Source organism: Cryobacterium sp. TMT2-15-1, from assembly GCF_004402345.1.
In the GTDB taxonomy this organism is placed as follows: domain Bacteria; phylum Actinomycetota; class Actinomycetes; order Actinomycetales; family Microbacteriaceae; genus Cryobacterium; species Cryobacterium sandaracinum.
This window is the reverse complement of sequence record NZ_SOGD01000007.1, coordinates 57,672-114,211: the sequence shown is the minus strand read 5'-3', so window position 1 is coordinate 114,211 and position 56,540 is coordinate 57,672. Positions and strand designations below refer to the sequence as shown.

General features: G+C 67.6%; 56 protein-coding genes and 7 tRNA genes (2 of these 63 cut by a window edge). 55 read left to right on the top strand and 8 right to left on the bottom strand.

Going from position 1 to position 56,540, the window contains the following annotated elements:
• A protein-coding gene (locus E3O62_RS01550; protein WP_134397315.1) for a recombinase family protein crosses the window boundary here: on the bottom strand, nt 1-406 show its 5' portion. 185 nt of this gene lie to the left of the window's left edge; only the first 406 of its 591 coding nucleotides appear in the window; it begins with the start codon at nt 404-406; its stop codon lies off the left edge, out of view.
• 100 nt (nt 407-506) lie between these two features.
• Between E3O62_RS01550 and E3O62_RS01545 the strand changes: the two genes are divergently transcribed.
• The gene (locus E3O62_RS01545) at nt 507-1,226 is read left to right on the top strand and encodes a hypothetical protein (RefSeq protein ID WP_134397307.1); all 720 of its coding nucleotides are present in this window, start codon (nt 507-509) and stop codon (nt 1,224-1,226) included.
• 324 nt (nt 1,227-1,550) lie between these two features.
• Here the strand turns inward: E3O62_RS01545 and E3O62_RS01540 are convergent.
• A tRNA-Val gene (locus E3O62_RS01540) sits at nt 1,551-1,623 on the bottom strand.
• A 155-nt stretch (nt 1,624-1,778) separates the two neighbouring features.
• Between E3O62_RS01540 and E3O62_RS01535 the strand changes: the two genes are divergently transcribed.
• The 19 genes from E3O62_RS01535 (at nt 1,779) to E3O62_RS01445 (ending at nt 16,214) form a co-directional block, all read left to right on the top strand.
• Nucleotides 1,779-1,850 (top strand) — tRNA-Gly (locus E3O62_RS01535).
• Between the two features lie 49 nt (nt 1,851-1,899).
• Nucleotides 1,900-1,973 (top strand) — tRNA-Cys (locus tag E3O62_RS01530).
• A 39-nt stretch (nt 1,974-2,012) separates the two neighbouring features.
• Nucleotides 2,013-2,084, top strand: a tRNA-Val gene (locus E3O62_RS01525).
• Nucleotides 2,085-2,265: 181 nt separating this feature from the next.
• Nucleotides 2,266-2,337: transfer RNA gene (locus E3O62_RS01520), tRNA-Gly, on the top strand.
• A 49-nt stretch (nt 2,338-2,386) separates the two neighbouring features.
• Nucleotides 2,387-2,460 (top strand) — tRNA-Cys (locus tag E3O62_RS01515).
• A 25-nt stretch (nt 2,461-2,485) separates the two neighbouring features.
• Nucleotides 2,486-2,557, top strand: a tRNA-Val gene (locus E3O62_RS01510).
• A 161-nt stretch (nt 2,558-2,718) separates the two neighbouring features.
• The gene (thrS, locus tag E3O62_RS01505) at nt 2,719-4,641 is read left to right on the top strand and encodes a threonine--tRNA ligase (RefSeq protein WP_241973251.1); all 1,923 of its coding nucleotides are present in this window, start codon (nt 2,719-2,721) and stop codon (nt 4,639-4,641) included.
• Nucleotide 4,642: 1 nt separating this feature from the next.
• Complete coding sequence (locus E3O62_RS01500) at nt 4,643-5,206, top strand: HIT domain-containing protein (protein ID WP_104100482.1); 564 nt, start codon at nt 4,643-4,645, stop codon at nt 5,204-5,206.
• Nucleotides 5,207-5,273: 67 nt separating this feature from the next.
• The gene (gene pdxS, locus E3O62_RS01495; RefSeq protein WP_134396152.1) at nt 5,274-6,170 is read left to right on the top strand and encodes a pyridoxal 5'-phosphate synthase lyase subunit PdxS; all 897 of its coding nucleotides are present in this window, start codon (nt 5,274-5,276) and stop codon (nt 6,168-6,170) included.
• A 10-nt stretch (nt 6,171-6,180) separates the two neighbouring features.
• Nucleotides 6,181-6,774: a pyridoxal 5'-phosphate synthase glutaminase subunit PdxT gene (gene pdxT, locus E3O62_RS01490; RefSeq protein ID WP_134396151.1), complete on the top strand. Its 594-nt coding sequence runs from the start codon at nt 6,181-6,183 to the stop codon at nt 6,772-6,774.
• A 9-nt stretch (nt 6,775-6,783) separates the two neighbouring features.
• Nucleotides 6,784-7,326 carry a DUF1697 domain-containing protein gene (locus E3O62_RS01485; protein WP_134396150.1) on the top strand — a complete coding sequence of 181 codons (543 nt, stop codon included), beginning with the start codon at nt 6,784-6,786 and terminating at the stop codon, nt 7,324-7,326.
• 150 nt (nt 7,327-7,476) lie between these two features.
• Complete coding sequence (locus E3O62_RS01480; RefSeq protein ID WP_104100486.1) at nt 7,477-8,241, top strand: YebC/PmpR family DNA-binding transcriptional regulator; 765 nt, start codon at nt 7,477-7,479, stop codon at nt 8,239-8,241.
• Between the two features lie 6 nt (nt 8,242-8,247).
• Nucleotides 8,248-8,850 carry a crossover junction endodeoxyribonuclease RuvC gene (ruvC, locus tag E3O62_RS01475; RefSeq protein ID WP_134396149.1) on the top strand — a complete coding sequence of 201 codons (603 nt, stop codon included), beginning with the start codon at nt 8,248-8,250 and terminating at the stop codon, nt 8,848-8,850.
• Nucleotides 8,847-9,470, top strand: coding sequence for a Holliday junction branch migration protein RuvA (gene ruvA, locus E3O62_RS01470; protein ID WP_134397306.1), 624 nt, complete (start codon nt 8,847-8,849; stop codon nt 9,468-9,470). The genes ruvC and ruvA overlap by 4 nt, the downstream gene beginning before the upstream one ends.
• 14 nt (nt 9,471-9,484) lie before the next feature.
• Nucleotides 9,485-10,534 carry a Holliday junction branch migration DNA helicase RuvB gene (gene ruvB / locus E3O62_RS01465; protein WP_370448874.1) on the top strand — a complete coding sequence of 350 codons (1,050 nt, stop codon included), beginning with the start codon at nt 9,485-9,487 and terminating at the stop codon, nt 10,532-10,534.
• 117 nt (nt 10,535-10,651) lie between these two features.
• Nucleotides 10,652-11,017, top strand: coding sequence for a preprotein translocase subunit YajC (yajC, locus tag E3O62_RS01460; protein ID WP_241973247.1), 366 nt, complete (start codon nt 10,652-10,654; stop codon nt 11,015-11,017).
• Between the two features lie 67 nt (nt 11,018-11,084).
• A complete protein-coding gene (gene secD / locus E3O62_RS01455) occupies nt 11,085-12,821 on the top strand; it encodes a protein translocase subunit SecD (RefSeq protein ID WP_134396147.1) in 1,737 nt (578 codons plus the stop codon).
• Nucleotides 12,821-13,834, top strand: coding sequence for a protein translocase subunit SecF (gene secF / locus E3O62_RS01450; RefSeq protein WP_134397304.1), 1,014 nt, complete (start codon nt 12,821-12,823; stop codon nt 13,832-13,834). The genes secD and secF overlap by 1 nt, the downstream gene beginning before the upstream one ends.
• A 106-nt stretch (nt 13,835-13,940) precedes the next feature.
• Entirely contained in the window at nt 13,941-16,214 is a 2,274-nt protein-coding gene (locus E3O62_RS01445; RefSeq protein WP_134396145.1) for a bifunctional (p)ppGpp synthetase/guanosine-3',5'-bis(diphosphate) 3'-pyrophosphohydrolase, read from the top strand.
• A 38-nt stretch (nt 16,215-16,252) separates the two neighbouring features.
• Here E3O62_RS01445 and E3O62_RS01440 read toward each other — a convergent pair whose 3' ends face one another.
• From E3O62_RS01440 to E3O62_RS01430, 3 genes are all read right to left on the bottom strand, one after another.
• Nucleotides 16,253-16,831, bottom strand: a complete 579-nt coding sequence (locus tag E3O62_RS01440; RefSeq protein WP_134396144.1) for a hypothetical protein — start codon at nt 16,829-16,831, stop codon at nt 16,253-16,255.
• A gap of 106 nt (nt 16,832-16,937) precedes the next feature.
• Complete coding sequence (locus E3O62_RS01435) at nt 16,938-18,170, bottom strand: DUF349 domain-containing protein (RefSeq protein WP_134397303.1); 1,233 nt, start codon at nt 18,168-18,170, stop codon at nt 16,938-16,940.
• An 89-nt stretch (nt 18,171-18,259) separates the two neighbouring features.
• Nucleotides 18,260-19,060, bottom strand: a complete 801-nt coding sequence (locus tag E3O62_RS01430) for a peptidylprolyl isomerase (RefSeq protein WP_134397302.1) — start codon at nt 19,058-19,060, stop codon at nt 18,260-18,262.
• Nucleotides 19,061-19,235: 175 nt separating this feature from the next.
• On the opposite strand from E3O62_RS01430, the gene E3O62_RS01425 reads away from it, so the two are divergent.
• From E3O62_RS01425 to aroB, 11 genes are all read left to right on the top strand, one after another.
• Nucleotides 19,236-20,576, top strand: coding sequence for a replication-associated recombination protein A (locus E3O62_RS01425; protein WP_134396141.1), 1,341 nt, complete (start codon nt 19,236-19,238; stop codon nt 20,574-20,576).
• A 218-nt stretch (nt 20,577-20,794) separates the two neighbouring features.
• The gene (gene rpsD / locus E3O62_RS01420) at nt 20,795-21,424 is read left to right on the top strand and encodes a 30S ribosomal protein S4 (RefSeq protein WP_104100497.1); all 630 of its coding nucleotides are present in this window, start codon (nt 20,795-20,797) and stop codon (nt 21,422-21,424) included.
• Nucleotides 21,425-21,558: 134 nt separating this feature from the next.
• Nucleotides 21,559-21,936 (top strand): DUF948 domain-containing protein, encoded by a 378-nt coding sequence (locus E3O62_RS01415; protein ID WP_134396140.1) that lies wholly within the window; start codon nt 21,559-21,561, stop codon nt 21,934-21,936.
• Between the two features lie 131 nt (nt 21,937-22,067).
• Nucleotides 22,068-22,298 carry a hypothetical protein gene (locus E3O62_RS01410; RefSeq protein WP_134396139.1) on the top strand — a complete coding sequence of 77 codons (231 nt, stop codon included), beginning with the start codon at nt 22,068-22,070 and terminating at the stop codon, nt 22,296-22,298.
• Nucleotides 22,299-22,370: 72 nt separating this feature from the next.
• On the top strand, nt 22,371-25,025 hold the full coding sequence (gene alaS, locus E3O62_RS01405; protein ID WP_134396138.1) for an alanine--tRNA ligase: 2,655 nt from the start codon (nt 22,371-22,373) through the stop codon (nt 25,023-25,025).
• A gap of 3 nt (nt 25,026-25,028) precedes the next feature.
• A complete protein-coding gene (gene ruvX, locus E3O62_RS01400) occupies nt 25,029-25,553 on the top strand; it encodes a Holliday junction resolvase RuvX (RefSeq protein ID WP_174720094.1) in 525 nt (174 codons plus the stop codon).
• Nucleotides 25,550-26,791: an endolytic transglycosylase MltG gene (mltG, locus tag E3O62_RS01395; protein WP_134396137.1), complete on the top strand. Its 1,242-nt coding sequence runs from the start codon at nt 25,550-25,552 to the stop codon at nt 26,789-26,791. The genes ruvX and mltG overlap by 4 nt, the downstream gene beginning before the upstream one ends.
• Nucleotides 26,784-27,689, top strand: coding sequence for a shikimate dehydrogenase (locus E3O62_RS01390; RefSeq protein ID WP_134397301.1), 906 nt, complete (start codon nt 26,784-26,786; stop codon nt 27,687-27,689). Before mltG ends, E3O62_RS01390 begins: the two co-directional genes overlap by 8 nt.
• Nucleotides 27,690-27,694: 5 nt before the next feature.
• The gene (gene aroC / locus E3O62_RS01385; protein ID WP_134397300.1) at nt 27,695-28,900 is read left to right on the top strand and encodes a chorismate synthase; all 1,206 of its coding nucleotides are present in this window, start codon (nt 27,695-27,697) and stop codon (nt 28,898-28,900) included.
• An 18-nt stretch (nt 28,901-28,918) separates the two neighbouring features.
• On the top strand, nt 28,919-29,434 hold the full coding sequence (locus E3O62_RS01380; protein ID WP_174720093.1) for a shikimate kinase: 516 nt from the start codon (nt 28,919-28,921) through the stop codon (nt 29,432-29,434).
• Complete coding sequence (aroB, locus tag E3O62_RS01375) at nt 29,431-30,585, top strand: 3-dehydroquinate synthase (RefSeq protein ID WP_134396134.1); 1,155 nt, start codon at nt 29,431-29,433, stop codon at nt 30,583-30,585. The genes E3O62_RS01380 and aroB overlap by 4 nt, the downstream gene beginning before the upstream one ends.
• A gap of 290 nt (nt 30,586-30,875) precedes the next feature.
• On the opposite strand, the gene E3O62_RS01370 is transcribed toward aroB, so the two are convergent.
• The gene (locus E3O62_RS01370) at nt 30,876-31,169 is read right to left on the bottom strand and encodes a hypothetical protein (protein WP_134397299.1); all 294 of its coding nucleotides are present in this window, start codon (nt 31,167-31,169) and stop codon (nt 30,876-30,878) included.
• Nucleotides 31,170-31,171: 2 nt separating this feature from the next.
• Here E3O62_RS01370 and E3O62_RS01365 point away from each other — a divergent pair, with 2 nt between their 5' ends.
• The 5 genes from E3O62_RS01365 to E3O62_RS01345 all read left to right on the top strand — a co-directional run bounded on the left by E3O62_RS01365 (nt 31,172) and on the right by E3O62_RS01345 (nt 35,056).
• On the top strand, nt 31,172-31,795 hold the full coding sequence (locus E3O62_RS01365; RefSeq protein WP_134397298.1) for a hypothetical protein: 624 nt from the start codon (nt 31,172-31,174) through the stop codon (nt 31,793-31,795).
• Between the two features lie 83 nt (nt 31,796-31,878).
• Nucleotides 31,879-33,402 carry an aldehyde dehydrogenase family protein gene (locus tag E3O62_RS01360; protein ID WP_134397297.1) on the top strand — a complete coding sequence of 508 codons (1,524 nt, stop codon included), beginning with the start codon at nt 31,879-31,881 and terminating at the stop codon, nt 33,400-33,402.
• 139 nt (nt 33,403-33,541) lie between these two features.
• Complete coding sequence (locus tag E3O62_RS01355; protein ID WP_134397296.1) at nt 33,542-33,952, top strand: DUF779 domain-containing protein; 411 nt, start codon at nt 33,542-33,544, stop codon at nt 33,950-33,952.
• Between the two features lie 97 nt (nt 33,953-34,049).
• Nucleotides 34,050-34,478, top strand: coding sequence for a hypothetical protein (locus tag E3O62_RS01350; RefSeq protein ID WP_134397295.1), 429 nt, complete (start codon nt 34,050-34,052; stop codon nt 34,476-34,478).
• A gap of 77 nt (nt 34,479-34,555) precedes the next feature.
• The gene (locus E3O62_RS01345) at nt 34,556-35,056 is read left to right on the top strand and encodes a histidine phosphatase family protein (protein WP_134397294.1); all 501 of its coding nucleotides are present in this window, start codon (nt 34,556-34,558) and stop codon (nt 35,054-35,056) included.
• A gap of 90 nt (nt 35,057-35,146) precedes the next feature.
• Here the strand turns inward: E3O62_RS01345 and lepB are convergent, their stop codons facing one another.
• Nucleotides 35,147-35,881 carry a signal peptidase I gene (gene lepB, locus E3O62_RS01340; RefSeq protein WP_166786388.1) on the bottom strand — a complete coding sequence of 245 codons (735 nt, stop codon included), beginning with the start codon at nt 35,879-35,881 and terminating at the stop codon, nt 35,147-35,149.
• Between the two features lie 128 nt (nt 35,882-36,009).
• Nucleotides 36,010-36,186, bottom strand: coding sequence for a DUF1508 domain-containing protein (locus tag E3O62_RS17465; RefSeq protein ID WP_166786387.1), 177 nt, complete (start codon nt 36,184-36,186; stop codon nt 36,010-36,012).
• Between the two features lie 184 nt (nt 36,187-36,370).
• Here E3O62_RS17465 and cyoE point away from each other — a divergent pair, with 184 nt between their 5' ends.
• The 19 genes from cyoE to E3O62_RS01240 all read left to right on the top strand — a co-directional run.
• Nucleotides 36,371-37,321, top strand: coding sequence for a heme o synthase (cyoE, locus tag E3O62_RS01330; RefSeq protein ID WP_166786386.1), 951 nt, complete (start codon nt 36,371-36,373; stop codon nt 37,319-37,321).
• Between the two features lie 46 nt (nt 37,322-37,367).
• Nucleotides 37,368-37,817, top strand: coding sequence for a type II 3-dehydroquinate dehydratase (locus E3O62_RS01325; protein WP_134396126.1), 450 nt, complete (start codon nt 37,368-37,370; stop codon nt 37,815-37,817).
• 110 nt (nt 37,818-37,927) lie between these two features.
• Nucleotides 37,928-38,488 carry an elongation factor P gene (efp, locus tag E3O62_RS01320; protein ID WP_104100509.1) on the top strand — a complete coding sequence of 187 codons (561 nt, stop codon included), beginning with the start codon at nt 37,928-37,930 and terminating at the stop codon, nt 38,486-38,488.
• Entirely contained in the window at nt 38,488-38,907 is a 420-nt protein-coding gene (nusB, locus tag E3O62_RS01315) for a transcription antitermination factor NusB (protein ID WP_104100510.1), read from the top strand. The genes efp and nusB overlap by 1 nt, the downstream gene beginning before the upstream one ends.
• Before the next feature lie 22 nt (nt 38,908-38,929).
• The gene (locus E3O62_RS01310) at nt 38,930-39,919 is read left to right on the top strand and encodes a DUF4190 domain-containing protein (RefSeq protein ID WP_134397291.1); all 990 of its coding nucleotides are present in this window, start codon (nt 38,930-38,932) and stop codon (nt 39,917-39,919) included.
• 394 nt (nt 39,920-40,313) lie between these two features.
• The gene (gene pyrR, locus E3O62_RS01305; protein ID WP_134396123.1) at nt 40,314-40,880 is read left to right on the top strand and encodes a bifunctional pyr operon transcriptional regulator/uracil phosphoribosyltransferase PyrR; all 567 of its coding nucleotides are present in this window, start codon (nt 40,314-40,316) and stop codon (nt 40,878-40,880) included.
• Entirely contained in the window at nt 40,877-41,827 is a 951-nt protein-coding gene (locus E3O62_RS01300) for an aspartate carbamoyltransferase catalytic subunit (RefSeq protein WP_134396122.1), read from the top strand. The genes pyrR and E3O62_RS01300 overlap by 4 nt, the downstream gene beginning before the upstream one ends.
• A complete protein-coding gene (locus E3O62_RS01295) occupies nt 41,828-43,177 on the top strand; it encodes a dihydroorotase (RefSeq protein ID WP_134396121.1) in 1,350 nt (449 codons plus the stop codon). It begins immediately after the preceding gene.
• The gene (locus E3O62_RS01290; RefSeq protein ID WP_134397290.1) at nt 43,170-43,703 is read left to right on the top strand and encodes a hypothetical protein; all 534 of its coding nucleotides are present in this window, start codon (nt 43,170-43,172) and stop codon (nt 43,701-43,703) included. Before E3O62_RS01295 ends, E3O62_RS01290 begins: the two co-directional genes overlap by 8 nt.
• On the top strand, nt 43,687-44,880 hold the full coding sequence (gene carA, locus E3O62_RS01285) for a glutamine-hydrolyzing carbamoyl-phosphate synthase small subunit (RefSeq protein ID WP_174720092.1): 1,194 nt from the start codon (nt 43,687-43,689) through the stop codon (nt 44,878-44,880). Before E3O62_RS01290 ends, carA begins: the two co-directional genes overlap by 17 nt.
• A complete protein-coding gene (gene carB / locus E3O62_RS01280; protein ID WP_134397289.1) occupies nt 44,880-48,167 on the top strand; it encodes a carbamoyl-phosphate synthase large subunit in 3,288 nt (1,095 codons plus the stop codon). Before carA ends, carB begins: the two co-directional genes overlap by 1 nt.
• Nucleotides 48,164-49,078 carry an orotidine-5'-phosphate decarboxylase gene (pyrF, locus tag E3O62_RS01275; protein ID WP_174720091.1) on the top strand — a complete coding sequence of 305 codons (915 nt, stop codon included), beginning with the start codon at nt 48,164-48,166 and terminating at the stop codon, nt 49,076-49,078. The genes carB and pyrF overlap by 4 nt, the downstream gene beginning before the upstream one ends.
• Nucleotides 49,071-49,991: a guanylate kinase gene (gmk, locus tag E3O62_RS01270; RefSeq protein WP_134397288.1), complete on the top strand. Its 921-nt coding sequence runs from the start codon at nt 49,071-49,073 to the stop codon at nt 49,989-49,991. Before pyrF ends, gmk begins: the two co-directional genes overlap by 8 nt.
• A 61-nt stretch (nt 49,992-50,052) precedes the next feature.
• Nucleotides 50,053-50,310, top strand: a complete 258-nt coding sequence (gene rpoZ, locus E3O62_RS01265; RefSeq protein WP_134396117.1) for a DNA-directed RNA polymerase subunit omega — start codon at nt 50,053-50,055, stop codon at nt 50,308-50,310.
• 20 nt (nt 50,311-50,330) lie between these two features.
• The gene (gene coaBC, locus E3O62_RS01260; RefSeq protein ID WP_134397287.1) at nt 50,331-51,545 is read left to right on the top strand and encodes a bifunctional phosphopantothenoylcysteine decarboxylase/phosphopantothenate--cysteine ligase CoaBC; all 1,215 of its coding nucleotides are present in this window, start codon (nt 50,331-50,333) and stop codon (nt 51,543-51,545) included.
• Nucleotides 51,546-51,656: 111 nt separating this feature from the next.
• A complete protein-coding gene (gene metK, locus E3O62_RS01255; protein WP_134397286.1) occupies nt 51,657-52,850 on the top strand; it encodes a methionine adenosyltransferase in 1,194 nt (397 codons plus the stop codon).
• A 19-nt stretch (nt 52,851-52,869) separates the two neighbouring features.
• On the top strand, nt 52,870-54,960 hold the full coding sequence (locus E3O62_RS01250; protein ID WP_134397285.1) for a primosomal protein N': 2,091 nt from the start codon (nt 52,870-52,872) through the stop codon (nt 54,958-54,960).
• On the top strand, nt 54,961-55,878 hold the full coding sequence (gene fmt, locus E3O62_RS01245) for a methionyl-tRNA formyltransferase (RefSeq protein ID WP_134397284.1): 918 nt from the start codon (nt 54,961-54,963) through the stop codon (nt 55,876-55,878).
• Nucleotides 55,875-56,540: the 5' end (the start) of an RsmB/NOP family class I SAM-dependent RNA methyltransferase gene (locus tag E3O62_RS01240; RefSeq protein ID WP_134396112.1), read on the top strand. Its footprint extends 783 nt past the window's final position; only the first 666 of its 1,449 coding nucleotides appear in the window; the start codon lies at nt 55,875-55,877; its stop codon lies beyond the right edge, outside the window. The genes fmt and E3O62_RS01240 overlap by 4 nt, the downstream gene beginning before the upstream one ends.

Genomic DNA, 56,540 nt, shown 5'->3' with positions numbered 1-56,540 from the left:
CGATGGCGATGCCCTCTGCCTGCCGTTCACGGATGGATTTGCGCTCCAGCTGTGCGATAGCGGCGAGAACCGTGAGCATGAACTCACCTTGGGGGGTATCCGTGTTCAGGGCCGGGTTGTCGACGAATTCCAGCGCGACGCCCTTCGCCTTGAGCTGTTCGACAAGCGCCAGAAGGTCAGTCGTCGAACGTGCAAGCCGATCTGATGACTTCACCCGAACCTTGTCCCCCTCGTGCACGTAGGTGAGCATCTCCTGGAGCTGTGCTCGGTCTTCGGTATTCTTGCCCGACACCTTCTCGAAGAACATCTTGTCCACCGTGCCGAGCGCTTCAAACTGCCGAGCTTCGTTTTGGTCGGTGGCGCTAACGCGCACATAGCCAACCACCTGCCCTCTGTGTCCAATCATCTTTACGATCCCCCGTCGCTTCTGTCCAATAATATCGGACACCCACTCTGATTGACGCGACTTTCGAGCGATCTAGACCTGCTCACTGGGGTGCACTCTGATGGACGCCTCGGCCGCTGACGTGTACAGCCTCGGGGCAATCGCATCCTGGCTGCTGACCGGGCAGCAGCCATCGTACGGACATGTGGTGATGCCTCCTGATGCTCGTCTTGGCGCTATTATCCGCAGGGCGACGAGGCCACTCGGACAGGATCGGTTTGCGTACCTTGACGATTTTGTGAAGGCCTTCATCGCGGCGACCCGACCGTACGTGGGGGCGTTTCTGACGTTGACGCAGCAAGGAGATTGGGCCGAGGCGAGCGCTTATATTCTCGGGCAGCCGGAGGAAAACGTGCACGTGATCCGTGCTCTCCCGAAGGTTTCGCAGTCCGACGTGAATGCATGGGCCGCAGCCGATAGCGGTGGCATGAGCGATGCGGTATCGGATCTCCTGGAGGAAGTGCCCAGAATGAGCTACAACGAGATGGATTCGTTTCTCTCCTGGTGTGTGCGGGTACTCCGTGCCCTGGTCAACGCGAACCAGTTCGAGTCGGCCGAGCGTGTCGCAACAGACCTCTTCGGCACCACCGCAGGAGTCGATCAATTCGCCCCGGCGCGCACGATCCTTGAATGGCTCGCTGGGCTGTCTGGCCGTGCGAGCGAGGCGATGGAGCGTGCCCTGCACTCGTCGGAGTCGTGGGACTTCTTCCAGCAGAATGCGCGCAGAAACTTTAGGAGCTCCACCGACACCGAGCTGATTGCGAGACTGCGTCAAAGCTGAAGCAATCCAGACTGTGTGGCCGCCGATTAGTGGTGATAGCCGATCGAGGTGGTGCTCGACCACGCCGACCGTGGTGCTCAGCCACAACAATCGCGCCACCGCGCATTGGCGCTCAAGCGCACCACACGTGGTGCGCGCGGAAGCGACTATTCAATGGAGTACCTATTCGTGCGCTTTCTCGTGCTTTTCGGGCGCTCTATTTGGCCGAAAAATCAGCCTGCTTATCGCTCCGTGAGAATAAGTTGCGCATTTTCTCGCGCTTTGTTCGGCGGTCGAATCGCATTTGGGCAAAGAAAAACCCCGTTTGACCGGGGTTTTCTGGTGTGGGCGATACCGGACTCGAACCGATGACCTCTTCCGTGTGAAGGAAGCGCGCTACCAACTGCGCCAATCGCCCCTGTGGCCTCGTACTGTAACCACGAGTCTCGATACTAACCCAGACCGGGTGGAAGGCGCACATCGTGGGGGCCTCAACACGCCGGAACGACTCGGTTTGAATATGAACGGGACTATCGGCTAGAGTCTTCCAAGCGCGCAGAAATGCGGGCAGTTGCGGATGTGGCGCAGTGGTAGCGCATCACCTTGCCAAGGTGAGGGTCGCGAGTTCGAATCTCGTCATCCGCTCGAATGGAATCGGCCGCGAGGTCGGTTTTTTTCGGTAGGAATCCCAAGTGGTGGGTTGGCCGAGAGGCGAGGCAACGGCCTGCAAAGCCGTGTACACGGGTTCGAATCCCGTATCCACCTCCAATCCCGGAAGTCGCAATGCAGGAATGATTTTCAGGAAATGGGCGATTGGCGCAGCGGTAGCGCGCTTCCCTGACACGGAAGAGGTCACTGGTTCGATCCCAGTATCGCCCACAGAGTTGGGAAACAGATAAACCCCCCGGTAAAGCGGGGGTTTTTTTTGCCCGCACGGCGCCGGAAATCCAGGTGGAATCGGGCCTTCCTCGGGCTCGCCGCGATGAATCGCCGGGGAGGGTGCGGCAGGTTCGGCCGGAATCGGCTAGAGTCTTTCAAGTCAGCGGAAACGTTGACTAGTGCGGATGTGGCGCAGTGGTAGCGCATCACCTTGCCAAGGTGAGGGTCGCGAGTTCGAATCTCGTCATCCGCTCGAATGGAATCGGCCGCAAGGTCGGTTCTTTTTGGTACGAATCCCATGTGGTGGGTTGGCCGAGAGGCGAGGCAGCGGCCTGCAAAGCCGTCTACACGGGTTCGAATCCCGTATCCACCTCCACTCCTGGAAAGTCTTTTCAGAGAATGGGCGATTGGCGCAGCGGTAGCGCGCTTCCCTGACACGGAAGAGGTCACTGGTTCGATCCCAGTATCGCCCACAGGCAAACCCCCGGTAGTTCGGGGGTTTTTCTTTGCCCAAAATGGCCGTGCCCGTTGTGGTCGAGGCGCGCCGCTAAAGTTATTGGGGTTCGAACAATACTGAGGAGTAATACACGTGGCTGACGGCTTTGAGCTATTCACCGACCGGTCCGTTGTCGCAATGCGCGTCAACGGCGAGCTCAAGGATCTCGCCACGACGGTGATTCCAACGGATGTCGTCGAACCGGTGACCATCGGCTCGCCGGACGGCCTCAGCATCCTGCGCCACTCGGCCGCTCACGTGCTCGCACAGGCCGTGCAGACCGTGAACCCGGCGGCGCGCCTGGGCATCGGCCCGCCCGTCACCGACGGTTTCTACTACGACTTCGACGTTGAAGAGGCATTCACCCCCGAGGACATCAAGTCGCTCGAGAAGGCCATGGACCGCATCATCCGCCAGGGCCAGCGGTTCGTGCGCCGCGTGGTCACCGACGACCAGGCCAGAGATGAACTCGCCGCCGAGCCGTACAAGCTCGAACTAATCGGGCTCAAGGGCGGGGCCGCCGAGACTGTCGACAACGAGTCCGTCGAGGTCGGCGGCGCCGAACTCACCATTTACGACAACGTGGACCCGAAGACGGGGGAGACGCTCTGGAAAGACCTCTGCCGCGGTCCCCACCTGCCGAACACGCGCATGATCGGCAACGGCTATTCCCTGACCCGTCTGGCCGCCGCCTACTGGCGCGGGTCCGAGAAGAACCCGCAGCTGCAGCGCATCTACGGCACCGCCTGGCCCACCAAGGACGAACTGCGCGCCTACCAAGCCCGCCAGGAGGAGGCCGCCAAACGCGACCATCGCAAGCTCGGCGCCGAACTCGACCTCTTCAGCTTCCCCGAGGAGATCGGCTCCGGCCTGCCCGTCTTCCACCCGAGGGGCGGCATCATCCGCCAGGAGATGGAGAACTACTCCCGCAAGCGCCACACCGAGGCCGGCTACGATTTCGTCTACACACCGCACATCACCAAGTCGAACCTCTTCGAGACGTCCGGTCACCTCGACTGGTACGCCGATGGCATGTTCCCGCCGATGAAACTCGACGCGGAGTACGACGCCGACGGCCACATGACCCGTCAGGGCGTCGACTACTACCTCAAGCCGATGAACTGCCCGTTCCACAACCTGATCTTCCGCTCCAGCGGCCGCAGTTACCGCGACCTGCCCATGCGCCTGTTCGAATTCGGATCGGTCTACCGCTACGAGAAGTCCGGCGTCGTGCACGGCCTCACCCGCGTGCGCGGCATGACCCAGGACGACGCGCACATCTACACGACCCGCGAAGGAATGAAGGAGGAGCTCACCAGCACCCTCAACTTCGTGCTCAAGCTGCTCGCCGACTACGGCCTCGAGGACTACTACCTCGAACTCTCCACGAAGGACCCGAAGAAATTCGTCGGCAGCGACGAGGCCTGGGCGGAAGCGACCGACACCCTGCGTGAAGTCGCCGAAGCATCCGGCCTCGAACTCGTGGCCGACCCGGGCGGCGCCGCCTTCTACGGCCCGAAGATCTCCGTGCAGGCCCGCGACGCGATCGGCCGCACCTGGCAGATGTCCACCATCCAGCTGGACTTCAACCTGCCGGAACGGTTCGACCTCGAGTACACCGCCCCCGACGGCTCCCGCCAGCGCCCGGTGATGATCCACCGGGCCCTGTTCGGTTCGATCGAGCGCTTCTTCGCCGTGCTCACCGAGCACTACGCCGGGGCGTTCCCGGTGTGGCTGTCCCCGGTGCAGGTCGTCGGCATCCCCGTGTCCGAACAGTACGGTCCCTACCTCGACGAAATCATCGGCCGGCTCGAGACGGCAGGCGTGCGCGCCCAGGTCGACCACTCCGACGACCGCATGCAGAAGAAGATCCGCAACCACACCAAGGCGAAGGTGCCCTTCCAGCTGATCGTCGGCGAGGATGACCGCTCCAATCGCTCGGTGAGCTTCCGGTTCCGCGACGGCACCCAGGAGAACGGCGTACCGGCCGACGAGGCCATCCGTCGCATCATCGCCGCGATCCATACGCGCGCGCAGGTCACGACCCAGGGCCAGGTCTGAGATGGACACGCACAGCGACGAGTTCGAGGGGCTCGAGCAGTCGTCGGAGTTCGCCGCGGTTCCGGATGCCTTCCAACGGCTATGGACCCCGCACCGCCTGGTCTACATCCAGGACGGCCAGCAACCGCACCCGGATGACTGCCCCTTCTGCCTGGCCCCGAGCATGACCGACGAGAAGGCTCTGATTGTGGCCCGCGGCACGCACGCCTACGTGTTACTGAACCTGTTCCCGTATAACAGCGGACATCTGCTGGTCTGTCCCTACCGGCACGTCGCGACTTACGACGAGGCCAGTCCGGAGGAGGTCGCCGAGATCGGCAGTCTCACCCAGGTGGCCATGCGTGTGCTCAAAGCGGTGTCGCACTGCGACGGCTTCAACATCGGCATGAACCAAGGCCGTATTGCCGGCGCGGGCATTGCCGAGCACCTACACCAGCACATCGTTCCCCGCTGGGCGCTCGACTCGAACTTCTTCCCGATCATCGCCGGAACGAAGGCGATTCCCCGCCTCCTGGGCGATGTGCGGCGCGAAGTCGCCGAGGGCTGGCCCCAGGATGGCAACTAGCCGCATATACCCTCCACCGGCACCCGCCGGGCGGAATCAACACCACCCAAGGAATAGAATCAAAGCTATGACTGAAACCACTTCCGCCTTTGGTTCGAGCCGCGTCAAGCGTGGTCTCGCCGACATGATGAAGGGCGGCGTCATCATGGACGTCGTCAACGCCGAGCAGGCTCGCATCGCCGAGGACGCCGGTGCTGTCGCCGTCATGGCCCTGGAGCGGGTTCCCGCCGACATCCGTTCCCAGGGTGGCGTCGCCCGCATGAGTGACCCCGACCTGATCGACAGCATCATCGCCGAGGTATCCATCCCGGTGATGGCCAAGGCGCGCATCGGCCACTTCGTCGAGGCTCAAATCCTTCAGGCCCTGAACGTCGATTACATCGACGAGTCCGAGGTGCTGAGCCCGGCCGACTACGTCAACCACATCGACAAGTGGAACTTCACGGTCCCGTTCGTCTGTGGCGCGACCAACCTGGGTGAGGCGCTCCGCCGCATCAACGAGGGCGCGGCCATGATCAGGTCCAAGGGCGAAGCCGGCACCGGCGACGTCTCGGAGGCCATGAAGCACATCCGCACCATCAAGGGTGAGGTCGCCCGCCTGTCGGCTCTGAGCAAGGACGAACTGTACGTCGCCGCGAAGGAACTTCAGGCGCCGTACGAACTCGTCGCCGAGATCGCCGCCACCGGCAAGCTCCCCGTGGTGCTCTTCGTCGCGGGTGGCGTGGCCACCCCCGCCGACGCGGCCCTGATGATGCAGATGGGTGCGGACGGTGTATTCGTCGGCTCCGGCATCTTCAAGTCGGGCAACCCGCAGGCCCGCGCCAACGCCATCGTCAAGGCCGTCACCTTCTACGACGACCCCAGCGTCATCGCATCCGTCTCGCGCGGACTCGGCGAGGCCATGGTCGGCATCAACGTGTCCGATCTGGCTGCGCCGCACCGCCTCTCCGAGCGCGGCTGGTAACCACCCCTTCGTGAGCGTTGGAGTTCTCGCCCTGCAGGGTGACTTTCGTGAGCATGCCGAGGTACTGCGGTCCCTCGGCGCCGACGTCGAACTCATCCGCCGTCCGGAGGAACTGGCCCGCATCAGCGGGCTCGTGATCCCCGGCGGCGAATCCAGCGTCATGGACAAACTGGCCCGCGCGTTCGGCGTGGCGGAACCTCTGGCCGAGGCCGTGCGGGCCGGCCTGCCCGTCTACGGCACCTGCGCGGGCCTGATCATGCTCGCCGACACCGTCATCGACGGGATCGAAGGGCAGCAGAGCATCGGCGGCTTCGACATCGCCGTGCGTCGCAACGCCTTCGGTTCGCAGACGCTCTCCTTCGAGACCGACCTCGACGTGCCGGTGCTCGGTGAGCCGCCGGTGCACGCCATTTTCATCCGTGCCCCCGTGGTGGAGTCCGTCGGGACCCGGGCCCGCGCGATAGCCACGCTCTCGGACGGGCGCTGCGTCGCGGTCGAGCAGGACAACCTGCTCGGAACGTCATTCCACCCCGAGATCACCGGGGAGCACCGGTTCCACGACTATTTCCTGCAGAAGGTGGCCGCCGCCGACTTCCGCTACTAGGCTCCGGTCATGGCCGGCTGGGTGGCGCTCCTGCGCGGAATCAACGTCAATGGGATCACGATCACGATGACGGACCTGCGGTCCGTGTTCCGCGGGCTCGGTTACACGGATGTCCGCACGGTCCTGGCCAGCGGCAACGTGCTCTTCACGGCGAGCGAGCCGGATGCCGCGGCCCTCAAGGCCACAATCGAACGCGCTCTCTCCGACAACTTCGGTTATCAGGCGTGGATCGTCCTGCTTGGCGTTGACACCCTCGACAGGGTGGCGCGGGCGTTCCCATACGATGCGGAGCGGGACGGTTGGCATCCGTATGTCGTGTTCGGATCGGCGCAGACCGCGCTCGACGAACTACTCGAGGCGGCCGCGGAACCGGACCCGGAAACGGAGCAGGTTCGGACCGGAACCGGCGTGCTCTACTGGCAGGTGCGCCGAAGCATCGGCATCAACAGCCCGTTCAGCAAGCTGAGCGGCAAGGCCCGGTACCGGTCGACCACGACCACCCGCAACCTCCGCACCCTGAACAAACTGATCGCCGCGGCCCCGGGCGCGTGAAGCCCGGCCCATCAGGCATCGCGGGTTAGAATGAGGCGCACCCCACGGTGCAGCGACCAATGGCACAAGTAGTGCAGCGACCAGCACGGCGGCGGCACCCCCGCGCCAATCGACAGGCACGTCACGACAGCCAAAGATAACGGGAGAATCATGTCCGGACATTCCAAGTGGGCGACAACAAAGCACCAGAAGGCGGTCACCGACTCGCGTCGGGCCAAGGCCTTCGCCAAGTTGATCAAGAACATCGAAGTCGCGGCCCGCATGGGTGGCGCCGACCTGTCGGGCAACCCGACCCTGGTCGACGCGATCCAGAAGGCCAAGAAGACCTCCGTTCCCAACGACAACATTGACCGTGCCGTCAAGCGCGGCGCCGGCCTGTCCGGCGAAGTAGTCGACTACACCACCATCATGTATGAGGGCTACGCCGCGCACGGCGTCGCCGTCATGATCGAGTGTTTGACCGACAACAAGAACCGCGCGGCCGCCGAGGTGCGCACCACCATGTCCAGAAACGGCGGCAACATGGCCGACCCCGGCAGCGTCGCGTACAACTTCCACCGCAAGGGCATCGTCGTCGTGCCGAAGAGCAACGGCCTCAGCGAAGATGACGTGCTCCTCGCCGTGCTCGACGCGGGCGCCGAAGAGGTCGTCGACGACGGTGAGAAGTTCGAGGTTTTCAGCGAAGCGCACGATCTCGTCGCGACCCGGACCGCCCTGCAGACAGCCGGGATCGACTACGACTCCGCCGACATCGCGTTCGTGCCCCAGCTCAAGGTCGAGGTCGACGCCGAGACCGCCCGCAAGGTGTTCCGGCTGATCGACGCCCTTGAAGAACTCGACGACGTGCAGAACATCTACAGTAACTACGACGTGTCGCCTGAGGTCATCGCGGAGCTTCAGGCCGAAGCCGAGTAGCGCGCTGTGTCGGTCCGGGTTCTGGGCATCGATCCCGGGCTGACCCGCTGCGGCGTCGGAATCGTAGACGTCGCCGCCAACCGATCCGCGTCCCTGGTTGACGTGACCGTGCTGCGCAGCTCGCCGGACTTGCCGCTCGAGCAGAGGCTCCTGTTGATCAGCCGGGGCCTGGAAGATTTGCTCGACCGGCACAAGCCGGTGGTCGTCGCCATCGAGAGGGTGTTCGCTCAGGACAATGTCAGCACCGTGATGGGCACCGCTCAGATGAGCGGCGTCGCGCTGCTCCTGGCGGCTCAGCGTGGGCTGACGGTCACCCTGCACACCCCGAGCGAGGTCAAGGCAGCCATCACCGGCTACGGGTCCGCCGACAAAGCCCAGGTCGGCGCCATGGTCGCACGGGTGCTGGGCCTGGCCGAGGTGCCCAAGCCCGCGGATGCCGCGGACGCGCTGGCCATCGCGATCTGCCATGCCTGGCGCACCGGGGCGGCCGGCGGCACCCTGCCCACGAGCGCCGACGTGGTCCCCGGCACCCTGACCCCGGCCCAGAAGGCGTGGCGCGCCGCCGAGCGCAGCGCAGTGTCGCCGGTGCCCCGTAGTCTGAAGCGGTGATTGCTTCCGTTCGTGGCCTTGTCCTGTCTGCCGTGGATTCCACGGCCGTGATCGAGGTCGGGGGAGTCGGTCTGGCCGTACAGGTCACCCCGGCCACTGCGCTTTCCCTGCGCGTCGGCACGGAGGCCCGGCTTGCGACCACCCTTATCGTGCGCGAGGACTCGCTCACCCTCTTCGGATTCCCGTCCGCCGACGAACTCGAGGTCTTCGAGCTTTTGGTCGGCGTCACCGGGGTCGGCCCGAAATCGGCCCTTGGCGTACTCGCGGTGCTCAGCCCCGTCCAGATCGCTCAGGCCGTCTCGGCGGAAGACGACGGCGCTTTCCGCAAGGTCAGCGGCATTGGTCCGAAAACGGCCAAACTGATCGTGCTCTCCCTGGCCGGCAAGGTGTTCGTGACCGTCACGGCCGCGGCATCCGCCCGTCCGGAGCCCACCAGCGCGTCGGCGAACGTGCAGGCCGCCCTGATCGGGCTCGGCTGGTCGGAGAAGGTGGCGGCCGAGGCCGTCGACGAGACCCTCGCGGAGACCGTCGAACCCGGGCAGGTCGGCGTCGCAGCGCTCCTCCGCCTCGTACTCGTCAGGCTCGGCCCGGCCCAGCAGGCATCGGAGCGTCGCCCGTGACCGGCGCACAGGATCTGGCCGGAGACCCCGGCGTGGAGCTCACCAGGCCGGAACTCGAGGGCGACGCCGAACTGGCCTTCGAGGGTGCCCTCCGTCCGCGCAGCCTCGGCGAGTTCGTCGGCCAGCAGAAGGTTCGCGGGCAGCTGCAGCTGCTCCTGACCGCAGCCACCATGCAGAACCGTACCCCCGACCACATCCTGCTGGCCGGCCCGCCCGGACTCGGCAAGACCACTTTGGCCATGATCATCGCCTACGAGGGCAACCGCCCGCTGCGGATGTCCAGCGGCCCGGCCATCCAGCACGCCGGTGACCTGGCGGCGGTACTCTCCTCGCTGGTGCCCGGCGAGGTGCTGTTCATCGACGAGATCCACCGCATGGCCCGCTCCGCCGAGGAGATGCTCTATCTGGCGATGGAGGACTTCCGCATCGACATCATGGTCGGCAAGGGCGCCGGCGCCACCTCGGTTCCCCTCGACCTGGCACCGTTCACCCTGGTCGGCGCCACGACCCGGTCCGGACTGCTGCCCAACCCACTGCGCGACCGGTTCGGCTTCACAGCCCACCTCGAGTTCTACGCCGACCACGAGCTCGAGCAGGTGCTCGGCCGGGCAGCCAAACTGCTCGACCTGGCGATCGACACGGCCGCCATCGCCGAGATCGCCGGTCGGTGCCGCGGCACGCCCAGAATCGCCAACCGCCTGCTCCGGCGGGTGCGAGACTACGCGCTGGTGCACGGTGGAGACGCCGATGTGGCCGCGGTGCACGCGGCTCTCGAACTCTACGACGTCGACGCCATCGGGCTCGACCGGCTCGACCGGGAGGTGATGCGCATCATCCTGACCCGTTTTGGGGGAGGGCCGGTGGGTCTAAACACGCTCGCGGTGTCCGTGGGGGAGGAGTCCGAGACCATCGAGGCCGTCGTGGAGCCGTTCCTGGTGCGGATCGGCTTCCTGATGCGCACCCCGCGCGGCCGGGTGGCGACCGCGGAAGCGTGGCGGCATTTCGGCCTGACGGCCCCTCTGGTGGGTGGGCCGCCAATCCCTCTTATGCTGGATGACCTATAATTCGAGTTGGTTCGCCTCGAACCACTCGTGCTGGTTCTCCGAGCCAGACGCACAGACTTCGGCCCTCGCGCCGCAACCGGAAGGTCCCACAGTTTTATGGATCCGTTGACTCTCGTCATGTTCGCCGTTCTCGCGGCGCTCGTGTTCTTCATGTTCCGCAACAGCCGCAAACGCCAGAAGGACCTCGCTGCCCTGCAGGCCCAGATGGTCGTCGGCGCCGAGGTCATGACCAACTTCGGCATGTACGGAACCATCCTCGCGATTGACGAGGAGGCGAACAAGGTTGCCCTAGAGATCGCCCCGGGAACCGTCGTGCAGTTGCACCGTCAGACCATCGCCCGCGTGGTGGAGCCGATCGTGGCCGAGCCCGAAGACGAGGGCGTCGCCGAGCTGAACCAGGGCAGCGCCACCGTCATGGGCGAACCCGACTTCGGTCAGCGCGTTGCCGACACCGACGAAGAGCCCAAAAAGGGCGACGCCTAACCAATCCCTCTCCATGCCCGCGCCTCGGCGCGGGCATGAGCATGAGCATAGAAAGCTGAGTTCTCTGGTGGCAAAGTCGTCTCCGGCCAAGAAGGCCTGGCGTTCCCTCACGTGGCTGGGTGTGATCATCGTCGGCCTGATTGCGCTCAACACGGCCGGCGTGCTCACCGGCGGCGGATCCTGGACGCCCAAGCTGGCCCTGGACCTTGAGGGCGGCACGCAGATCATCCTCGCGCCGAAGCTCGAGTCCGGGCAGTCCGTCTCCTCGGAGCAGCTCAATGAGGCCGTGAAGATCATTCGGCAGCGCATCGACTCTGCAGGCGTCTCCGAGGCGGAGATCAACACCCAGGGCGGCCAGAACATCGTCGTGTCCATCCCCGGTGTGCCGGACGACGCGACGATCAACCGAATCGAGTCCTCCGCCAAGCTCGAGTTCCGACCGGTGCTCGTGGCCGGTGCCCCGTCCGCGGCCAGCGTCGGTGAGGACGTTGTCGGAGAGGACGGGGTCGCGACCCCGGTACCGACCCCCACGGTCGACCCGAGCCTGGAAAGCACCCCGACCGCTGTGCCCACCGACGGGAGCGACCTGAACTGGGTCACCCCCGCGCTCCAGGCCCAGTACGAGGCCTTCGATTGCAGCAAGATCGACACCACCAATGTGGCACCGGCGGCGGAGCCGCTTGTCACCTGTGAGGCCGACGGCTCCATCAAGTACATCCTCGGCCCGGTTGAAGTCAGCGGCGAGAACGTCTCCGACGCGACCAACGGCCAGCAGACCACGCAGAGCGGCGCCACGACCGGTGAATGGGTCGTCAACATCACCTTCGACGGAACCGGAACCAAGGCCTTCGCCGACGTCAGCACCCGGCTGAACGCGCTCACCGGAGCGCAGAACCAGTTCGCGATCGTGCTCGACGGCAACGTCATCTCGGCCCCGCGCACCCTGGCGGCCATCACCGACGGCAACGCGCAGATCAGCGGTGACTTCGACCAGGACTCGTCAAAGGCCCTGGCTGACCAGCTCAAGTTCGGCGCCCTGCCGATCAGCTTCACCGTGCAGAGCCAGGACACCATCTCGGCGACCCTGGGCTCCAGCCAGCTCACCGGCGGCCTGATCGCAGGCCTGATCGGACTCGTGCTGGTCGTGCTCTACTCGCTGATCCAGTACCGCCTGCTCGGCCTCGTCACCGTGGCGTCGCTTACGGTCGCGGCGATCATCACCTACCTGCTGATCACGATCCTCTCCTGGCGCGAAGGCTACCGGCTGTCTTTGGCCGGCGTCGCGGGTCTTATCGTCGCGATCGGCATCACCGCCGACTCCTTCATCGTCTACTTCGAGCGGGTGCGTGATGAGCTCCGGGACGGACGAGGGCTCGAATCCTCCGTCGAGGCCGGCTGGAAGCGCGCCCTGCGCACCATTCTCGCCTCCGACGCGGTCAACATCTTGGCCGCCGGCGTCCTGTTCATCGTCGCCGTCGGCAACGTCAAGGGCTTCGCCCTCACCCTGGGGCTGACCACACTCGTCGACGTGCTCGTGGTCATGCTCTTCACCCACCCGATGCTCCAGCTGCTGGCGCGCACGAAGTTCTTCAGCGACGGACACAAGTTCAGCGGCCTCGACCCGCGGGCCCTGGGCGCGACCTACCGCGGGCGGGCGAAATTCCGTCCTTCAAGCGATCTCCCTTCCGCCAAACTGTCCTCGGCCAGCCGTGAGGCAGCAAAGCGCCAGACCATCGCCGAGCGCAAGGCGTCAGAACTCGTCGGTTCCAGTGCGGATCGAACGACCGACGGGAAGGATTCCTAATGGCCAGCTTTTCCCAGTTCGGCAACGACCTGCACACGGGCAAGCGCTCGTTCGACATCGTCGGGCGGCGCAAGACCTGGTACCTGGTCGCGGTCGTGGCACTCTTCGTGGCCATCGTCGTTCCCCAGCTGCGTGGCGGCTTCGTCTTCGGCATCGAGTTCACGGGAGGCTCCGAGTTCAAGATCTCCCAGGTCGCCGACCAGGACCAGGGAGCTGCCGCCGATGCCGTGACCGAGGTCGTCCCGTTGGCGACGCCCAGGGTGTCGAGCGTCAGCAGCACCGGCATCCGCGTGCAGACCGACCAGCTCACCAGCGACGAGACCCGGGAGATTCGCGCCGCGCTGGCGGATGCGTACGCCGTGCCGATCGAGCAGGTCACCGCGTCCTTCATCGGTCCGGTCTGGGGCCAGGACATTACCGGCCAGGCCGTGCGCGGACTCCTCATCTTCCTCGTTCTCGCCGCCATCGGCATGGCACTGTACTTCCGCACCTGGAAGATGTCGCTCGCGGCCATGACCGCGCTGATGCACGACCTCGTCATCACGGCCGGGATCTACGGAATCACCGGTTTCGAGATCACCCCGGCCGCCGTGATCGGATTTCTCACGATCCTCGGCTACTCGCTCTACGACACGGTCGTGGTCTTCGACAAGATCCGCGAGAACACCTCGGAGGCGGGCGCCGATACGCGCACGTTCGCAGAATCCGTAAACCTAGCCGTCAACCAGACCCTGGTGCGCTCGATCAACACCTCCGTCGTCGCGGTGCTGCCGGTCGCCTCGATCCTGTTCATCGGAACGCTCGTGCTCGGGGCAGGAACCCTTCGGGACATCTCGCTGGCACTCCTGATCGGCATCATCGCCGGCGCCTACTCGACGATCTTCATCGCGTCGCCGCTGTACGCTCAAATCCGCTCCGCGGAGCCGGCCGTGCGCCGGGCCGACCAGAAGGTTCTCGCCCAGCGGGCGAAGGCCGGCCCCGCGCTGAAGGTGGCCGCCGAAGTCAGCGCCTAATAGTCGGCCCTGATCACCGCCGGAGGAGGCCCGCACCCGAGCCGGAAGTGGTACCCGATCCGGTTCGGGAGCAGTAATAATTGATCAAGCGGATGGAGGTGGCCAGATGACCGAACTGACGACTCCTCCTGCCTCCCCGGCACCGCTCCCGCCGGCATCCTTGCGGCGCCTCGTGCCTCGGATCTTTTCCCGGGCCCAGCCGGTCGGCGCGGTCGACACGCTGCTGAAAACCGTGCGGATGCACCATCCCAAGGTGGACCTCTCGATCATCGAGCGGGCCTACGTCACCGCGGAGCAGGCGCATGAGGGCCAGTTTCGCCGCAGCGGAGAACCGTACATCACCCATCCGGTCGCGGTCGCGCAGATCCTGGCGGATCTGGGCATCGGTCCCAAGACCGTCTCGGCGGCACTGCTGCACGACACCGTGGAGGACACCGAGTACACCCTCGACCAGCTGAGGCACGATTTCGGCGACGAGATCACCATGCTGGTCGACGGCGTCACCAAGCTGGACAAGGTCAAGTACGGCGACAGCACCCAGGCCGAGACCGTGCGCAAGATGATCGTGGCGATGTCCAAGGACATCCGTGTGCTGATCATCAAGCTCGCCGACCGACTGCACAACGCGCGCACCTGGGGATTCGTGCCTGCCGAGTCCGCGGTTCGGAAGGCGACCGAGACGCTGGAGATTTACGCGCCGCTCGCGCACCGTCTGGGGATCCAGGCCATCAAGTGGGAGCTTGAAGACCTCTCGTTCGCGGTGCTGTACCCCAAGCTCTACGCCGAGATCGACAGTCTTGTCAAGCAGCGCACTCCGCAGCGAGAAGAGTTCGTGCAGCACGTCATCGACTCGATCGTCGACGACCTGAAGGCCGCCCGCATTCGGGGCAAGGTCGCCGGCCGGCCCAAGCAGTACTACTCGATCTACCAGAAGATGGTCGTGCGCGGGCGCGAGTTCGACGACATCTACGATCTGGTCGGCATTCGAGTGCTCGTCAACTCGGTGCGGGACTGCTACGCGGTTCTCGGTGCAATCCACGCCCGGTGGACGCCGCTTCCCGGCCGGTTCAAGGACTACATCGCCACCCCCAAATTCAACCTGTACCAGTCGCTGCACACCACGGTTCTCGGCCCGAGCGGGCGCGCCGTGGAAATCCAGATCCGCACCCAGGAAATGCACCAGCGCGCCGAATTCGGCGTGGCCTCGCACTGGAAGTACAAGGAGCAGACCACAGGAAAGAGTTCCGGTCCGGGCCCGCAGAGCGACACCGACATGGCTTGGCTCGCCCACATCTCCGACTGGCAAGCCGAAACGGCCGACCCGGGGGAGTTCCTCGACTCGCTGCGCTACGAGATCGGTGCCAAAGAGGTCTACGTCTTCACCCCCAAGGGCCGGGTGATCGGTCTGCCGGCCGACGCCACCCCGGTCGACTTCGCCTACGCCGTGCACACCGAGGTCGGCCATCGCACCATGGGCGCCAAGGTCAACGGGCGCCTCGTCCCGCTGGAGAGCCCTCTCGTCACCGGTGACGTCGTCGAGGTGTTCACGTCGAAGAATCCCGACTCCGGCCCGAGCAAGGACTGGCTGAACTTCGTCAAGAGCCCCCGGGCCCGCAACAAGATCCGCCAGTGGTTCACCAAGGAGCGCCGCGACGAGGCGATCGAGCAGGGCCGCGACGCCATCGCGCGCGCTATGCGCAAGCAGAACCTGCCGCTGCAGAAACTGATGAACCAGGACTCCTTCGCCGAAGTCGCCGCGGTGATGAAGTATGAAGACGTCTCTGCGCTGTACGCCGCCGTCGGCGAGGGGCATGTGTCGACGCAGTCGGTGCTGGAGAAGGTGGTCGCCACCCTGCAGAGCGTCGAGGAGAGCGATGCCACGGACCTGCCGTTCGCGCTCCACGGCCGCACCCAGACGCTCCGCAACAGCGACTCGGGCATCCTCGTGCGCGGCGCCCCCGACATCCTGGTGAAGCTTGCCCGCTGCTGCACTCCCGTGCCGGGTGACAGGGTCGTGGGGTATATCACGCGCGGCGCCGGGGTATCGGTGCACCAGGCATCCTGTCGCAACGTGCAGTCCCTCCTCAAGGAACCCGAGCGCATGATCGACGTCGATTGGGCGCCCACTTCCAAGAGCCTGTTCCTGGTGCAGATCCAGATCGAGGCTCTCGACCGCTCCGGGCTGCTCTCCGACGTCACCCGAGTGCTGTCGGAGCATCACGTCAACATCCTGTCGGCGACGGTGCACACCTCCTCCGACCGACTCGCGATCAGCCGGTTCGTCTTCGAGATGGGCGACACCACTCACCTCGATCGCGTGCTCAATGCGGTGCGCCGTATCGACGCCGTTTATGACGTCTACCGCGTCAACGAGGGCTGAGCGGCCATTCAGCTCGCATTGGCCTCCCGGTAGAGACATCAGGTGGGGCGCGGATGCTCGTCGAGGTACCGTTGCACCTCCCGCAGTCGGGTCCGGGCAGGAGCCTTGAACGGCAGGTTGGGTGCCGCGCATAGGCGGCTGGCCGGGTCGGTGCTGGTGCAGCCGGCCAGGCGCAGCAGGGCGGCGATCAGGGCGACGCGGTCACCGTCGGTGGGCGCGTCGTGCCAGCGGACGAGGTCGACGGCGGTGCGCAGGGGCAGCGTAACCCGGAGGCCGGAGATCGCCTGAAGCTGGTCGGACGGGCAGTTGACCTCGCGGATCTGCATTCGGGGCGATGGGACCAGTTTCATTCGGGCGGAACTCTGCACGCAGAAGTGGTGGCGGCGAGGTTCCGGCGCCAGACCGTAGATCCAGGCCGCGGTCATCCGCTCGGCGATGGCCCGTGGGGACGCAAGCAGCAACCCGACGGCCCGGGCGCGTCGCACCCGGTCATCGACCTCGTCGACCGGGCACCAGAAGTCGCCCAGGGTGAAGAGTTCCCCGTCGAGACGGGCGCCGCACAGCTCCGCGAGCGGCAGGTCGTGGGCGGAGAGCACCACGGGAAGGCGTGAGTTCATCGACTGTGGGTTCATCGACTCAGCGTGCGGCCGGGTGCGTTCTCCCGCCCACAAAAAGCGGGGATCTGTGGACAGATCCCCGCTCGTCGTGCTGTGGACGGCCGGGCTACTGGCCGATGGCCTTCAGCCACGCCTTGCGGGCCTCGAGAGCCTCGGTGGCTGCCGTGATCGCCGCGGCATCCCCGCCGGCCTGCGCCGCGGCCAGTTCGGCCTCGAGCTTGACGATGGCATCGTGCAGCTGGCCGGCCAGACCCTCGGCGCGAGCCTTGGTCTCCGGGTTGTTGCGCTTCCAGTGGTCGTCGTCGAGCTTGCGCACGGCCGCCTCGACCTTGCGCATGCGGTCCTCGATGGACTTGACCGAGTCGCGCGGAACCTTGCCGATGGCGTCCCACCGGCGCTGGATGGAGCTCAGCGCGCTGCGCGCCTTGGCGCGGTCCGTCTCGGCCAGCAGAAGTTCGGCTTCGGTGAGCAACTCGACCTTGAGAGTCAGGTTGCCCGCGAACTCCTCGTCATCGTGCGCGTCGATTTCGGACTTGACCGAGTAGAGCACGTCGCCGGCTGCCTTGAACTTGGCCCACATGGCGTCGTCCTGCTTCTTGCCGCTGCGACCCGCGAGCTTCCACTCGTCGAGCAGAGTGCGGTACCCCGGGATGCCATCGGCGCCCTTGAGGGCGAGGGCCTCGGCCTGCTCGATCAGGTGCTGCTTGCGGTTGCGAACGTCCTTGTGGGCGCTGTCCAGCTCGGCGAAGAACGCCTTACGGTTCTGCTCGATCGTGGTGCGGGCCGCGCGGAACCGCTTCCACAGGTCATTGGCCTCGCCCTTGGGAATGCGCGGAGCATCGTGCTGGTGGGCCTGCCACTTCGCGAACAGGACCTCCAGGGCAGCGCTGGTCTGCTTCCACTGTGTCTTGGCCGGGTCTTCGGCGGCGAGAGCCTCGGCCTCGGCGACGATCGCGGCACGCTCGGCGACGGCGGCGGTCGCTGCGGCCTTCGCCTCGGCGCCCTGCTGCTCGGTGAGCTCGGTCACCGCGCCGCCGAGGGCACCCAGGCGGGTGGCCAAGGCTGCCAGGTTGCCGACCGCGTTGGCGTTCGCCACGGCCTCCGTCAGATGTTTGACGGACTTCGCGATATCTGCGGCAGGTGCCCCACCCTTGGCGCGCTGTTCGAGAAGCGTGACCTGGCCGTTGAGCTCAACGTATTTCCGTTCGAAGTAGGCAAGCGCCTCTTCCGGCGTCGCGTCGGGATACTGTCCCACGGCGCGCTCGCCTGTCGCTTCGCGCACGTAAACCGTGCCGGTATCGTCTACGCGACCCCATGGTTGCTGATCTGTCGCAGTCAAGAGCCTCACCTTATTGATGTCGTTGTGTGCTCACAAGTGAGCCAATACCCGGTCAAGCCTATTGCAAGCCCGCGTGCTGTTCGTCTGTTCTACTGAACTGATACCTGAGTGATGCTGGTCGGCACCTGAGGGGTGCCGTCCGAAGAGCCGTCGGCGACGCCGGCAGCCGTGATCTGCGCTTTGATTTCGTCCAGTCCATCGGTCACCCGGCCGAGCACCGTGTAGCCGCCGACCGCGTCGGCGGGGATGGTCGTGTCGTCGTAGACGATGAAGAACTGGCTGCCCATACTGTAGGCGTTGCCGCCCTGGCGGGCCATGGCCAGTGTGCCGGCTGGGTACACATCGTCGGCCGGGGCGTTTTCAATCGGTCCATAGCTGTAGCCGGGGCCACCCGATCCCGTTCCGGTCGGGTCCCCGCACTGCAGCACGAAGAAACCGCCGTCGGTGAGCCGGTGGCAGGTCACGTCCTGGTAGAAGCCGGTGGTGATCAGGTTGATGGTCGAGGACACCGCCTGAGGGGCGAGGGCTCCATCGAGCTCGATCTCAAGCGGAATGCCGTTGAGGGCCAGCGTGCCGGTCCAGGTGCGGTCTTCCGCCAGGGTGCTGGGCGGCACCTCGCCGCTGTTCGCGCTGTCGGACGGTGCGGCCGACGCGGAGGGGGAAGCGGTGTCGGCGGCGGAGGGTGCCGGGCTGCCGGGGCCTCCGGTGACGAACAGGACCTGCGCGCCGACGGCCAGCGCCACGATCACGGCCACGCTGACACCGGCGATGCGGTTGTCCCGCCGACGCCGCTTCACCTGGTGCGCATTCACCGAACGCCGAGCCTGAAAGGCGCGCACTCGCACGCGCGCCTCGCGGGCTTCACGGTCCTGCTTCTTGTTCGTTACCACGTCGTAGCCTCCAGGCGGCCTCCATCGGAAGGCCCGATCGAACGGGGACGGCTCCAGCGTCTGGCGCCCGAACCATGTTGAACTCTACGCAACCCGGAGAGGGCAGACAAACATCCGCTCCGGGCAGCACCGGTTCAGGATCGGCCCGGTCACCGGCACAAACTACGCTGGACCCATGGTGGATTCACAACCGGGACTGCGCAGCGGGGCCACACCCCTCGCCGTACGGATGCGCCCGACGAGCCTCGAGGAGGTCGCCGGTCAGAAGCATCTGCTCACACCGGGCTCCCCGCTGGTCAGCCTGGCCAGTGACAAGACCGGGGAGCAGGGCGCGGTCTCCGTCATCCTGTGGGGCCCGCCCGGCACCGGCAAGACCACCCTGGCCCAGGCCATCGCGCGCAGCTCGGGCCGTCGGTTCGTCGAGCTGTCCGCGGTGTCGGCCGGAGTGCGGGACGTGCGCCAGGTAATGGACGAGGCGCGCACCAGCCGGGACCTCTACGGACTCTCTACCGTGCTCTTCCTGGACGAGATCCACCGGTTCAGCAAGGCGCAGCAGGACGCTCTCCTGCCCGGGGTGGAGAACGGGGTCATCATCCTCGTGGCCGCGACCACCGAGAACCCGTCCTTCTCCGTGATCTCGCCGCTGCTGTCCCGCTCCCTGCTGCTCACCCTCGAAACGCTCAGCGACGACGATCTCGGTGTCGTTGTCGACCGGGCCGTGGTCGACCCGCGCGGCCTGGCCGACCGGTTCGTACTCGACCCCGAAGCCAGGGCCGCGATCATCCGGCTCGCGTCGGGTGACGCCCGACGGGCGCTGACCGCCCTGGAGGCCGGTTCGGTGGCGGCGGCGTCCTCCGTCGACGCCGAGTCCGACGCGAAGCCGGTCATCACCACCGAGGTCGTCGCCCTCGCTGTCGACCGTGCGCTTCTGCGCTACGACCGCAACGGCGATGAGCACTACGACGTCATCAGCGCCTTCATCAAATCGGTGCGCGGCTCGGATGTCGACGCGTCCCTCCACTATCTCGCGCGCATGATCGAGGCCGGCGAAGATCCCCGGTTCATCTGCCGCCGCATCATCGTGCTGGCCTCCGAAGACATCGGCATGGCCGACCCTCAGGCGCTGGTGATCGCCATCGCCGCCGCCGACGCCGTGCAATACATCGGCATGCCCGAGGGCCGCATCCCGCTCGCCCAGGCCGTCGTACACCTGGCCACCGCACCCAAGTCCAACGCGGCCTACATGGCCCTGGATGCGGCGATCGCCGACGTGCGGAACGGCAAGACCGGCCGGGTGCCCAAACCGTTGCGGGATGCGCACTACCCAGGCGCCAAACGCCTCGGCCACGGCAAGGGCTACAAGTATCCCCACGACGTCGCCCTCGGCGTGCTGGCCCAGCAGTACCCGCCGGACGAGCTCGCCGAGGTGCGCTATTACGAGCCTACCGAGCACGGCCATGAGCGCGAGATCTCGGCCCGCCTCGCCAAGTTGCGCAAGATCATCCGTGCCCGCTGAACGGAACGGCCGAAGGACCCGATGTGCTAACCTGAACGCTGCCTACAAATGGAATCGGCATGCGGCTGCGTCCGATTCCGGATTGGATGGTTTCGCCCTGTAGCCGGGCGTGCCATGGCACCACCCCTCTGAACTCCCATGACGTTGAGGCTGTGCTGTCTGATTGCGCGGCCCCCGCCCTGGTTTCCCCTTGTTTGCAGTTCCATCGAAAGGACACCGTGTCTACCAAGTCACGTACCCGCAGTAAGACCCGCCTCTCGCGGGCCCTGGGCATCGCCCTGACCCCGAAGGCCGCTCGCTACCTGGAGAAGCGTCCGTACGCACCGGGCGAGCACGGTCGCACCAAGCGCAAGACCGACTCCGACTACGCCGTTCGCCTCCGCGAAAAGCAGCGCTTACGTGCCCAGTACGGCATCCGCGAAGCCCAGCTCAAGATCGCGTTCGAGGAAGCTCGCCGCGCCCAGGGACTGACCGGTGAGAACCTCGTCGAGATCCTCGAGACCCGTCTCGACGCTCTTCTCGTTCGCTCCGCGATCGCCCGCACCACCGCCCAGGCCCGTCAGATGATCGTGCACCGTCACATCCTGATCGACGGCCAGCTGGTCGACCGTCCCTCCTTCCGCGTGAAGCCGGGACAGCTCATCCACGTCAAGCCCAAGAGCGAGGCCATGGAGCCGTTCCAGGTCGCAGCCGCCGGCGGTCACGTCGACGTCCTGCCCAAGCTCCCCGCCTACCTTGAGGTCGAGATCGACAAGCTGCAGGCCCGCCTCGTGCGCCGCCCGAAGCGCATCGAAATCCCCGTGACCTGCGAAGTCCAGCTCGTCGTCGAGTACTACGCGGCCCGCTAGGCTCCTTTTCACCCGCACCGCCGTCAGGCGCTGCAACTGAACTACGCTGGAGAGCGGATCACCCTGGGGTGGTCCGCTCTTTGCGTACGCGCACCTGGCTCGTGAATGTCGAATCTGGAATGGATGGTTGGTCAATGTCTGGTGGAGATATTGTCGGGCTCGTATTCGCCGCTGCCTTCGTGATGCTGGTCGGGTTCCTGGCCCTGCCCCTGGTCAAGCTCGGTCGCGTCTTCGACGAGACGACCGCGGCCATCCGCGACCTGACCCACACCGTCACCCCACTGCTCGAGGAATCCACCAAGACGATTCAGGAGACCAACGCGCAGTTGGCCCGGGTGGACACCATCACCTCGAACGTGGCGGATGTCACGGGCAACGTCTCCGCTCTGGTCGCCCTCGTCTCGGCGACCGTCGGCGGCCCGCTGGTCAAACTGGCCGGCTTCTCCGCGGGGGTTCGCGCGGCTCTCGGGGCTGCCCGCCCGGGCGGCACCCGCCGCCGCCGCCACAGGTAGTCGGGTACTCTGGAACGGAGCCGGCCCGTCTGGGATTCGCCGGTCAGACGGTCGTTCCAGACGTTCAACCGCCGTGAACCGACCTTTTCACCACTTTTCAGGGTCTGCACACATATTCAGGGAGCATTGCTATGAAGAATTTCATCTGGTTTGTCGTCGGCGTCACCACCGGGCTGCTCATCGCCCGCGAAGCCGGCAAGACGCGTCAGGGGAAGCAATTCTTCGCCGATCTGGACACCAAGGCGCGCGAATTCGGTGAGGCCATCTCGGACGGCTACCGCAAGCGTGAGGCCGAGCTGCGGGACGCCATCGGCGACATCGCGTCGGAGACCGAAGTCACGATCGAAAAACTCGCCCAGTAAGTACTCGGCCAGTACGTGCTCGCCAGGTAGGAATCATCCATATCTTTTTCACTACAACGAACTACGGAACTAATGCAGACTGCTGAAATTCGCGGGCGCTGGCTCGACTTCTTTGCCGATCGCGGTCACACCGTCGTCCCCTCCGCTTCGCTTGTCAGCGACGACCCCACACTCCTGTTCACGGTGGCCGGGATGGTCCCGTTCGTACCGTATTTGACCGGTCTCGTGCCGCCCCCCTACCCGCGAGCGACGAGTGTTCAGAAATGCATCCGCACCAACGACATCGAAGAGGTCGGCAAGACCCCGCGTCACGGCACCTTCTTCCAGATGAACGGTAACTTCTCGTTCGGCGACTACTTCAAGGAACAGGCGATCGGTTACGCCTGGGAACTGCTCACCAGCTCGGATGCCGATGGCGGCTACGGCTTCGCCGAGAAGGACCTCTGGGTCACCGTCTACGAGGACGACGACGAGGCCTTCCGGTACTGGCGCGCCCTCGGCCTGCCCGAGCACCGCATCCAGCGTCTCGGCATGGACACAAACTACTGGTCGACCGGTCAGCCCGGGCCTGCCGGGCCCTGCTCCGAGATCTTCTTCGACCGCGGCCCGGCCTACGGCATCGACGGCGGCCCGGCCACCGACGACGACCGGTACGTCGAAATCTGGAACCTCGTCTTCATGCAGTACCTCCGCGGCGAGGGCACCAGCAAGAACGACTTTGTCATCCTCGGCGACCTGCCGAAGAAGAACATCGACACCGGCATGGGGCTCGAACGTGTCGCCTTCCTCAAACAGGGCGTTCAGAACATGTACGAGATCGACCAGGTGCGCCCGGTCCTCGACCGGGCCGCGGAACTGTCCGGTCGCCGCTACGGGGCCGGTCACGACGACGACGTGCGGATGCGCATCGTCGCTGACCATGTGCGGTCGTCCCTGATGCTGATGAGCGACGGAGTGATGCCGTCCAACGAGGGCCGCGGGTACATCCTGCGCCGCCTGATGCGCCGCAGCGTGCGTGCCATGCGCCTCCTCGGCGTCGACGCCGCGACCTTTCCCGAATTGTTTCCGGCCTCGCGCGACGCCATGGCCGGCGCGTACCCCGAGGTCAAGGCCGACTACGCCCGCATCAGCCAGGCCGCTTATGCCGAAGAGGAGACCTTCCTGCGCACCCTCGCCAGTGGCAGCGCCGTGCTCGACCTCGCCGTCGCGAAGACCAAAAAAGCGGACCAGGTCGTTCTGCCGGGCGACACCGCGTTCCTCCTGCATGACACCTACGGCTTCCCGATCGAGATCACCCTCGAGATGGCCGAGGAGGCCGGGCTCAGCGTCAACCGCGAGGCCTTCGACACACTGATGGCCAAGCAGCGCGCGATGGCCAAGGCCGACGCCAAGGCCAAGAAGACGCACCTCGCCGACCTGTCGGTCTACAGCGCATTCCGCGCGGCGGGGGAGACCGTCTTCACGGGCTACGACGCCCTGCAGACCGAATCCAGCGTGCTCGGGATCATCGTCAACGGTCTCTCCGTCGATCGCGCCGTCTCCGGTGACATCGCCGAGGTGATCCTCGCCGAGACGGCCCTGTACGCGGAGTCCGGCGGGCAAGAGGCCGATGCCGGTTTGATCGTGGGCACCGGCTACGAGCTCGAGGTGCTCGACGTGCAGAAGCCCGTCAAGGGCCTGATCAGCCACAAGGTGCAGGTGCGGTCCGGCGAGGTCGGCGTCGGGGACTCCGCCACCAGCGTCGTCGACCCCGACTGGCGCCGAGGTGCCCGGCAGGCGCACTCCGGCACGCACGTGCTGCATGCCGCCCTCCGCCAGGTGCTCGGCCCGAACGCCCACCAGTCCGGCTCGTACAACAAGGCCGGTTTCTTCCGCCTCGACTTCTCCTGGAACCAGGCACTGTCCCCGGCAACCCGAAGCGAGATCGAAGAGATCTCCAACAACGCCATCCGGGACAACCTGCCCGTGCTCACCCGGGAGCTGCCCCTGGCCGAGGCGAAGGCTCTCGGAGCGATGGCCCTTTTCAGCGAGAAGTACGGCGATCGAGTCCGCGTCGTCGATATCGGCGGCCCCTGGTCTCGCGAACTCTGCGCGGGAACCCACGTAGCCTCCAGCGCCGAGATCGGCATGATCAACCTGGTCAGCGAGGGTTCTGTCGGTTCCACGAACCGCCGGGTGGAGTCGTTGGTCGGCCTCGAGGCCTTCCGCGACCTGGCCGCCGAGCGCGCCCTTGTCTCCCAGCTGACCTCACACCTGAAGACGCCGCGGGAGCAGTTGCCAGAGCGCATCAACGAACTCGTGCAGAGCCTCAAGGCCGCCGAGAAGAAGATCGCCGCGTTCGAGGCGCGGGCCCTCTCCGACAGGGTGCCTGCCCTCGTCGCCTCGGCAAAGCTGGTCGGTTCCGTCACTGTCGTGGCCGAGCAGGTCGGCACGCTGGGCTCCGCTGACGACCTGCGGATGCTGGTCACGGCCACCCGCACGCAGCTCGGCAGCACCCCGGCGGTCGTGGCCCTCGCGGCCGTGGTCGCCGACAAGCCCGTCGTCATCGTGGCCACCAACCCCGCGGCCCGGGAGGCCGGGCAGCGTGCGGGAGCCCTGGCGAAGCAGGTCGCCGGCATCCTCGGCGGCGGCGGCGGCGGCAAGGACGACCTCGCCCAGGGCGGCGGCACCGACGCAGCAGCCATCCCGAACGCCCTCGCGGCCGTTCGATCCGCCGTAGCAGGCTGAACCATGCGTCACGGTGTGCGGGTCGGAGTCGACGTCGGGAAAGCCCGGATCGGCCTGGCCCGCAGCGACGCGCACGGCCTGCTGGCGACCCCGGTCGAGACCGTCCACCGCGACCACTCCGGCAGCCTGGACGTGGCCCGGATCGTGGCCGTGGTGGCCGAGCTCGACGCCGTTGAGGTGGTGGTCGGGTTGCCGCTCGCGCTCTCCGGCAACCGCACGGCGTCGACCAACGATGCGGTTGGATTCGCCGAACTGCTGGCCCGGTCCCTGACCGTTCCGGTTCGCCTGGTCGATGAGCGTCTCTCCACCGTCGCGGCGCAGTCGGTCCTGCGCTCTGCGGGGCGGAAGGCCAAAACCCAGAAACCCGTGATCGACCAAGTCGCCGCGGTCATCATCCTCCAGCACGCCCTCGACACCGAACGCACCCTCGGCACGCCCGCCGGCACCGCCGTCGAACTCGTGCGCGACCAGCTTCCAGCCGGGCCCCCACCAGCTGCCGCACCGAATGAAGGGCAGCCTCAACGATGACACCCCCTCCCGCCGACAGCACCGGAGCCCCGGCCGAGCCGGGCGACCCGACAAGCCCCATCGACCCGGCGGACCCTCTCAGTTCGCGTCGGGCCATCCGTGAGTCACGGGGCGAAGGCACCCGGTCCAGTCGTCGCGCCCTGCTGGACTCCGCTCCGGTGCCGCAGAAGAAGGGCCGCCGGGGCGCCTGGGGCTGCCTGATCGTCTTCCTGATCCTGGCCGGACTCGCCGGTGCCGCCGCCGTCCTGCTCCAGGAGCCGATCGGTGCCGTGATCGGCATGGTGCAGGGCCCGGCGGACTACGACGGCGCCGGAGACGACGAGGTCATCGTGATGATCCACGACGGTGAAACCGGTCAGGACGTCGCGAACTCCCTCGTCGCCCAGGACGTGGTGAAGAGCTACGACGCGTTCTACGAGGTGCTCCGCGCTGAGAGCCCGGCACCCGTCTTCCAGCCCGGCGCCTACCGTTTGGCCGGCAAGATGAGCGGCCGCGCCGCCCTCGACGCCCTGCTCGACCCGGACAACAAGCTAGAACAGACCGTGGTGATACCCGAGGGGACCACGACCGCCTCGGTGCTCCAGCTGATCAGCGAGGGCACCAGCATTCCCTTGGCCGATCTCGAGGCTGCGGCCGCCGACGTCGAGCCCTACGGCCTGCCGGGCGAGGCAACCACCCTCGAGGGGTTCCTGTTCCCGGCCACCTACACGTTCCCCCCGGAGACCACGGCGCCCGAGGCCATCCGCACGCTCGTCGACCGACAGTTCGAGGCTCTCGACGCTGCCGGGGTCGCGCCCGAGAACCGCTGGAAGACCATCGTTCTCGCGGCCCTGATCCAACGCGAAGCGGGGCTGACGGAGGATTTCTACAAGGTCTCGCGCGTGTTCCTGAACCGGCTCGATCCAGCGCAGTGGCAGAGCGGGCTCCTGCAGTCCGACGCTACCGTGGCCTACGGGACCGGGGCGACCGACCGGGTGAAGACAACGGATGCCGAACGCGTCGACGCCGTCAACGCCTTCAACACTTATGTGCACCCCGGGCTTCCCGTGGGGCCGATCTCGAACCCCGGCGACATCGCGATCGACGCCGCCGTGAACCCCGCCGACGGTACCTGGCTGTACTTCGTGTCCTGGAACCTCGACACGGGGGAGACAATCTTCTCCACCACGATCGCGGAGCACGACGCCGCCGTGAACAAATGGCTGGCCTGGATGGAAGAGAACCCCGAATATGGTTGAGCCCGAAGCATCCGTGCCGGCCCCCACCCTTGACCCTGTCCGCGTGCGTCGCCTTGCGGTGCTGGGCTCGCCCATCGAGCATTCCCTCTCCCCGGCACTGCACCGGGCCGCGTACCAGGCGCTCGGCCTGGACTGGCGCTACGACGCCGTGCGGGTGCCGGCGGGCGGACTGCCGGACTTCCTCGCGTCCCTGGGCGCAGACTGGCGCGGTGTCTCCCTCACTATGCCCCTCAAGCACGAGGTCCGGGCGCAGCTCGACGGCATCGACCGGGTCGCCGCTCAGACCGGCTCCGTCAACACGGTGCTATTCGGTGAAGCCGACGGCCGGCGCACGTTGCAGGGTTTCAACACGGACGTCACCGGCCTGGTGCGTGCCCTCGCCGAAGCCGGAGTGCACCGCGCGGTGCACGTGTGCCTGCTCGGCGCCGGAGCCACCGCGGCATCCGCCCTGGTCGCAGCTGCTGAGCTGGGGGCGGAGCTGGTCGACGTGCTCGTGCGCACCCCGGCGAAGGCGGCCGATCTGGTCGAACTGGGGCAGAGCCTCGGGGTCGTGGTACGGGCCTACCCGCTCACCGACCTGCCCGACCCTGCCCGCGTCAGCGAGCTGGTGATCAGCACCCTGCCCGGGGGCAGCGACCCGGGCGCCGAGTTTCCCGCCGGGCTGCGCCGGCAGGCGCTCCTGTTCGACGTGAGTTATTCCCCCTGGCCCAGCGCCCTCGCCCGGTCCTGGTCGTCGGCGGGCGGCACCGCGGTGTCCGGAGAGGGGATGCTGCTGCACCAGGCCCTGATCCAGGTGCGCATCTTCGTCTCCGGCGACCCGTTCGAACCGCTGCCGAACGAGGACGTGGTGCTGCACGCCATGCGCGGCGCCCTGACCGGGAAGGCTGTGACAGGATAGTGGTCATGCTTCGTTGGCTCACCGCCGGAGAGTCCCACGGCCCCGAACTCATCGCCATTGTCGAAGGTTTGCCCGCTGGAATCCCGGTCACCCTAGATGCGATCCGCCTTGACCTTGCGCGCCGCAAACTCGGCTACGGCCGAGGCGCGCGCCAGAAGTTCGAGCAGGACGAACTGAATATTTCCGGCGGCGTGCGCCACGGCCTCACCATGGGCGGACCGGTTGCCCTGCGGATCGGCAACACCGAATGGCCCAAGTGGGCCGAGGTGATGAGCCCCGCACCGGTGGAGACCGCGTCCGCGCGCGGCCGCGGCGCCCCCCTGACCCGTCCCCGGCCCGGCCACGCCGATCTGGTCGGCATGCAGAAGTACGGCTTCGGCGAAGCCCGCCCGGTACTGGAGCGCGCCAGCGCCCGGGAGACCGCGGCACGTGTCGCGCTCGGTGCCGTCGCCCGGTCGTTCCTGGCCGAGCTCGGCATCACCCTGGTCAGCCACACCCTGTCGATCGGGGCGGTTCGCGTGCCCGTCGACGCCCCGCTGCCGCTGCCCGGCGACGTCGACGCCCTCGACGCCGACCCGCTGCGCTGCTTCGACGCCGTCACCTCCGCCCGGATGGTGGCCGAGGTCGACCTGGCCCACAAGGAGGGCGACACCCTCGGAGGGGTCGTCGAGGTGCTGGCCTACAACCTTCCTCCCGGACTCGGTTCGTTCGTGCACTGGGACCGCCGCCTCGATTCGCAGCTGGCGGCCGCGCTGATGGGCATCCAGGCCATCAAGGGGGTCGAGGTCGGGGACGGTTTCCTGTCCACCACCCGGCGCGGCTCGGAGGCGCACGACGAGCTTGTGCAGGCCGACGGGCGCATCCAGCGGGTCAGCGACCGGGCCGGCGGCACCGAAGGCGGCATGAGCACCGGAACAGTGTTGCGCGTGCGCGCCGGCATGAAGCCCATCTCCACCATCCCGCGCGCCCTCCGCACGGTTGACGTGGCCACGAGCGAGGCTGCCCCCGCGCACCACCAACGGTCGGATGTCTGTGCCGTGCCGGCCGCCGGCGTGGTCGCGGAGGCCATGGTCGCTCTGGTGCTCGCGAACTCGGTCCTGGAGAAGTTCGGTGGTGACTCCATCGTGGAAACGCGCCGCAACCTGGATTCCTACCTGGCCGACATTCCGGCGAATCTCCAGACGGGCGCGTCCAGCGACGCTTCCCTGTAGAGGCGCCGGAGAATCACAATGGCCGCGCCGACGCATCCGATCCTGCCCCTCGTCTTCATCGGTCCCATGGCCGCCGGCAAGACCAAGATCGGCCGGAGAGTGGCGAAGTCCCTCGAGGTGCCGTTCATCGATACCGACCATCGCATCGTCGCCCTGCACGGGCCGATCACGGACATTTTTGCGCAGCACGGTGAAGAGCACTTCCGGGTGCTTGAACGCCAGGCCGTGGTGCAGGCCCTCACCGAGCAGGCCGTGGTCTCGCTCGGCGGGGGAGCCGTGCTCGACGCGGAGACCCAGGCCGACCTTGCCGGGTGCTCCGTGGTGTACCTGAGCGTGTCCGCTCGAGCCGTCGGGGCCCGGATCGGCGGGGCGAAACGGCCGCTGCTCACGGGCGGCATCGCCGATTGGAAGCGCATCTACGGCCTCCGGCGCCCGATCTATGAGGCGCTGGCCGGCATCCGTTTCGACACCTCGCACCGTCCCCTGGACGCCATCGCTGATGACGTCGTGAAATGGACCAAGAAACGATCATGACCGGAGCACCTGTGCCTGATTCCACCGAGCCCGCAACCGAGACCACCACCGAGCCCAACCGCGAGCCCGCCACCGAGCCCGCCACCACCATCATCACGGTTGCCGGCGCCGACAGCTACCCCGTTCTGATCGGTCGCGGCCTCGTCGACGACGTCGTCGAACAGCTCGGCCCGAAGGTGGCGAAGGTGCTCATCGTGCACACCTCACACCTGGGCGCCCGCGCCGTGGCCCTGCGCGAGAGCCTGCTCGGCAGGTTCGAGGTGCTGATCGCCGAGGTGCCCGACGCCGAGGCTGCCAAGCGCGTCGAGGTGGCCGCGTTCTGCTGGCAGGTCATGGGCCAGGCGGACTTCAGTCGAACGGATGCCGTGATCGGCTTCGGCGGCGGCGCCGTCACCGACCTGGCCGGCTTCGTCGCCGCGACCTGGCTCCGCGGTGTGCGCCTGGTGCAGATCCCGACCAGCGTGCTCGGCATGGTCGACGCCGCCGTCGGCGGCAAGAACGGCATCAACACCGCCGAGGGCAAGAACCTTGTCGGCACCTTCTACGCGCCCGCCGCCGTCATCTGCGACCTGGACGTGCTCGACGACCTGCCGCGCAACGAGATCCTGGCCGGCTTCGCCGAGATCGTGAAGGCCGGGTTCATCCAGCTGCCCGAGATCCTGGACATCGTCGAAGCGGATGTCACGGCCGTCACCGACCCGCACTCCCCGCAGTTCCGGCGCGTGCTCGAACTCGCGATCGGGATGAAGGCCCGGGTCGTGGGGGAAGACTTCAGGGAGTCCGGCCTGCGTGAGATTCTGAACTACGGGCACACCCTCGGCCACGCCGTCGAGCACGCCGAACGCTACGGCTGGCGGCACGGGGCGGCCGTCGCCGTCGGCATGATGTTCGCGGCGGAGGTCGCCAGGCTGAGCGGTCGGCTCTCGGACGAGGCCGTCGACCGGCACCGTCGCATCCTCGAATCGCTCACCCTGCCCACCACCTACCCGGTCGGCCGCTGGAGCACCCTGCTCGCCACCATGCAGCGCGACAAGAAGACCCGAAGCGGCATGCTGCGATTTATCGTGCTCGACGACATCGGGAAGCCGACCGTGCTCGAAGGACCGGACTCGTCGTTGCTGTTCGCCGCCTACCAGGAGATCGGCTCCTAACCATTCGCGCCGCATCGGTGGGCCTAGACTAATTCCCAGACCGGCGCAGCCGATCGCCGCTGACCGGACCTGTTCGGAGGTTACATGACGAGTCCGTGGATCGTCCGTGCGGCCGGCGAGAGCGGCGGCGGAGACTTGCGGACCTGGCGGCGGCCCATGAGGCGGCAGTCACGGAACGGTTCATCGGTCCGGGCGTGCGCAAACTGGTGCAGGAGTCCTGGCAACGGTCGCTCGCCCTCAGCCTTGATCCGCTGAGGCTCGTCCCCGAACACGAACTCAGCTCCGACGAGCTACGCGAGCTGCGCGACCGGCATCCGCTGGCCGCCGTGCTCCCGGTCGTGCACAACCTGCTCATCCGGCACGCCTTCCACTCCGGCCTGATCGTGGCCATCGGTGACGCGTTCGGCCGTCTGCTCTGGATCGACGGTGACCGAACCGTGCGGAGCAAGGCGGAGGGGATGCTGTTCGTCGAGGGGTCGGACTGGTCCGAGCGCCGGGTCGGCACGAGCGCGCCGGGCACGGCCCTGGCCCTCGATCACGGAATCCAGATTCAGCGGGCCGAGCATTTCAACCAGTTGGCGCATCCGTGGAGTTGCACGGCCGTGCCCACGGTCGGCTCGACAACGCCGGTGGCCCGGTGGAGATCAGCCCCCGGCACGCCGAGATCCTCACCCTGCTGGCGTGGAACCGGGACGGGCTCTCCGCCGACCGGCTCTCGCTGCTGCTCACCGACCAAACCAACGCGGTCGACAACCTGCGTGCCGAGATGGTGCGGCTGCGCAGGGTGCTCGAGCAGACCAGCCCCCGTATCGGCATCGCCTCCCGGCCCTACCGGCTCGAGACGTCCGTCGAACTGGACGCCCAGCGGGTGCTGGCATCCCTGGAGCGCGGCGCGCACCGAGTGGCGTTGGGGGCTTACCGGGGGCCCGTGCTACCGAGCTCGACCGCGCCCGGAATCGTCCAGATCCGCGCCGAGATCTCTGCGCGGCTGCGGCAGGCCATGCTCAGCGACGCGTCCGCTGAACTCCTGCTGGAATACGCCCGCACCGACGAGGCCACCTACGACGCTGAGGTCTGGCGTGCGTGCCTCGAACTGCTACCGGCGCGGTCGCCGAAGCGGGCATCCGTGGTCGCCCGGTTGAACCGGATCGAGGACGAGCTGCGCCCTGACGGTTCCGCGGCTCCCGCCCGCAATATCCCGCAACGCTGAGGCAACGTTCTCCTTCCTAGGATCAAGGTCCAGGTCCGCGTCCCGCGGTTCCGCACCGACAACGTCGTCGACGAGGAGACATCATGACCGTCTATTCCAACCCCGGAACACCGGGCGCCCTAGTCACCTTCAAACCCCGCTACGAGAACTGGATCGGCGGCGAGTGGGTCAAGCCCGTCAGGGGCCAGTACTTCGAAGACATCTCGCCCGTCAACGGGAAGCCGTTCGCCGAGGTGGCCCGCGGCACCGCGGAGGATATCGAACTGGCCCTGGACGCCGCGTACAGGGCAGCGCCGGGGTGGGGCAAGACCTCGTCGACCGAGCGCGCGGCCGTGCTCAACAAGATCGCCGACATCATCGATGCGAACCTCGACCTGCTCTCGGTCGCCGAGACCTGGGAGAACGGCAAGCCGGTGCGCGAGACGTTGAACGCGGACATCCCGCTCTGTTCCGACCACTTCCGCTATTTCGCTGCCGCCATCCGCGCCCAGGATGGCGACCACGCCGAGCTGGGCGGCGATATGGTCTCCTACCAGTTCCACGAGCCGCTCGGCGTCGTCGGGCAGATCATTCCGTGGAACTTTCCGCTCCTGATGGCCGTCTGGAAGCTGGCCCCGGCCCTTGCCGCCGGCAACGCGATCGTGCTGAAACCGGCCGAACAGACCCCGGTGTCGATCCTCGTGCTGATCGAACTGATCGGCGACGTGCTGCCGCCGGGAGTGCTCAACGTCGTCAACGGTTTCGGCATCGAGGCCGGCAAGCCGCTCGCATCGTCCAATCGTATCCGCAAGATCGCGTTCACGGGAGAGACCTCGACCGGGCGTCTGATCATGCAGTACGCGAGCTCCAACATCATCCCGTCGACCATGGAGCTCGGCGGGAAGAGCCCCAACATCTTCTTCAGCGACGTCGCCCAGGAGAAGGACGCGTTCTACGACAAGGCCCTGGAAGGGTTCGTGCTCTTCGCGTTCAACCAGGGCGAGGTGTGCACCGCGCCCAGCCGGGCGTTGCTGCAGAAGCCGATCTACGATGATTTCCTGAGCGACGCCATCGAGCGCACCCGCAAGGTCATCCAGGGCAACCCACTCGACACCGCGACCCAGGTCGGCGCGCAATCCAGTAACGACCAGCTTGAGAAAATCCTGTCCTACATCGACATCGGCAAGCAGGAGGGTGCGAAGCTGGCGATTGGCGGCGAGCGGGTCGACCTCGGCGGTGAGCTGAGCGGAGGCTACTATGTGCAGCCCACCATCTTCGAGGGACACAACAAGATGCGCCTGTTCCAGGAGGAGATCTTCGGCCCGGTGCTCGCGGTCACGAGCTTCACCGACTACGACGACGCCATCTCGATCGCCAACGACACGCTCTACGGTCTCGGGGCCGGGGTCTGGTCCCGCAACGGTAACATCGCCTACCGGGCCGGGCGGGACATCCAGGCTGGCCGCGTCTGGGTGAACAACTACCACGCCTACCCGGCGGGGGCGTCGTTCGGTGGCTACAAGAGCTCGGGCATCGGCCGGGAGAACAACAAGCTCGCGCTGAGCGCCTACCAGCAGACGAAGAACCTGCTCGTGTCTTACAGCGAGAACGCCCTGGGCTTCTTTTAAACTCCGGCGCCGGTCCGGCCCGCGCTGGAGCACAGGCCGGACCACACAAAGCGCGTCACCGGGGTCGAGGCCCAGGGGCCGTCGAGACACGAATCCTCGGCGGCCCCCGGGCCCGGCCCGCAACCAGAAGGGAACGGCCATGCCGGAGAAAGGCGTCACCGCATCGATCACCATCCCGGGGGAGATGATTCCGCGGGTGGCGCTCACCGCCGTCGCGGTCGAGCTGCTCCGCAGCCTCTGGGACGAACACGGTCCACTGATGTTCCACCAGTCCGGGGGCTGCTGCGACGGCTCCTCGCCCATGTGTTATCCGGACGGCGAATTCATCACCTCGGACCGGGACGTACTCCTCGGCCGCCTCGACATCGCCTCACCGGGAGAGGCCGCGCAGCCGCTCGACTTCTGGATGTCGGCCGAACAGTTCGACTACTGGAGCCACACCTTCCTCACGGTCGACGTCGTAACCGGCCGCGGCGGCGGACTCTCCGTCGAAGCGCCGCGCGGTGTGCGGTTCCTGCTGCGCTCCCGGCTGATGGACTCGTCCGAGTAGTCCGTGCCCACGGAGTCCTCTCCTCCACCGCTCCCTCCCGGGCCCGGCCTTGTGGACGGGGACCGCGACGGATGTCCGCGCGTCCAGTCTGGGTGGCATGACAACCCCTCTGCGCGTCGAAGACGCTGCCCCAGTGACCACGACCGAGCAGGCGCAAGACCGGGTGGCCGACCTCGTCGGCCACGCGATTAGCCGCCAGCTCTGGTTCATGCTGCTCGACGCCTGCGGGCGGCAGATTCCCCTGCTGATCCCGGTCGACGACATCCCGCTCCGTCCGAAACCCGGCGGTGCCGCCGACATGGCCGCGGCGGTCGTCCGGCTCCTGTCCGAGCACGGCCCGGGCGGCAGCGTCATCCTCACCCTCGAGCGACCGGGCACCGCGGCGCTGACCGCGCCCGACCGGGCCTGGGCCCGGGAACTCGTCGAATCATTCGGCAAAGTGGTGCGCATCACGGGCATGTTCGTCGCCCACGACGAGGGCGTCTGCGAACTCCCGGCCACCGTCGCGGATGCAGTGGCAGACTGACAGGATGATGATCAGCGGTGAGCGATTCGAAAGTGTCAACGCCTGTGTTGCCGGCCGGGTGGACGCGGGGCCGGTCGATGTCTGAACGCACCCTGATCCTGTTGCGGCACGCCAAGTCGGACTGGGCGGGCGGCCAAGCCGACGTCGACCGGCCGCTGGCAAAACGTGGGGTACGGCAGGCGCCGCTCACCGGAGCGTGGCTGTCCCACGGCGGCTACCGCATCGATCTCGCGGTCGTGTCACCGGCGGAGCGCGCTCGGGCCACCTGGGACCTCGTGGCGGCCGAGTTCGAGAGCGCTCCGCCGATCCGTGTCGACCAAGCCGTGTACGCCACCTCGGTCGGCCAACTGCAGAGCATTATTCGGGCGCTGCCGGGCTCCGCGCACACCGTCGTCCTGGTGGGCCACAATCCCGGCCTCGAGGATCTGGCCACCGCTCTCGCCGGCACGACCGTGTCCCTGCCGACCTCGGCTTTCGCCGTGATCGGATGGGAGGGACCCTGGTCGTCCGCCGGAGAGTCCCCGGCGGCACTCCTGGCCCAGGGCCGGCCGCCCAAGGTGAACGCGCCTCCTCGCTAGCGGCGCAGGGCTGCCATGAACGCGCCGAGGACGAGGACGACCGCGGCGGCGACCGATCCCGTGGTCAGGCCGCGGGGCGGGGGCGGCGGGTCAGCCGCCGAGCCAGGACCAGTGGCTGAGCGGCCAGTTGATCACGAACGCTCGGCCGACCACATCAGAGACGGGCACGAATCCGTTGCCGGGTGTGTCCGTGTGCAGCCGGCTGTCCGCCGAGTTGTAACGGTTGTCGCCCTCGACCCAGAGACCGCCGGCCGGCACGGTAACGGAAAAGTCGTACTCCGACGTTCGGATGGCCCCGGCCGGCAGCTTGAGGTAGGGCTCGGTGATCGGCTCGCCGTTGACGGTGGTGCTGCCCGCCGCGTCGCAACAGGCCACATCGTCGCCGGGGAGGCCGATGACGCGTTTGACGAGGTGGTCATCGGAATCAGGAACCCGGAGGCCAACCTCACCGGCGAGCCACTGGATGCCGTCGACAACGGTGTTCCCTGCTTCGATCGGGGCCGGCTCGACCGGACCGAGCCATCCGCCGGGATCCCTGAAAACGACGATGTCGCCGCGATCGATGTCGACGACGTCGGGGACGAGCTCGTTCACGATGATGCGGTCGTCGATCTGCAGGGTGTCCTGCATCGATCCGGTCGGGATATAGAACGTGCGGATCAGGAAGGCTTCGGTCAGAAACGAGACGACCAGGGCGGTGACCAGGATGACGAGCAGGTCCCGGAGGAGGCGACGCCTCCGTGGTGTGCGGGCGTTGGCGCTACCCGACGCAGATCCGCGCCAGGCGGCGCGGGGCCGACGACCCGCGCTCTCGTGTTCTGTCAATTTCTCCCCTGACGTGACGCGTGATGGGCCAATTCGACCGCTGCTGGGCGGCTGCAGGGCCAGGGTGAGCTGAACACGGATGCACCCCTGTCGCCACGAGGATGACGTCGCGGAGACAGGCGCTGGCCTCAGTGCGTGCGGCGGCTGCGTGGGCTGACGTTGGAGCGCAGAGAATCAACCTTTTTCCGTGCCTCGTCCTCCGTGCGATAGGTTTCCGGCGACGGGATGCTCTGCCCGTTGTCCGCTGAGAAACAGAATCGGTAGCTGCCCGACTGGTCCCGATAGATTGTGAATCTTCCGGCCATGTCACACCCTTGTCCTAGGCCTGGCGCCGACCAAACGACCGGCTTCGACACCCTACCGCCCGGGATCAGCGCCGGATAGAGGCACCTCGGCGCGTGCCAGTGTGAATCGGACGGAACGGGTCGCGCACAGATTCGGCGGCATATGATTGACCACGACCGACGACCCGATGGGAACCCTTTCCGCATGACTGCGCGCGTACCATTCTTCGTTCGCAATCGGGTGGACGGCACCGACGGGGCTCTCGCCGGCCGGGCCGACGGCACGGGCATCCGTGACACGATCACGCGGTACTACTCCCTGACCAAACCCGGCGTTCTCTACGGCAACGCGTTGACAGCCGCGGCGGGCTTTCTGCTCGCGGCCCGAGGCCAGGTGGATCTTTTCCTGTTCGCGGCGCTTTGCCTGGGTACCACGCTCGTGATTGCGTCGGCCACCGTGCTCAACAACGTGCTCGACCGCGACATCGACACGGTGATGGAACGCACGAAGAAGCGGGCCACGGTCACCGGCCGCATCGGCGTGCGGAACGCGGTCATCTTCTCAAGCCTGCTGTTCGTTTTCGGCATGGCGACGCTCATCGCCTGGACGAACTGGCTCGTCGTCGCCGTCGGCCTGGGCGGCTTCCTCGTCTATGTCGTGCTGTACGGCATGCTGTCCAAGCGCATGTCGATCCACGGCACCCTGGTCGGCAGCGTCTCGGGCGCAGCGCCCATCCTGGCCGGCTACGTCGCCGTCACCGGCGCCATCGACATCGCAGCCGTGCTCGCCTTCCTAGCCGTGTTCCTCTGGCAGATGCCTGAGTTCTACTCCATCGCCATCTACCGCCACGACGAATACGCCCGCGCCGGCGTCCCCGTCATCTCCGTGGTGCGGGGCGTCCCGAACACCACAGTTCAGATCCTCGTCTACACGGTCGGATTCGTTGCCTCCACCCTCCTCTTGTCGGTATTCGGCTACGTGGGCTACGCCTACACGGCGGTCATGGGCGTGCTCGGCGCTTATTGGATCTGGCTGGGTGTCATCGGCCTGCGCGCCGCCGATCCCGCCACCTGGGCCAGGCGGATGTTCCGCTACTCGCTGGTGATGATCCTGGTGTACTGCGTGATGATCTCGGTCGGGCCGATCCTGCCCTGATCCTGCCCTGGCCCTCGGCGTCCGCGTCCTCCCTTAGGCTGTGGGAATGAGTACAGTTCTCGTTCTGAACGGCCCGAACCTGGGGCGGCTCGGCAGTCGCGAACCCGACGTTTACGGGTCGGCCGACCTCGATCAGCTGCGCACGATGCTGACGCGGGCCGCCCCGGCGGGGATGACGGTCGACGTGCGCCAGACGGATGACGAGGCCGAGCTCATCCATTGGCTGTACGAGGCCGTCGACGAGCGCCTTCCCGTCATCCTGAACCCGGCGGCGTTCACGCACTACAGTTACGCGCTGCGGGATGCCGCCGCTCTCGTGACGAAGGCTGGCGTCACCCTGGTCGAGGTACACCTGTCCAACCCGCACGCCCGGGAAACGTTCCGCCACACGAGCGTCGTCAGCGCCGTGGCCACCGGGGTGATTGCCGGGTTCGGCTTCGATTCCTACCGTCTGGCCCTGGACTTCATCGCGAGGTCGGTGCCGGCGACCGCCTGACCGGCCGGGTCTCGCGCCTTTGGTGCGCGGGCTGCGGGCAACTACACTCGTTGATGGCCGATTCGGCCGCGCACCTTTCTAATTGAACCCAGTGAACGGAACACATTTTCATGGCATCAACCGCCGATATCCGGAATGGCGTCGTGCTCAACATCGATGGCCAGTTGTGGGCAGTCACCGATTTCCAGCACGTCAAGCCGGGCAAGGGCGGCGCCTTCGTCCGCACCAAGCTGAAGAACGTTGTGACGGGCAAGACCGTCGACCGCACCTTCAACGCCGGCGCGAAGATCGAGACCGAGAACGTCGACCGCCAGGACTTCCAGTATCTGTACGCGGACGGCGACTCCTACGTCTTCATGGACGTGTCCGATTTCGATCAGCTGCACGTACCGGCCGTCGTTGTGGGCGACGCCGTCAACTTCATGCTTGAGAACCAGAACGTGACGATCGCCCTGCACAACGGCAACCCCCTCTACGTCGAGCTGCCGGCCTCCGTCGTTCTCGAAATCACCTACACCGAGCCGGGCCTTCAGGGCGACCGCTCAACCGGCGGCACCAAGCCGGCCACCGTCGAAACGGGCTTCCAGATCCAGGTTCCCCTGTTCCTCGAGCAGGGCACCCGAGTCAAGGTCGACACCCGCACCGGGGATTACCTGGGCCGCGTCAACTAGTGAGCGCTCGAACCAAGGCGCGCAAGCGTGCGATCGACATCCTGTATGCCGCAGACGTGCGGCAGAGCACCATCCCGGAGTCGCTCGCCCTCGAGGCGCAGCGCGCCGCGAGCGAGCCGGCCCGGATGGCCTCCTGGCTCTACGCCCGGGACATCATCGACGGCGTCGTGGATCACCGCGAGGAGATCGACGAACTCATCGAGACGTACTCGCAGGGCTGGACGCTGGCTCGCATGCCCGTCCTCGATCGCGCCATCCTGCGCATCGGTATCTGGGAGATCCTCTTCAACGACGCTGTTCCGCACGCTGTCGCCATCGACGAGGCGGTCGAGGCCGCCAAAATCCTGTCGACGGATGACTCGGCGGGCTTCGTGAACGGACTCCTCGGGCGCATCGCCCAAACCGCACCATCCGCGTAATCCGTTCTGCCAGGGGGATCGCATGACCAACACCGAGCCCGCACCGCCCCGCGACCCGGAGCCGTATCCGCCGGCCTACGGACAGGCGCCCTTCCCGGCGGCGCCGAAGACGAACACACTGGCGATCATCTCCCTGGTGTCGGCGTTCTTCGTCTCCCTGGCGGCCGTGATCACCGGGCACCTTGCCCTGGGGCAGATCAGGCGTACCCATGAAGGCGGCCGGGGTCTGGCGATCACCGGGCTCGTTCTCGGCTACGTGGGCATCGCCGCCACCACCCTGGCGCTCGTGATCGCCGTCGTCGTTGCCGCGACCGTGATTCCGCTCATCGCGGCGGCTGTGAACGGAGCCGTGGGCGACCAGCCGTGGAGTTCGTCCACGAGCGAGCCGCAGACGGATGAGGCGAACGCGAATGCGTCGCAGGAAGCCCTGCCCACCGGCACCGTCGGCGCGGCCCACTTCGACGACGGCTACCTGTCGGTCGGCACCGGCGCCGCGCTCGTCGACGTCTACTTCGACCCGATGTGCCCGTACTGCCGGCAGTTTGAGGAGACGAACGGCGGCGAGCTGGCTGTCCTCGCCACTGACGGGACCATCACCTTGCGGCTGCACTCGCTCACTTTCCTCGACCGGGTCTCGCAGGGAACGGCCTACTCGACCCGGGCATCCGCCGCCCTGACCTGCCAGGCCACTCTCAACCCGGAGAACCTGCTCGCCTTCCAGGCGGCCCTGTTCGCGAACCAGCCCGCCGAGAACTCCGCGGGGCTCGGCGACTCGGAGCTCGCGGCCCTCGTCGACAACCCCGTCGACATCGACGACTGCCTCGCGGCCGGCGAGTACCAGGCCTGGTCCCGGGCCAACACCGAGCAGGCCCTGAACGGCATGATTGCGGATGCCGAGGTCACCCGGATCCGGGGCACGCCGACCGTGCTCGTGAACGGCAGCGTCTACGACGGCGGACTGACCGACCCGGCGGAATTCCTGGGCTTCCTCAGTAGCAACTCGGTCGGCTGAGCGCAGCCGCCGTGGTCTCAGGTGGAGACCGTGATGCCGGCAACGGTGCCGGCGACCAAGGATGGCCAGGCCGAGCGCAGGAAGTGGTGCCCTGCAGCTGCAGGTGACATCGAGGTCCGTGAATACCCACCGCCGGCTGCTGACGGCCGCGGCGCTCAGCTCGGACGCGGACGGGGCTGGGCCCGGGGACCTCTCGATGTTCGTTCGCTGCCCTGGGGTGACCTGGCGCCGTCCTCCCTCACCTGGGGCCGGCAACCGATCAATGACGGCAGCCACATCGGCGCCCCTGGGGGTGGTGAGGCCCAGCACAAGGGAGCCCGCGTCGGGTGCTAGGGTGAAACCCGGAAATGACATCCTTTAACAGCCGTCCGGTGAGGCGGGGAAGGAGGTCGGGTTGATGGCACGCACCGTGCTGAACCAGGCTGATATCGCTCGAGCGTTGACTCGGATCTCCCACGAGATCCTGGAGTCCAATCGAGGTGCCGAGAACCTCGTGATCCTCGGCATCCCCACTCGCGGGGTCGTTCTGGCCCGGCGCATCGCCGAGACCATCGCGCGTATCGAGCCCACAGCGACGGATGTCCGGGTCGGCTCCCTCGACGTCACCATGTACCGCGACGACCTCGGCCACACCCGCACTCGCACGCCGTCCCGCACCCTGGTTCCCGGCAGCGTCGACGGCGTCACGGTGGTGCTCGTCGACGACGTGCTCTACTCGGGCCGCACCATCCGCGCCGCCCTCGACGCCCTCGGCGACCACGGGCGGCCGACCGTCGTGCGCCTGGCCGTGCTCGTGGACCGCGGCCACCGCGAACTGCCGATCCGGGCCGACTTCGTGGGCAAGAACCTGCCCAGCTCCACCGCGGAACGCATCAACCTGCACCTGCTCGAGGTCGACGGCGACGAGTTCGTCAGCATCGACGGCGGACCGCTCGAAGGCGACGCGGGGGTGGCGTCATGAGGCACCTCCTCTCGACCAAGGGCATGAGCCAGGGCGAGGCGATCCTGCTGCTCGACATCGCCGAGGACATGGCTGATGTCGCCAACCGCGAGGTGAAGAAGCTGCCCACCCTGCGCGGCAAGACCGTGGTCAACCTGTTCTTCGAGGATTCGACGCGTACCCGGATCTCCTTCGAGGCCGCCGCGAAACGGCTGAGCGCGGACGTGATCAACTTCAGCGCCAAGGGCTCGAGCGTGTCGAAGGGCGAAAGCCTCAAGGACACCGCCCAAACCCTCGCCGCGATGGGTGCCGACGGGGTCGTCATCCGCCACCCCGCCTCCGGGGCACCCCATGTGCTGGCCGAAAGCGGCTGGATCGACGCCGGCATCATCAACGCGGGCGACGGCACCCATGAGCATCCGACCCAGGCGCTGCTGGACGCGTTCACCATCCGGCGCCGGCTGCACCGGGGCGCCGCGCGCGGTCGGGGCCTGGACGGCGTCACGGTCACCATCGTCGGTGACATCCTGCACTCCCGGGTGGCCCGCTCGAACCTGTGGCTGCTCACCACGCTCGGCGCGCATGTGAGCCTGATCGCGCCGCCCACCCTGTTACCGATGGATATGAGCGGGTGGCCGGCGGAGTCGGGCTTCGACCTGGACGCGGCCATCGACGCCGGGCCCGACGTGGTGATGATGCTGCGCATCCAGCAGGAACGCATGGACGCCGCCTTCTTCCCGAACAGCCGCGAGTACTCGCGCCACTGGGGGCTGGACGATGAGCGCTTCGGCCGTCTGCCCCCGACTACCATTGTGATGCACCCCGGCCCCATGAATCGCGGCCTGGAAATATCTTCAGCGGCGGCCGATTCGGCCGGCTCGACCGTGCGCGAACAGGTCGCAAACGGGGTTTCAGTGCGGATGGCGGCACTGTACCTGCTGTTGTCCGGCGATCGGGAGGATTCATAGATGTCCAGCGACAGCGCGGCCAGCACGCCGTACCTGATTAGAGGCGCGACCCTCGCGGACGGCACCCGCACCGACTTTATCCTCGCCGACGGCATGATTCGCGAGATCGGTTCCGGGCTTTCTGGTGCCGGCGCAACCGTCGTCGACGCGGCCGGACTGATCGCTCTGCCCGGCCTGGTCGACCTGCACACGCACCTGCGCGAGCCGGGCTTTGAACAGAGTGAAACCATTCTGACCGGCAGTCAGGCCGCGGCCGTGGGCGGCTTCACCAGCGTGTTTGCGATGGCCAACACCTCGCCCGTGCAGGACACCGCCGGCGTCGTCGACCAGGTTCTCGCCCTCGGTGAGCGCGCCGGCTATGTCACCGTGCAGCCGATCGGCGCCGTCACCGTCGGGCTTGCGGGGGAGCGCCTGGCCGAACTGGGCGCCATGGCCACCAGTCGAGCCCAAGTGCGGGTCTTCTCCGACGACGGCTTCTGCGTCTCCGACCCGCTGTTGATGCGCCGGGCCCTTGAGTATGTGAAGGCGTTCGACGGCGTCGTCGCCCAGCATTCCCAGGAACCGCGCCTGACCGAGAAGGCGCAGATGAACGAGGGGGCACTCTCCAGCGAACTCGGGATGGTCGGCTGGCCCGCGGTCGCCGAGGAGTCGATCATCGCACGCGATGTGCTGCTCGCCGAGCACGTCGGGTCGCGTCTGCACGTGTGCCACGTGTCGACGGCCGGCTCGGTCGACGTCATCCGCTGGGCCAAGGCCCGCGGCATCCAGGTGACCGCCGAGGCCACCCCGCATCACCTGCTGCTCACCGAGGACCTGGTCGTCGGCTACGACGCGCGGTTCAAGGTCAACCCGCCGCTGCGCCGCCGCGAAGACGTCGAAGCACTGCGCGCCGGCCTCGCCGACGGCACCATCGACATCGTTGCCACCGACCACGCCCCGCACCCGGTCGAGGCGAAGGACTGCGAGTGGGACGCCGCGGCGAACGGCATGGTCGGCCTCGAATCCGCCCTCTCCGTGGTGCACGCGGCCGTCGTCAACACCGGGCTGCTCGACTGGAAGGACATCGCTCGCGTGCTCTCCAGCAGCCCCGCCCGGATCGGCCGGCTCGCCGGCCAGGGCCAGGGTCTTCTGGTCGGGGCTCCCGCCGAGCTCACCCTCTACGATCCCGCCGCGAGCCGCGTCTTCGAGCGCGGCAACCTGGCCGGCAGGAGCGCCAACTCGCCCTACCTGGCGATGACCCTGCCGGGTCGGGTGCTGGCCACATTCCACCGGGGCTACGCCACGGTTCTGGACGGTGCGCTGCGGCCCGCCGAGGAGATCGCGGCACTCGAGGAGCGCACCCATGGCTAGGACCATCGCCACCGTCATCACCGTCGCCGTGCTGCTCGGCCTGCTCGGCCTCATGCTACGCAGCTGGCGGGGCCGTAGCCGCCGCGATGCCGCCCTGCCGGCCGGCTACCCGCTGCCCGTCGACGCGGCACTCGAGCTGGCCTCCGCCGCCGTGTTCTACGTTGCCACGACCCTCCGCGCCCAGCCGCTCGAGCGCCTGAACATCCCTGGCCTGGGTTTCCGGGCCCGGGCCCGCCTGACCGTGACCGACGCGGGCGTGATCCTGGCCCTGGCCGGCGAGGAGGCGGTGTTCATCCCTGCCTCGGCCATCGCCGTGCTGGAAGACGCCACCGTGGCCATCGACCGCGCCGTCGAGACCGACGGCCTGCTGCTGCTCGGCTGGCGGCTGCCCGGCACCGACAGTCAGATCGTCGACAGCTACTTCCGAATCCTTGACCCATCCGACCGCGTCAGCGTGAACGACGCCATCCGAACCATTGCGGCCGGCGCCCGGCGCCCGGCCGCGCGCGATGAAAGCGAGGCCTAGCGTGAGCAACGCAACGACCCCCGACCGACCGACTCCTGCTGTGCTCGTACTCGAAGACGGCCGCCGCTACGAAGGCCGTTCTTACGGCAGCGTGGGGCAGACCCTCGGCGAGATCGTCTTCGCCACCGGCATGACCGGTTACCAGGAGACCCTCACCGACCCGTCCTACGCCGGGCAGATCGTGCTGATGACGGCGCCGCACATCGGCAACACGGGCGCCAACGACGAGGACATGGAGTCCCGCCGTATTTGGGTCTCCGGCTTCGTTGTGCGCGAGCCTGCCCGCATCGCCTCCAACTTCCGGTCCACCCGCAGCCTCGATGACGACCTGACGGGCGGGGGAGTGGTCGGGATCAGTGGTGTCGACACGCGTGCGATCACCCGCCACATCCGCTCGTCCGGGGCCATGAAGAGCGGGATCTTCTCCGGCGACCGTTTCGGCCTCTCCGATGGCGAGCAGCTCGAGCTGGTGCGTGCCGGGGCCGGCATGCGCGGCCGCAACCTGTCCGATGAGGTATCCACGGTCGAACCGTTCTCGGTGCCCGCGCAGGGCGAGCGCATCGGCTCGGTCGCCGTGCTCGACCTCGGGGTCAAGACCTCCACTCTGGGCCACCTCGCCGCGCGCGGCTTCGAGGTGCTGGTGCTGCCCCAGTCGGTCACCGCCGAGCACGTGCTGTCCCTCACCCCGTCGGCCCTGTTCTTTTCCAACGGCCCCGGCGACCCGGCAGCCTCCGACCTGCACGTGAACCTCCTGCAGGAGATGCTGCGAGCCGGTGTGCCCTACTTCGGGATCTGCTTCGGCAACCAGCTGCTCGGCCGCGCCCTCGGCTTCCGAACCTACAAGCTGCCCTTCGGGCACCGGGGAATCAACCAGCCCGTGCTCGATAAGACCACCGGCCGGGTAGAGATCACCTCGCAGAACCACGGGTTCGCCGTGGACATGCCCATCGAGGGAGTGCATGAGTCCCGCACCGGTTTCGGCCGGGTGGAGGTGAGCCACTACAGCCTCAACGACCAGGTGGTCGAGGGCATCCGCTGCCTCGATATCCCCGCTTTCTCGGTGCAGTACCACCCGGAGTCGGCGGCCGGCCCACACGACGCCGAGTACCTTTTCGATCGGTTCAGGGACGTGGTGGTCGCGCATCGTGCGGCCACCGGAGCAGGAGACGCCAAGTAATGCCCAAGCGCGACGACATTAACAGCGTTCTCGTCATCGGATCGGGTCCGATCGTGATCGGCCAGGCCTGCGAGTTCGACTATTCCGGAACTCAGGCCTGCCGGGTGCTGCGGGCCGAGGGGGTCAGGGTCATCCTGGTCAACTCCAACCCGGCCACGATCATGACCGACCCCGACTTCGCCGACGCCACCTACATCGAGCCGATCACCCCGGAGATCCTCGAGACGATCATCGCCAAGGAACGCCCCGACGCGATTCTGCCGACCCTCGGCGGGCAGACCGCGCTGAACGCCGCCATCCAGCTTCACGAGCGCGGCATCCTGGCCAAGTATGATGTCGAACTCATCGGCGCCTCCTTCGACGCCATCCAGAAGGGTGAGGACCGCCAGATCTTCAAGCAGCTGGTGCTGGATGCAGGCGCCGGCGTCGCCCGGTCCTACATCGCCCACACGGTCGAGGAGGCAGTCGGCTTCGCAGGCGACCTCGGCTACCCGCTCGTCGTTCGCCCCTCCTTCACCATGGGCGGCCTCGGCTCCGGCTTCGCCTACACCGAGTCGGAACTGCGCCGCATCGTCGGCGACGGGCTGCACCAGAGCCCCACCAGCGAGGTCCTGCTGGAGGAATCCATCCTCGGCTGGAAGGAATTCGAGCTCGAGATGATGCGCGACACGGCCGACAACACGGTCGTCGTCTGCTCGATCGAGAACGTCGACCCGGTCGGCGTACACACCGGCGACTCGATCACCGTCGCCCCGGCGCTGACCCTGACCGACCGCGAGTACCAGAAGCTGCGCGACATCAGCATCGACATCATCCGCGCCGTGGGGGTGGATACCGGCGGCTGCAACATCCAGTTCGCGATCAACCCGGCCGACGGTCGCATCATCGTGATCGAGATGAACCCGCGCGTGTCCCGCTCCTCCGCCCTGGCGAGCAAGGCGACGGGCTTTCCGATCGCCAAAATCGCCGCGAAACTCGCGCTCGGCTACCGGCTCGACGAGATCCCAAACGACATCACCGGTGTCACCCCGGCCAGCTTCGAACCCACCCTGGACTACGTCGTGGTCAAGGTGCCCCGGTTCGCGTTCGAGAAGTTCCCCGCCGCCGACCAGCGTCTGACCACCACCATGAAGTCCGTGGGGGAGGCGATGGCCATCGGCCGCAGTTACGCCTCCGCGCTGCAGAAGGCGCTCCGCTCGCTCGAGAAGCGCGGTTCGTCGTTCCACTGGGGAGCCGAGACTCGCACGGTCGACGAGTTGCTCACGGTCGCCGAAGTACCCACCGACGGCCGGATCGTCACCGTTCAGCAGGCGCTCCGCAAGGGTGCCACCACCGAGCAGGTTTTCGACGCCACCAAGATCGATCCGTGGTTCATCGACCAGATCGTGTTGATCAACGAGATCGCGGACGAGATCGCCGCCGCCGAGCGCCTCGACACGGACATCCTCCGCACCGCCAAAGACCACGGCTTCTCCGACGCCCAGATCGGCGAGCTGCGCGGCTTCGGCGAAGCGGATGTGCGCACGGTGCGCCACATCCTCGGCGTGCGCCCCGTCTTCAAGACCGTCGACACCTGCGCGGGGGAGTTCCCCGCACTCACGCCGTACCACTACTCCAGCTACGACCAGGAGACCGAGGTCGTGCCCAGCGACCGCAAGAAGGTCGTCATCATCGGCTCCGGCCCGAACCGCATCGGCCAGGGCGTCGAGTTCGACTACTCCTGCGTGCACGCGTCGTTTGCCCTCTCCGAGGCCGGCTACGAGACCATCATGATCAACTGCAACCCGGAGACGGTCTCGACCGACTACGACACCTCAGACCGGCTCTACTTCGAGCCGCTCACCCTCGAGGACGTGCTCGAGGTCATTCACGCAGAAAGCCAGAGCGGCGAGCTCGTCGGCGTGGTCGTGCAGCTGGGAGGGCAGACCGCGCTCGGCCTCGCCAAGGGCCTCGAGGCCGAGGGCATCCCGATACTCGGCACCACCCCGGAGGCCATCGACCTGGCGGAGGAGCGCGGACTCTTCTCCGGCATCCTCGAGCAGGCCGGCCTGCTCGCCCCCCGCAACGGCGTCGCCACCGACTACGCCGGCGCTGTGGTCGTTGCCGAGGAGATCGGCTATCCCGTGCTCGTGCGCCCGAGCTACGTGCTCGGCGGCCGCGGCATGGAGATCGTCTACGACTCGGCAGCGTTGGCCGACTACTTCAACCGGATGGCCGGACAGGGCATCATCGGCCCGTCGCATCCGCTGCTTGTGGACCGGTTTCTCGACGACGCCATCGAGATCGACGTGGACGCCATCTACGACGGCACCGAGCTCTACATCGGCGGCGTGATGGAGCACATCGAGGAGGCCGGGATCCACTCCGGCGACTCGAGCTGCACCCTGCCGCCGGTCACCCTCGGCCGTGCGGAGATCGACCGAGTGCGCGAGGCGACGCTGGGCATCGCCCGCGGCATCGGCGTGCGCGGCCTGCTCAACGTGCAGTTCGCGATCGGCGCCGGCGTGCTCTACGTGCTCGAAGCGAACCCGCGCGCCTCGCGTACGGTGCCGTTCGTGGCCAAGGCCCTCGGCATCACCCTGGCCAAGGCCGCCGCGCTGATCATGGTCGGCAAGACCATCGCCGAACTCAAGGCCGAGGGCAAGCTGCCTCTGATCGACGGCTCGCGGGTGCCGATGGATGCCCCGGTCGCCGTGAAGGAAGCCGTGCTGCCGTTCAACCGGTTCCGCACGCCCGAGGGTCTCGTCGTGGACTCCGTGCTCGGCCCGGAGATGCGCTCGACCGGTGAAGTCATGGGCATCGACCGCGACTTCCCGCGGGCCTTCGCCAAGAGCCAGCTCGCCGCCTACGGCGGAATCCCGCTCACCGGCACCGTATTCGTGTCGGTCTCCGACCGGGACAAGCGCGCGATCATCCTGCCCATGCTGCGCTTGCAGCAGCTCGGCTACTCGATTACCGCCACGGAGGGTACCGCCGAAGTTCTGCAACGCAACGGCATCCGCGCCGCCATCGTCACCAAGTTCAGTGAGAAGACCGACGAGGCGGACGTGTCGATCGTGGAACTGATCCGCCGCGAAGAGGTGCAGATCGTCATCAACACCCCCGGCGGTCGCACCGCCCGAGCCGACGGCTACGAGATCCGCGCGGCCGCGGTCGCCGCGGACCTGCCGCTGTTCACCACCATCGCCGAGTTGAGCGCCGCAGTGGCCTCGATCGACGCGATTCGCGGCGGCTTCGAGGTGACCTCGCTGCAGGAATACGCCCTCACCCGGACGGCGGCACTGTGAGCCGCGCGCACGAACAGGACGGGTCGACCGCAGCGGTCGGCCCGGCCGCACCGGCCGCCTTCGGCGACCGGCTGGGTGATGTCTTCTCGGTCCGGGGACAAGTCTGCGTCGGCATCGACCCGCACGCCTGGCTCCTGACCGACTGGGGTCTGCCGGACACGGCCGCCGGGGCGGAGTCTTTCGGCCGCCAGGTCGTGGCCGCCGCCGCCGGTCAGGTCGGCCTGGTGAAGCCCCAGGTGGCCTTCTACGAGCGTTTCGGCTCCGCCGGGTACCTTGCCCTGGAACGGGTGCTGGCGGATGCCCGCGCCGCCGGGCTGCTCACGATCGCGGACGTCAAGCGCGGCGACCTCGGCACCAGCGTGGAGGCGTACGGCCAGGCTTGGCTGAGCGAGGAGTCCCCCCTGGAGGTCGACGCCATCACCGTGAACGCGTATATGGGCGTCGGGTCGCTGGAACCGGTGTTCAGCCTTGCCGCCCAGACCGGCAAGGGGATCTTCGTGCTGGCCGCCACCTCGAACCCCGAGGCGGCGGCGCTCCAGCGGGCCGTGATCGCCGAGGGGAATCAGATCGGCCAAAGTGTCGCCCAATCCGTCTTCGGCGCCGTGACCGAGCGGAATGCCCGGTCCGGGGCTTCCTCCCTCGGCTCGGTCGGGGTGGTGCTCGGCGCCACACTGGACCTGGCCACGTTCGGACTGGACCTCTCCGTGGCGCCCGCCCGGGGGCTCACCCCCATCCTCGCTCCTGGCTTCGGTCACCAGGGCGCGCAGGTCGTTGATCTGAAGAACTTGTACGGGGGGTACGCGGAAGGCGTTATCGTGAGTGAATCGCGCAGCGTTCTAGCGGTCGGCCCCGACCGAATCAAACAAGCGATTGCGCGCCGAGTAGTTGAAGCAGGAGCTGCCCGTGGCTGAGAATCGCCCCACCCCACCCGACGTCGATCGGGTTGCCGCCTCGCGTGCCGCCGTGGCGGCTCGCCGTGCACGCGCCGCAGTTAAAGGCCAGATTGCGCACGGAAAACGTAGCGCGCTAGACGTGTTGGTCGCCGCGACCGAGAGCCCGGACGGCGTCGAAGGGCGCCTGCGGGTGACCGAGTTCCTGATCAGCATTCCGGCGATCGGCGTCACCAAGATGCACCGCATCATGGAGAGGCTCGAGATCTCGCCGTCGAAGCGATTGGGAGGGCTGGGCAAGCACCAACGCGATCGGTTGCGAGATTTTCTCACCACCCGCACCGCCGCGAAGCGCGGCGATTCCTCCGCGAAGCTTGTCGTGCTGGCCGGTCCCACCGCGGTCGGCAAGGGAACCGTCGCGGCGCACATCCGTCAGCATTACCCGGGCGTGCACCTGTCGGTGTCGGCCACGACCCGGGCACCTCGCCCAGGCGAGACCGAGGGCCTGAGCTACTTCTTCGTCGACGACGCCGAATTCGACCGGATGGTCGCGGCCGGCGACCTGCTCGAGTGGGCGACCGTGCACAACGCGCACCGCTACGGCACCCCGCGAGGTCCGGTCACGGAGGCGTTGAACGAGGGCCACAGCGTGCTCCTCGAGATCGACATCCAAGGAGCCCGGGCCGTTCGCCGGGCCATGCCGGAGTCCAGACTGGTCTTCCTGCTTCCGCCGAGCTGGGACGAACTGGTGCGCCGGCTGATCGGCCGGGACACCGAGGCGCCCGCCGAACAGGCCCGCCGGCTCGAGACGGCCAAACTCGAATTGGCCGCCCAGGGGGAGTTCGATTACCGGGTCGTGAACCACGACGTGGGCGAAGCGGCGCGCGAGGTCGTAGACTTGATGAATCTGCGTACGGCGTCGTTGCTGCCGTAGCGCCCGCTTTCCGTGATTCTGCGCGTCCCGCAGCACAAACCGCTCTGAAGGAGTGACACCAATGGCTACCAAGCTCACTGGCATCATTGACCCGCCCATCGACGACCTGCTCACCAAGGTCGACTCCAAGTACGCCCTCGTGGTCTTCGCCTCCAAGCGCGCCCGTCAGATCAACGACTACTATGCGGACCTGCACGAAGGCAGCCTGTTCGACAATGTCGGCCCGCTCGTCGACTCGACCGTCGACGACAAGCCGCTGTCCGTCGCCCTCCGCGAGATCAACGAAGACAAGCTCACCTCCCGCCCCATCGCCGAGTAACGCACCCACAAGCGCGCAGGATGTCGTCAGGTCGCACGATCGTCGTCGGGATAACCGGCGGCATCGCTGCCTACAAGGCCGTGAACGTCGTGCGCGCTTTCGTGTTGCGCGGGGACTGCGTGCACGTCGTGGCGACGCCGGCGGCGCTGCGATTCGTCGGCCGGCCCACCCTGGAGGCCATCTCCCGCAACCCCGTGCACACGGACCTCTATGAGGGCGTCGCCGAGGTGCGGCACGTGTCCATCGGCCAATCCGCCGATCTGATCGTCGTGGCCCCGGCCACCGCGAACACCATCGCGAAGCTCGCCGCCGGCCTCGCCGACGACCTGCTCGGCAACACCATCCTGGCCAGCACCGCCCCGCTCGTGATCGCCCCGGCGATGCACACGGAGATGTGGAACAACGCGGCCACGGTCGCCAATGTGGCCACCCTCCGCACCCGCGGCGTCATCGTCGTCGGGCCGGGGGTCGGCCAGCTCACCGGCGCCGACACCGGAGCCGGCCGGATGGAAGAGCCCGACACCATCGTCGCCGCGGCCCTCGCCGCCCTTGCCGCGGCCGACCGCACCGAGGGGCCAGGCGCCGACCTGGTCGGAAAGCACGTCGTGATCACCGCTGGCGGCACTCGCGAGCCCCTCGACCCCGTGCGCTTCCTCGGCAACCGGTCCAGCGGCAAGCAGGGGGTCGCCCTGGCGCAGGCCGCCCTGGCTCGGGGTGCGTCCGTGACCCTGATCGCCGCGAACCTCGAGGTTGCCGCACCAACCGCGGTGGAACTACGGCTCGTGGGCACCGCGCTCGAGCTCGAGGCGGCCGTCACGGATGCCGCCGCCGGGGCCGACGCCGTGATCATGGCGGCCGCGGTCGCCGACTACCGGCCGCTGCAGGTGAGCGCCGGCAAGATCAAGAAAGACGAGACCGGCGACACCCTGCTGCTCGAACTGACCCGCAACCCCGACATCCTCGCCGGGCTCGCCCGGACCAAGCGGACGGGCCAGGTCCTGATCGGGTTCGCCGCCGAGACGGAGCCGGATCCGGTTCGCCTGCGAGAACTCGGCCGCGAGAAAATGGCGCGCAAGGGCTGCGACTTCCTGGTGGTCAACCGCGTGGGCTGGGCGGAGGGTTTCGCCTCGGACCGTAACGCGATCACGGTGCTCGATCACGACGGAGATATAGTGTGTGAGGTCTCCGGCACCAAATTGTCGGTGGCCGGGCGCATCCTTGACCTGATCGCCTGAGATTTCCCGGGCCTCCGGTCACCGGGGTTGCCGTCGCCGTCGCCCGGTCTCAGCGGGGTTTTTTTCACGTTCATTTCTTCTACACGTTGTTCTGCAACAGAGACGGGCCAGATGCGCGAGCTACGCCTTTTCACTTCGGAGTCGGTAACCGAAGGTCACCCCGACAAGATCTGCGACCAGATCTCCGACAGTATTCTGGACGCGCTCCTGACGGAAGACCCGCACAGCCGGGTCGCCGTCGAGACCCTCGTCACCACCGGTCTCGTGCACGTAGCCGGCGAGGTCACCACCGAGGCCTACGTCGAGATCCCCTCAATCGTGCGCAAGTGCATCACCGATATCGGCTACGACTCTTCGGACGTCTGGTTCGACGGCCGTTCCTGCGGTGTGGAGATCTCCATCGGCGGCCAGTCGCCCGACATCGCGCAGGGCGTGGACAACGCCTTCGAGCGTCGGGAAGAGTCCAGCGTCGAGGACTTCGACCGCCAGGGCGCCGGCGACCAGGGCATCATGTTCGGATACGCCACCCGGGAGACTCCCCAGCTGATGCCGATCCCGATCTGGATCGCACACCGCCTCGCCGAACGCCTCGCCGAGGTGCGCAAGTCAGGCGAACTCGACTATCTCCGTCCCGACGGCAAGACCCAGGTCACCATCGGCTACGACGGCATCACGCCGCGCTCGGTCGAGACCGTCGTGCTGTCGACCCAGCACTCGCCGAAGGTGTCCAACGAGCAGCTGCGCGCGGAGGTCGAGGAACTCGTCATCCGACCGGTGCTCGCCCGCGTGGAACTGGACTCGTCCGAACTGAACACGCTGATCAACCCGACCGGGCGGTTCGAGATCGGCGGCCCTCAGGGCGACGCCGGCCTCACCGGGCGAAAGATCATCATCGACACCTACGGCGGTTCCAGCCGGCACGGCGGGGGCGCGTTCAGCGGCAAGGACCCGTCGAAGGTCGACCGCTCCGCAGCGTACGCGATGCGCTGGGTGGCCAAGAACGCCGTGGCGGCCGGGCTGGCCGACCGGCTCGAGATTCAGGTGGCCTACGCCATCGGCAAGGCCTCGCCCGTCGGGCTCTACGTGGAGACCTTCGGCACCGGGGTGATGGCCGACCGGGACATCACCGCGGCGATCCGCGCGGTCTTCGACCTGCGCCCGGCCGCGATCATCCATTCCCTCGACCTGCTGCGCCCGATCTACGCGCAGACCGCCACCTACGGCCACTTCGGCCGCGAGCTTCCCGACTTCACCTGGGAGCGCCTCGACCGGGTCGACGAGCTGAGAAGCGCTGCCGGACTGTGACCGGGCAGGCGCGGCGCCGATGACCCGCTCCGGCCTCGTGGCCCGGGTGCTCATCGACTCGCCGCTGCCGCAGCTCGACCACCTGTTCGATTACAGCATTCCCGACGAGCTCGCCGGCACCGCCCGGCCCGGCGTGCGCGTGCGGGTGCCGCTGCGCTCGGCCGGTCGCGTCGCCGACGGATACCTGATCGAGGTGCTGGGTGCGGCCGAGGGGCGCGGTGCGGTCGGACCGGCCGCAGGCCCGGAGGTGCTGCCGGGTCTCGAGGCCGGCACCGACTTCCGGGGTGCGCTCAGCCCGATCGAGAGCGTGGTCTCCGCCGCCCAGGTGCTCACCCCCGAGGTCTGGGAGCTCGCCCGTCGGGTCGCAGACCGGGCCTCCGGGAACGCGAGCGACATCATCCGTCTGGCTGTGCCCCCGCGCCAGGTGCGGGTGGAGAAGGCCTGGCTGGCGTCGCGAACAGCGGATCCGTCCGGCCCGGCCGACGGGACGGCGGGTGCTGCCACCGTGGCCGAGCCTGGCACTGTGGCCGACCCCGACACCCCCGCCGGGCCGGCCTGTGCCGACTACCCGGCCGGTACCCTCGACACGGCCGTCGCCACAGGGGCGCGCCTCTGCGTGGCCGCGGTGCCCGAGCTGCAACGGCTGCCGGACGGGCAGACCATCGGGAAATGGGCGCTCACCCTGGCCGAGCTCGCGGTGGCCGGCCTGGCCGCCGGGCGAAGCGCCATCCTCGTCGTGCCGGACTACCGCGACCAGGACCAGCTTCAGGCCGCCCTCGACCTGCTGGCCCCGGCCGGCTCGGTCAGCCGGGTCGATGCACGCCAGCCCAACCCGGAACGCTATCGGGCCTTCCTGGCCGCCCTCGCCCCGGAACCCCGGATCGTGCTCGGCAATCGGTCGGCCGTCTACGCGCCGGCCCACGACCTCGGTCTGATCGCGCTCTTCGACGACGGCGACCCGCTGCACGGCGAACCGCTCAGCCCCTACGCGCACTCCCGCGATGCCGCGCTCGTGCGCCAGGGCCAGTCCGGCTGTGCCCTCGTCTTCCTCGGCCACACCCGCACCGTCGAGGTGCAGCGCCTGGTCGAGCTGGGCTGGCTCACTGCCGTGCACCCCGCGCAGAACCGGCATCCGCGGATCATTCCCACCGACTTCCAATCCGAGCCCGACCAGCAGGCCCGCGCCGCGCGCATCCCGACGGCCGCGTGGCGGGCCGCCAAGGAGGCGCTGGCCCACGGCCCCGTGCTGGTGCAGGTGGCCAGCCCCGGCTACGCCCCGATGCTCGCCTGCCAGAGTTGCAAGAAGGCCGCCCGCTGCACCACCTGCCAGGGGCCGCTCGGTTTGGCCTCCAAGGGCTCCACCCCGTCGTGTCGCTGGTGCGGGGCGCTGGCCGCCAACTGGAACTGCACGCACTGCGAAGGGCGCGCCCTGCGGGTCGTCACCCTGGGAACCGGGCGAACCGCCGAAGAACTCGGCCGGGCGTTCCCCGGCGCGCGCATTATCGTCGCCGACGGCGACCATCCGCTGCAGCACCTCGGCGACGCCCCGGCCCTGGTGATCGCCACCCGCGGCGCGGAACCCATCCCGACGGGTGGGTACCGGGCCATCCTGCTGCTCGACGGCGAACGGATGCTCGCCCGGGAATCCCTGCGGGTCGGGGAGGACTGCCTGCGCTGGTGGTCCAACGCCGCGGCACTGGCGGCCCCGGGGGCCGCTGTGGTACTGGTCGGCGTGGGCGGGCTCGTCGCCCGGGCGCTGAACTCCTGGCAGCCCGAGATGCTCGCCGCGTCGGAACTGGCCGATCGCCGCCAACTGCGATTCCCGCCCGCGGTGCGGGCGGCATCCGTCACCGGCTCCGACGCCGACGTCGCCGTGGCCCTGGCAGAGCTGGCCGGGATGGACGGCGTGGATGTACTCGGCCCGGTCACCACGGAGGACCCCCTGGTGCGTGCGATCGTACGGCTGCCCTATGCCAGCGGTGACGACGTGGCCCGTGCGCTCAAGGCCGCGATCGTGCGGAATGCCGCCCGCCGCCGGCGCCCGAAGGGGGCGGCCTTCCGCCCCGCGCCTACACTCAAAGTACGATTCGACGACCCGGAGCTGCTCTAAATGAAACTCGTCTTCGCCGGCACGCCGCAGGCGGCCGTGCCCAGCCTGGTCGCCCTGGCTCAGTCCCACCACGACCTCGCGGCCGTGATCACCCGGGCGGATGCCCCGTTCGGCCGCAAACGCGTGCTCACCCCCTCGCCGCTCGCGCGGGCCGCCGCCGAGAACGGGCTGCACGTGATCAAGGCCAATCGCCTCGACGAGGCCGCGACCGTGGAGATCGCCGCACTGCGACCCGACCTCGGCGTCATCGTCGCCTACGGCGGGCTCGTGCGCGAACCGCTGCTGTCGGTGCCCCGGCTCGGTTGGATCAACCTGCACTTCTCCCTGCTCCCGCGCTGGCGCGGCGCCGCTCCCGTGCAGCACGCACTTATGGCCGGCGATGAGCAGACTGGCGCCGCCGTGTTCCAGCTGGTTCCGGAACTCGACGCGGGCGCCGTGTTCGCGCAACTGACGCGGGCGATCGTCGAGGACGACACCGCGGGCAGCGTGTTGCGGGCGCTCAGCGACAGCGGCGCGCGCCTGCTGCTTCAGGTGATCGACGCCCTTGAAGCCGGCGGCGCGCAGGCGAACCCGCAGTCCGGTCCGGTCACCCTGGCCCCCAAACTGACTCTCGCCGATGCCCGTATCGACTGGTCCGAACCGGCCGTCTCGGTGCGCAACCGGGTGCGCGGGGTCACCCCGGAGCCGGGCGCGTTCACGGTGCTCGGCGACGCCCGCCTCAAACTCCAGGGCGTTGCCCTGACCCAGGGAGCCGAGCCGCAACCGGCCGGCCTGATCCGTGAGATCGACAAGAAAGTGCTGATTGGGACGGGGACCGAGCCGCTCGAGCTGGTCACCGTGCAACCGGCCGGAAAGACGCAGATGAAGGCAATCGACTGGTGGCGCGGAGTGAATTGGACGGAGGTGGTCGCCTCATGAGCGACGATCGTCGCCAGGGGCGAAAGAACGACGTCCGTGCTCAGGGCGGACACGGCCTGGAGCGCCCGCAGACCGACTTCGTGCAGCCGGCCCGGCGGGTGGCCTACGAGGTCATCGCCGCCGTGCGGGAATCAGACGCCTACGCGAACCTGCTGCTGCCCAGCCGCATCAAACGGGCGGCGCTCAGCACCGCGGATGCCGCATTGGCCACCGAGCTGACCTACGGCACCCTGCGCATGCAGGGCTTCTATGACCGGGTGATCGCCGACGCGGCCGGTCGGCCCGTCACCGCGATCGACCCGGCCATCCTGGACGTGCTGCGTCTCGGTGCGCACCAGTTGCTCGCCACCCGGGTGGCCACCCACGCCGCCGTGAACGAGTCCGTCGAACTCGCCCGTCAGGTGGGCTCCCGCGCCGCCACCGGCTTCACCAACGGTGTGCTGCGCACCATCTCCCGCTCCAGCGCCGACGAGTGGCGCGAACGCGTGCTCACCGAAGCCACCAGTGATGATGACCGCCTTGCCGCGGAGCACTCACACCCGGTCTGGGTGGTGCGGGCGTTCCGGCAGTCGCTGCGCCTCGAGGGCCGTGAGGCCGAGCTCGAGGAGCTGCTTTCGGCCGACAATGCCGCGCCCAAGGTGAACATGGTCATTCTGCCCGGA

Coding starts and splice junctions, on each gene's coding strand:
- metK (WP_134397286.1), top strand. CDS start 51,657: ATGCGCGAGCTACGCCTTTTCACTTCGGAGTCGGTAACCGAAGGTCAC.
- E3O62_RS17465 (WP_166786387.1), bottom strand. CDS start 36,186: ATGGCCGGAAGATTCACAATCTATCGGGACCAGTCGGGCAGCTACCGA.
- E3O62_RS01300 (WP_134396122.1), top strand. CDS start 40,877: ATGAGGCACCTCCTCTCGACCAAGGGCATGAGCCAGGGCGAGGCGATC.
- E3O62_RS01295 (WP_134396121.1), top strand. CDS start 41,828: ATGTCCAGCGACAGCGCGGCCAGCACGCCGTACCTGATTAGAGGCGCG.
- E3O62_RS01355 (WP_134397296.1), top strand. CDS start 33,542: ATGCCGGAGAAAGGCGTCACCGCATCGATCACCATCCCGGGGGAGATG.
- E3O62_RS01310 (WP_134397291.1), top strand. CDS start 38,930: ATGACCAACACCGAGCCCGCACCGCCCCGCGACCCGGAGCCGTATCCG.
- fmt (WP_134397284.1), top strand. CDS start 54,961: ATGAAACTCGTCTTCGCCGGCACGCCGCAGGCGGCCGTGCCCAGCCTG.
- E3O62_RS01425 (WP_134396141.1), top strand. CDS start 19,236: ATGGTGGATTCACAACCGGGACTGCGCAGCGGGGCCACACCCCTCGCC.
- E3O62_RS01390 (WP_134397301.1), top strand. CDS start 26,784: ATGGTTGAGCCCGAAGCATCCGTGCCGGCCCCCACCCTTGACCCTGTC.
- carA (WP_174720092.1), top strand. CDS start 43,687: ATGAAAGCGAGGCCTAGCGTGAGCAACGCAACGACCCCCGACCGACCG.
- pdxS (WP_134396152.1), top strand. CDS start 5,274: ATGACTGAAACCACTTCCGCCTTTGGTTCGAGCCGCGTCAAGCGTGGT.
- yajC (WP_241973247.1), top strand. CDS start 10,652: ATGTTCGCCGTTCTCGCGGCGCTCGTGTTCTTCATGTTCCGCAACAGC.
- cyoE (WP_166786386.1), top strand. CDS start 36,371: ATGACTGCGCGCGTACCATTCTTCGTTCGCAATCGGGTGGACGGCACC.
- aroB (WP_134396134.1), top strand. CDS start 29,431: ATGACCGGAGCACCTGTGCCTGATTCCACCGAGCCCGCAACCGAGACC.
- E3O62_RS01290 (WP_134397290.1), top strand. CDS start 43,170: ATGGCTAGGACCATCGCCACCGTCATCACCGTCGCCGTGCTGCTCGGC.
- E3O62_RS01440 (WP_134396144.1), bottom strand. CDS start 16,831: ATGAACTCACGCCTTCCCGTGGTGCTCTCCGCCCACGACCTGCCGCTC.
- efp (WP_104100509.1), top strand. CDS start 37,928: ATGGCATCAACCGCCGATATCCGGAATGGCGTCGTGCTCAACATCGAT.
- E3O62_RS01250 (WP_134397285.1), top strand. CDS start 52,870: ATGACCCGCTCCGGCCTCGTGGCCCGGGTGCTCATCGACTCGCCGCTG.
- carB (WP_134397289.1), top strand. CDS start 44,880: ATGCCCAAGCGCGACGACATTAACAGCGTTCTCGTCATCGGATCGGGT.
- E3O62_RS01415 (WP_134396140.1), top strand. CDS start 21,559: ATGTCTGGTGGAGATATTGTCGGGCTCGTATTCGCCGCTGCCTTCGTG.
- mltG (WP_134396137.1), top strand. CDS start 25,550: ATGACACCCCCTCCCGCCGACAGCACCGGAGCCCCGGCCGAGCCGGGC.
- E3O62_RS01480 (WP_104100486.1), top strand. CDS start 7,477: ATGTCCGGACATTCCAAGTGGGCGACAACAAAGCACCAGAAGGCGGTC.
- E3O62_RS01325 (WP_134396126.1), top strand. CDS start 37,368: ATGAGTACAGTTCTCGTTCTGAACGGCCCGAACCTGGGGCGGCTCGGC.
- E3O62_RS01445 (WP_134396145.1), top strand. CDS start 13,941: ATGACCGAACTGACGACTCCTCCTGCCTCCCCGGCACCGCTCCCGCCG.
- aroC (WP_134397300.1), top strand. CDS start 27,695: ATGCTTCGTTGGCTCACCGCCGGAGAGTCCCACGGCCCCGAACTCATC.
- E3O62_RS01345 (WP_134397294.1), top strand. CDS start 34,556: ATGTCTGAACGCACCCTGATCCTGTTGCGGCACGCCAAGTCGGACTGG.
- E3O62_RS01410 (WP_134396139.1), top strand. CDS start 22,068: ATGAAGAATTTCATCTGGTTTGTCGTCGGCGTCACCACCGGGCTGCTC.
- secF (WP_134397304.1), top strand. CDS start 12,821: ATGGCCAGCTTTTCCCAGTTCGGCAACGACCTGCACACGGGCAAGCGC.
- E3O62_RS01370 (WP_134397299.1), bottom strand. CDS start 31,169: ATGCGCCAACTGGTTGAAATGCTCGGCCCGCTGAATCTGGATTCCGTG.
- alaS (WP_134396138.1), top strand. CDS start 22,371: ATGCAGACTGCTGAAATTCGCGGGCGCTGGCTCGACTTCTTTGCCGAT.
- ruvX (WP_174720094.1), top strand. CDS start 25,029: ATGCGTCACGGTGTGCGGGTCGGAGTCGACGTCGGGAAAGCCCGGATC.
- E3O62_RS01500 (WP_104100482.1), top strand. CDS start 4,643: ATGGACACGCACAGCGACGAGTTCGAGGGGCTCGAGCAGTCGTCGGAG.
- E3O62_RS01360 (WP_134397297.1), top strand. CDS start 31,879: ATGACCGTCTATTCCAACCCCGGAACACCGGGCGCCCTAGTCACCTTC.
- coaBC (WP_134397287.1), top strand. CDS start 50,331: ATGTCGTCAGGTCGCACGATCGTCGTCGGGATAACCGGCGGCATCGCT.
- E3O62_RS01485 (WP_134396150.1), top strand. CDS start 6,784: ATGGCCGGCTGGGTGGCGCTCCTGCGCGGAATCAACGTCAATGGGATC.
- E3O62_RS01545 (WP_134397307.1), top strand. CDS start 507: ATGGACGCCTCGGCCGCTGACGTGTACAGCCTCGGGGCAATCGCATCC.
- rpoZ (WP_134396117.1), top strand. CDS start 50,053: ATGGCTACCAAGCTCACTGGCATCATTGACCCGCCCATCGACGACCTG.
- E3O62_RS01350 (WP_134397295.1), top strand. CDS start 34,050: ATGACAACCCCTCTGCGCGTCGAAGACGCTGCCCCAGTGACCACGACC.
- E3O62_RS01380 (WP_174720093.1), top strand. CDS start 28,919: ATGGCCGCGCCGACGCATCCGATCCTGCCCCTCGTCTTCATCGGTCCC.
- thrS (WP_241973251.1), top strand. CDS start 2,719: ATGCGCGTCAACGGCGAGCTCAAGGATCTCGCCACGACGGTGATTCCA.